This is a genomic window from Algoriphagus persicinus (assembly GCF_035156415.1).
Lineage (GTDB): Bacteria > Bacteroidota > Bacteroidia > Cytophagales > Cyclobacteriaceae > Algoriphagus > Algoriphagus persicinus.
In genome coordinates this window covers 1-57,671 of the sequence record NZ_JAYEEY010000020.1, presented here as the reverse complement: position 1 = coordinate 57,671, position 57,671 = coordinate 1, and the positions used below count along the sequence as shown (strand labels likewise).

Genomic DNA, 57,671 nt, shown 5'->3' with positions numbered 1-57,671 from the left:
TTTCTGTATGCCCATTCAGGACGCAGATTGTTATTTTTGATGTACCATTTTCATACCCACAGGTATTTTTCAAGAAATCATCAAACTCAGCCGTGAAATTTATTGGGCCAAAAACAGGAGAATTAATGCATTGAGAATCGTCACTAAAACCCACCAATAAAGGTGAAGTTGGAATGGGTTTACCAGAATTCCCATTGTTCCCATTGATTTGACCATCTACCACAAAATTAGCGCTACAGGTATCAATTAATACTTCACAATTTTCCGTCACGCGTACTGTATAGGTAAGCTTTGCTACAACTTCATCCGGACTACTTGACGAGGGAGTTTCACCGATTTCCCATATTATTTGATTCGATAGTATCGAGGGTTGATTTCCAGAATTGTTTGTGAAAAAATACTCCCCAACAGATGAAACATATTCAAATCCTTGGGGAAGATAAATCTCGAGCTTGAGATCTTGAAGGTCAACTCCACCAGTATTTTTGACCTCAACAATTATCTCTAGCTCATCCCCAGGAATGATGCTTTCCCCTTCGGTAAAAGGCTGGTTATTTAATGAATTCACAAAGTGATAACCTTGTATTTCAGGTTCATTAGCATCCACAGCCATTATGATACTATAAATGACATAGGCGTCTCCGTTAGTTCCATACCTAAATCTAGTACTAGTCTGTCCGTTCGAAATAATGCTATTTCCTACATTTGGAATATCAAATACAGAAATATCCATACCTGTATTATTCTTAAGATCTGGACTTCTCGAATTTCCTCCTGTAACAATGCTGGAGTTAAAAAAATTATCAGGTGTATTTCCTTCGTGAGAAAGTCTTACAAAATCATTGGTGTTTACGCCTCTCTCTATTTCGAAATAATCTCCCAAGGCGGCCACATCTCCCTCTCCTGCGGCAATTCCCAACTTCATATTTACTGGCCCAGCATCTACAGCAGAAAATCCTGAAATAGGAATAGTGAAGTCCGCTAATACACTACCTCTCACAAATGCATAGCCATCAAAAACCGTAATACTTCTATTTTCCATTACAGGATTTTCATAGACTACTACTAATGACCAGCCTCCATAATGGTAATTTGTACCTTCAAGTATTCCTAGATCTGCTACAGTGTACTCTCCTTCTCCATGTTCCTTCACAAAATCAGTAACTTCTGCGAAGCCTACAAACAACCCTAAATCATTCTCCAAATCTAACCCATAAGTATAGCGAATATCTGTGTCCCCGGCTCTAAATTTTCTTCCTACTGGATCGTTCGGGCCAAACAAAGTTATCTCCTGACGATCTAATTTTTTAGGAAATCCATTTACATCATTTACATAAAACACATCATCTGTTGGACCTCGACCCGACCAATACAAGCCTGCAAACAATACATTTGTGCAGGTGATATCAGCTCCATTTTCCTTGGAGAAATTAAGTACCGCAGATGAAGAATTAATGGTATTCGCATGACTATCGACATCTTCGAACAACAATAAATTATCGTTCATGAGATCATCAGCGTAATTGGCAAGGCTCAAATTAGTATTTCCAATTAATTGAAAATCACCTTTTACATTAAACGTTTTTCTACTGGGATTGGAAGAAGCTACCCTTTCTTGGAATGGAACCCTAACCTGTCCGAAAACTGTCATTTGTGAGCAAAACCAAAAGATTATAGCAAGGCAGAAAATTACTCTACTAACTAGTTTAGGAACAGGAACTACAATCATCAACTGTCTATTAGGTAAATAAGAACACAAACCACAAATTATTCTCAGTTCGTTAAAAAAGTAATGCCATAGATCTATTGAAATCCAACTATTACTTCACCAAGTTAATCTGGATTGCAATCTTCATCTTTTTGAAGAAATCATGAAAGCTTGAAGGTAATTATTTTGCTTATAGTTGAAGGTAACCAAGCCTAATAATAAAAGAGCTTTTTTTTAAAACTGAAAAAATTATATGGATTAGGCCCATCTAGTTTATTTTCAAAAAGAGTCTCCGACTATTGAGAATGATAACTTTTGGAACGACTAATTTCATAAGCTCCCAGTCTGAAATCACCAACTCACTGAACTAGAGACACTTTAATAATAGACTAGCGATTTATCCAGATCAGGTTACCTAGAGCTAAGTCAAAAAAGTTTTGTAGCCATAATTCATTTTAATCTTTACTTAAAAAATAATCTGCCTTTTTCGACAAAATCCTTCTAAATACCTCCTTAGTATTAAAATTCTCAAAATAAGCCTATTCGAAATTTTCGAAAAGGATTTTCCATTTATACCAAATTTTCAATGTAAACGACCTGATTCTGGTTCATTACCTCTATTGAACCATTTTTATTAATCTCAACATAAAATTGATTCAATTCATCAATTTTTTGAACCGATTTTTCCGAGAAAAACAATTCCATAAAAATGTATTGGCATAAAAAAAGGGGCTTTTCAAAAAAAGCCCCCTAGTATGGGTCTATTATCAATCATCTAAAACCAAATATACTTTTGTAATCCTTGCTGTGTATTTGTTTTTTTGATCTTTATACTTCGATAAACATAAGAAAAATTTCTTAAACCGCCCAAAAACAAATAATTATTTCTCTCAATAGTTAGAAGAACTACTTCTTTTAAGAATGAAATACTTATTGGTGTCAACCTAAATTCCTGCCTAAAAGCTCGGATAAAGTAGGTCATGTTGCGAAAGCTTCATATGGAGCAAACTTCCTAATTCTGAAATCTTCCAATATTTAAATATTGTATTGCAAGTTTCAATCGCTCTTGAAGCACAAATTCCATGGGTGTCAAACCCAGATCTTATATGAAATTGCGTATAAAATATGCTTTGCTCTTGCAGGCTTGGTGAAGTTTATGGGTGCGATTTTTTCTTGAGTGCTGATCAATTTGAACAATGGAAACAAACATAACTGACACTGGACATCACTCCCGGTCGAGGCAGCAGTTTTTCTAATGAAATCCCGATGGGGATTCGGTTTATGATCCACTCCAAATTATTTACCTCCGAAGAGGTAGAGAAACTCAGCCCCATTAAAACTGGCAATGAAATCGAGCATGACGAAGAACGTCACTCAGAGGGATGATTATCATATATGGGAGTTCTATCCGACCTCTGAAAATCAAATTAAATAGCAGAAGAAAGCTAAATTGGCTTCAATTCCCCTTGGGACTCTTTTTTTAGTATCTTCAAATGCATATCAATTAGCTATGAAGAAAATACTTACAGCATTTGGGATTTTAACCCTAATTTATTTGGTAGCGATAGTTATAGTCCCTCCAAATATCTAGTCTCAAAGAAACCCATTCTCACCTTATTCTGTATCATCAGAAACCCCACAGAAATATGGAAAGCTTGACTTAATCCCAGGCCTACTTTTGGACACACTATTAAGTGGGAAGATGGCTCAAAAGAGAAGCAAATGCAGCCATTGAGATGTTTACAATTTCACAATCGTCAGCAAATGTGAATGTAAATTGATTTTTCCTATAAAACTTAGAATAATGAACGAAGCACATATCCACCAAGAGAGCAAATACTTCCAAAAACTTCAAGAGTACCTACGGGAGTTTGTGTACGGAGGAATTGACGGAGCTATAACCACATTTGCAGTAGTAGCCGGTGGATTTGGTGCTGACTTGGATTCTGGAATTATCATAATTTTGGGCTTTGCAAATTTGCTTGCTGATGGCTTCTCCATGTCTGTAGGAGCTTATCTATCTGCTAAAAGTGATAAGGAAAATTTTAAAAAACACGAATCAATCGAGTACTGGGAAATAGAAAACCTACCGGAAGTGGAGCGAGAAGAGATTGCAGTCATTTACAGAGCTAAAGGATTCAAGGGAGATCTTTTGGAAAAAGTAGTAGATCAAATCACTTCTAACAAAGATCTCTGGGTTGCCGAAATGATGAAGGATGAACTTAACCTAATGGAGGAAACCAAAAGCCCCTTTAAAATCGGTTTGGCTACTTTCGTTTCTTTTATTATTGTTGGATTTATTCCACTACTAGTTTATCTGTGGACTTTTTTCTACCCCTCCACTATTAATATTTTCTTCTGGACAAGTGCGCTTACAGGTCTTGCATTTGTAGTAATTGGAGCTTTAAAATCATTAGTTAACCAAACTTCTGCAATTAAAAGCATTGCTGAAACTGTTGCATTAGGACTTTTAGCTGCTATTGTAGCTTATTATGTAGGTGATATTCTTGAAAACTTTTTTATAAAATAATGACATGAACACGATAGATGAGGTACTGGTTCGAATGGATCAAATAGTAGATGAGTGTAAAAGCAATCAATCGAGAATTGGCTTTTTCGCAATTCTTTATAGGCAAGTGACTCGAAGAATTCGCGATGGAATTTTAGCTCGGGAGTTTGAAGATAATCCAAGAATGGAGAAACTTGACGTACTTTTTGCTGGTAGATTTATTGATGCCTATAATTCTTGGACAACTGGCAAAAGGCCCACTAAAAGCTGGTTTGTAGCCTTTGAGGCAAGTAAATCCAGTAAGTATCTTGTTCTCCAACATTTATTTCTTGGAATCAATGCACATATCAATTTAGACCTTGGAATATCTGCAGCAACTACCATGGGAACCGAGCCTATTGCAGGTATTCAAAATGATTTCAATAAAATCAATGCAGTTTTGTCAGAATTGGTAGAGGAAGTCAAAGACAACATCAGTAAAATCTCTCCCATTTTTGGATGGTTAATTCCACTGGTCAAAGGCCGAGATGAAATGCTCCTGAATTTCTCAATCCAGCTCGCAAGAGACGGCGCATGGAAATACGCTGGAGAATATTATACTTGCGAAGATCGAACAGCTTCAATACTGGAGCGAGATATTAACATTGCCAAGCTGGCAAACAAGCTGGTCAACCCAGGTAAGTTTTTATTGTTTATAGTGAAAATAGTGGGCTTCGCAGAATGGAAATCCGTCAGCCGAACAATGGAGCAATTAGACAGGGTGGTGAAAGAAACTGAAACTCAGTAATTCAGTAAATTACACAATCTAGGTTTTAGCAGGCATTCAAAAAATGTATTCCTTCAAAAAACCCTCGCAGCTCAATACCGGGATTTTAGAATAATAAAAGCCGTCTAAATCTTCTGTGACGATCACTTCACAATCGCTTCCCAAGGCAGAATAATATTCCAATCCATCTTCAAAATCCTGAACTTGTCGGTTGGATAAAGCTTGGCTGCAAATAGCTTGATCCACAGTGGTCATCGAAATCTTTTTGAACAGCATTTCAATCTTCAACTTAGCCAAGTCAGCACCACTTTTCTTTTCAGAAAAATAAAATGCAATCGCCAAGCAAATAGGGGAACTGTATAATTGCATACCTATACGGTCTGCCAAGCTTAGTACTCGGGAAGAAATAGGGAATAAGGGGTACTCCTTGTTTAAGACAGAGATCAATACGTTTGCGTCAAGAAAAATCTTCATTTCTTGGCCGAGAAGAACTCATCCTTCAAGTGTTTTCTGCTTTGCGATTTTCGATACTCGATACGCCCCTCGGCCACAAAATCAACCCAATCAGATACGGGTAGCTCCTCGAGGGACTTATAGTTTTTGGAGGTGATTTGAGAATAGAGATATTCAGTCAATCTAGAAAGACTGATGTTGTTTTGCGCTGCAAATGACTTTGCCCGATCAATTACATCCTTGTCAAAGGATAGTGTGACTTTCGAATCCATATCGCATTAATTTAGAACCTACGTAAAGATAATATTTTTTATACGTAAGCTTCGTTTTCCTGCAATAATTTTTGACTTAAATCAGCAAACAGTTTAAAACTGTAATGCAAAAAAAGTATAGAAAACCAGATTTTTATGAAACAGTAACGTTATCAGCTTTTAAACTTAAACTCAGATTCAAACTCTGAGATTTCCGATTCATTCTGAGCTTTGTTTTTTCGATTGGTTTTATCTTTTTGGAGATCCGTAGCATAGAAATGAGTCTCTTGGAAGTACCCAACTCTCGCCTCAGATTCGCCTTTGGCAAAAGTCCATTTTTCACCTTTGAAAAGCCTAACCTTATCCTCGTGAAGTTCCAAATACTCATCGTATGGCCCACGCGGCGAGATCAATTTCACAAAGATTGGTGCCGTTTCAATTGCGACAAAAAGCAACATGATAAAAACATTGGCCATAGCCATCGCTGAGCTTTCTTCCGTCAAAGCAGCAAGTGCTTCCATCCTAGCAGCAAGTCCATCGAAGCCTTCGATGCCAGGCTGCTGCTTCTCAAATTCTAGCTGACGTAATGCAATAAATTCACGGATTTGAGCTTCCAGCGTATCGATTCGCACTTGGTTTTTCAGCCTCAGCTCATCCAATGTCACTTGGGCGGCATCAAGTTGCTGTTCCTTCTTTTTTGCATTGGTACCTAAGCCCACAATTCCACTGGTACTGATAGTTTTTTCTCCAAATCGCTCCGCATCATATTCATTCTGGAGCTGATTACGATAAGTTTCAAAGTCCGCAACTTCAGATTTCAATGTGTCAATCTTAGCTTCAAGTTCTTGAATTTCAGGAAAGCCTTTAGCTAAGTTTAGCTTCGATTCTGTGATAAATTCAGTTCTCTTCTCATCGATTTTGCGATCGATTTCCCGCTCAAACATTTTCAATTCCAACGGCTTGGAAATCACCAAAGCCAGCAAAACTGCGAGTACCAATCTAGGAATTGCCAGTTTCCATTCTCCCCAGGCATTTTCCCTCTTTCGCATACTAGACACGATAAATCTATCAAGATTGAAGATCATCAGACCCCAGAGTATCCCAAAAAAAACAGAGGGCCAAATAGATTGAAAGACCGTGTAAAGTGCATAGCCTGCAGCCAACGCTGCCAATACTCCGGTGAAAAACACCGTTGCTCCAATACCTATATATTTATTTGATTCTGTGGGTGATCGCTTGAGCAATGAGAAATTAGCACCGCTACAAAACCAGAAAAAACGAGTAATGCGTTCCATGAGAAGTAAAAAGGGTTGAACTGCAAAGACAACGCTAAAACTCCACCAAATATGATGATCATCAGCATACTCCGGTAGATTTGGGACGAAAATTTTCAAAAACCTCCTCTATAACAAAATATCAAAGGAAATATGTGACGAAAAGCGCATATCACTAGTTCCAGATCCTAGCACAAAAATGTCCGGTCTGTACGAGAGTGGACTTAAACTGATCGGTTTTGATCAGTAGCAGTTAGAAAAATAGGTAGAACTTAGCATAACTATGGTATTCCCGTTGTCACAGTGTTATCTTTAAGCAATGAAGACCAACCTATCCACTGCGCTACTTTTCCTATTTATATTCACTGTGCAATTCACATTTGCTCAAGACCTGCCTTTTCAAGAGGAAGTGGATAGGCGAGCTATTGCAATCGACTCTGCTGGCTGGGAAAAAGGAAGTGTAGTCTTTACCGGTAGCTCTAGTGTGAAAATGTGGAAAAACCTGCAAGATCAATTTCCTGATGTAGCCATAATTAATTCAGCGTTTGGCGGCTCCCGAGCAGATCAATTACTCCTTCATTTGGATAAAACTGTAATTCGATTTGAACCTTCAAAAGTATTCATCTACGAGGGCGACAATGATATCAATTCTGGCCAGGAAATATCAGAAATCATGAATAACCTAGATAAAATTGTTACGCAAATACATACTAAGTACCCAAATACAATTGTCAACCTAATCGCAGCAAAACCGAGTCCTTCACGATGGGGAAAGAAAGTTTCTTACCTAGCCCTAAATGACCTGATTCGGCAATACGCCACTACGCATGACAACGTGAACATTGTGAATGTCTGGAATATTATGTTAGATGAGACAGGAAAGCCTAAAGCTGATATTTTCATCGAAGACAAACTCCACATGAATGATAAAGGCTATGTACTTTGGAAGGAGATTTTTACCCCATTTTTAGAGTAACTAACCTCATCACCATAACTGGTAACCAAAAAGCTGGTCTTTGTCCGAAGCACTGCTTAAAATACCCTCGTAATTATCTTTTAAGATATAATGGAATGAGGGACCCCCGACTATACTTACTATTTTAAAAAGATGTATTCCTACCATCAAAGGAGCATCCAGACGGTTAGCCTTGATCTCTCCCAGCCCCGAATCAAATTTGGTATGCGTATAGATCAATTCTGGACGAAGGAAAATATCGTATGAAGCCAATTTATAAAAAGCGCCAAGCTGATAACCAGCCGAACTACCAGGATCTTTCCAGATTGATCCAGCATCTTTGAAGTATTTTCCAGATGTATTGTAACTCAGCCCTCCTTTCAGCCCAAATCCTGAACCTTTGTGTTGCGCATTTCCTTTTACTGCAAAAAGAAATATAAAGATGGTTGTGAAAATAACTATGGGCAGGATTTTCATAAGATTCAGATTTATCGGTATTCAACTTACCAACAAGGGGAAATGTAACCTGGAAGATAAACCGACTATTGAATCTTCTCGTATTTCCTTTTAATTAAGGTATGAATTATAGCATCTGAAAAACAGTTGGACTTAAAATCAGTTTAATCAGGTAATGTTTGTCAATTATCGAACAAAAAAAGAACCAAAAAACATGTTTAGCTCAAATAAACTTATAACACCCATGTTATCTCTTATCGTTGCACTAATGTTTGCCTGTGGAAACACAGCAGTTCAAAATCAAGAAGCATCCGCAGATGACGAGAAACTTACAAATTACCAAGGAGATACAGAACAAGCCACATTTGCCGGAGGCTGCTTTTGGTGCGTAGAAGCACCTTTTGAAGGCTTGGATGGAGTGATCACCGTCATTTCAGGATATGCAGGCGGAAAAGAGAAAAACCCAACTTACTCAGAGGTGTCCAGCGGAAAAACTTCACACCGAGAATCGGTTCAAATCACCTTCGATCCCGAAGTGATCAGCTACTCAGAGTTAGTGGATATTTTCTGGCAAACATATGATCCTACCGATGTAGGAGGCTCCTTCTATGACAGAGGGTCTCAATACGAATCTGCTATTTTCTATCATGATGCTGCGCAAAAGAGCGTTGCTGAAGAGTCAAAAAAGCTACTTGATAAGTCCGGGATATTCGAAAAACCTATAGCCACCCCATTGGTCAAGTACACCAACTTCTATCCTGCCGAAGAGTATCATCAAGACTATTACAAGAAAAGTCCTCAGGACTATTATTCTTACAGGAATGGTTCAGGGCGTGATAAATTCATCAAAGATCACTGGCCTGAGCTCAGCGAGAAAAAGTATAAAGCTCCTCCTATAGCTGAGTTGAAGAAAACCTTGACAAAGTTACAGTATGAAGTTACTCAAGAAGATGCGACAGAGCTTTCTTTCCAAAATGAATACAATGGCAACAAAAAAGATGGAATCTATGTGGACATAGTTTCGGGGGTACCTCTTTTCAGTTCCAATGACAAATACGAATCTGGGTCTGGGTGGCCTAGCTTTACCAAACCAATTGACGCAAGAGCATTAGAAAAGCCAACTGACGACGAACTTGGAATGCTTAGAGTGGAAGTGAGAAGCAAGTTTGGGAACAGCCATATAGGACATGTTTTCTATGATGGTCCAGAACCTACAAGTTTAAGGTATTGCATGAACTCAGCAGCGATGAAATTCATTCCTAAAGAAGAAATGGAAGCTGCCGGATATGGAGATTACTTGTGGTTGGTTAAATGATTTTTAAACAAAAGGCTACTTTCGAGTAGCCTTTTTTGATACCTGGAGTGGCTTAGAGATTTTTTTGAAAGGTTTTCAATTATTCATCGCACCGATTTCTATCTTTAAGTCAAACTTTGTTCTCCTTATGAAAAAATTTGCTTGGATTGCTGGTATCGTTATAATCGGAATATTTGCTGGAATATTTTGGTACAAATTCTACTTCGTGTTTGGAGAAGGTGTAAAAGCAGGAAGCTTAAATTACTTCGTGAAAAAAGGGGTAATCTTCAAAACATATGAAGGCAGAGTAGTCCAGGAAGGATTTCAGAGCCCTACAGCAGGAGGATTACAAAGCAATGAGTTCCGGTTCAGCGTGGTAGATGACAATATTGCAGAACAGCTGGAAAGAGCTTCTGGCAAGTTTGTAGAACTTCGCTACAAAGAATACAATGGCATGCTTCCATGGAGAGGGGCTAGCAACTATGTAGTCACAGAAGTGCTAACTGTAAACAATTCGGGCAAAACTGACGGATCAGCTTTGCCCTTTGATCAATAATTAAGGACGAGTCCAGTAATCTATTACTGTCACTTTATCCAAATGAGGCCCTAAAATAGCACCAAAAGCCTTATGGGCTGGATGCGGCAAATATGCATCTCGTGCTTCATTGGAATGAAATGTCAATGTGAATGCATGAGTTAAACCTTGATTCAAACCTTCCGGACTTGAATTCACGCCCCATTCAAATTCCTCAATCCCGTCAATTTCATTCTGAAGATTTCTGAACGCATCCACTACAGATTGAATATCCTCTGGAGAAGAAGTCTCTTTGAAGCTAAAATAAACATTGTGTCGGAGTACTGAATCAGGTTTTGCTGCCATAGGTTGTTCGCGAATTTCTTCTGTAATTTCTGTTTCAACTTCTTTTTCTTTTTCAGCGCAGGAAAGTGCTAAAAATAAAGGAATAAAATAAAGTAGTTTTTTCATAGGTTATAGATTTTAGACTAAGCTAAGGAGAATCAACAAATTATTCTAAATCTAAGCCCGATTGTAAAATCAAAATTCCAGCTAATGGGGAATTGCATGCTCTCCCTATCAATTTCTATCCGCAAAATATAAATTTTCTACCTGTTCGCCAGTCTTGGAGATATCTCATTTTTTTTATATAATATCCTACTCCTACTACTAAACAGGCTCTCCGACAAAAACAAAAGCTCACTAAGGTTAAAATCTCTCACAGTGGAACCTGACGAAACTAAACAGCCACATAATGGTATAAGACTAGTTAAAGAGCGTGAAAATGTAGAAATTTAAGAGGAGTTTACTCGCATTCCCATCTACCAACTTCAATTCGACTGAGCATGAGAGTGGCATTTTTCAGCACCAAATCCTACGACAAGCAGAGCTTCAACACCTATTTACATGATTCTGGGCACGAGTTCACTTATTTCGAACCAAAACTAGACATCAACACGGTAACTTGCAAAGGATTTTGACGCAGTCTGTGCCTTTGTAAATGATCAATTGGATAAAAAAACACTTATTAAGCTCACTGAAATGAATGTGAAAAACATCGTACTAAGATGCGCGGGCTTTAATCAAGTTGATTTAAAAAACGCTTCTGAATTGGGATTCAAAATCTGCCGTGTCCCGGCATATAGCCCAGAAGCAGTAGCAGAGCATGCACTGGCACTACTAATGACTTTGAGTCGTAAAACCCACAAAGCGTATAACCGAGTCCGTGAAAACAACTATTCAATAGACGGCCTTACTGGATTTAATATTCACTGCAAAACGGCTGGAGTCATCGGTACTGGAGCCATAGGCAATGCTTTCTGCAGAATCATGCTTGGTATGGGATGCAAAGTATTGGCTTATGATATCAAAGAAAATGAGGAGCTTAAAAAGCAGGGAGTCACTTATATGTCACTTGATGAATTATTGACTCTAAGTGATATTATATCGCTTCACTGCCCTTTGAGTCCAGAAACTTTCCATCTCATCAATACTAAATCTCTGAATAAGATGAAAGATGGGGTGGTTCTTATCAATACAAGTAGAGGTGCTTTGATTGAAACCAAAGCAGTAATTAATGCTTTGAAAAATCGAAAAGTAGGGAATTTGGGTATTGATGTGTATGAACAAGAAGAAGACTTGTTCTTCCAAAACCGATCAGAAGAGATTCTTCAAGATGAGCAAATAGCTCGATTAATGACTTTTCCTAATGTATTGGTTACGGGACATCAGGCATTTCTCACCAATGAAGCATTGGCGCAAATCTCGGAAATCACCTTAAAAAATCTTGATGAACTGGAAGAGGGCACTAAATTGACCAATGAAGTGGTTTGGAAAGAAGCATAACCCAATCTATTTGAACATAAAAATGCCTGCAAATCATAGATCTGCAGGCATCAAACTTTGTATTTCTTAACTGGGCTACGCCCGATTGGAATTACTTAGCTACTTTCACGTTCACAGCGTTAACGCCTTTTTTACCCTGAACTACGTCATAAGTAACGTGATCGTTCTCACGGATTTCGTGTACTAGACCTGAGTGGTGTACAAATACATCTTCACTGTTGTCTGCTGGTGTAATAAAACCAAAGCCTTTGGTTGTGTTAAAGAATTTTACTGTTCCTTCATTCATGATTACTAACTTTTTAAATTGGTGTTTCTATTAAATTTTTGATGTTGTGTATTCTGCGCTCTAGGTGGATTTTGTGGCCTAGGAGCATTATCTTTTTTCGGTGGTTCTGGTTCTGGCGGAGTGTCTGAGATGTTACCAAACTCATCCACGTACGCAATCATATCGTCCAGATCTCCGCTTTTCGGCTGATCCTTACGAGCAGCCATCTTTTCTTGCTTTTCTCTCTTTTTTCTCTTTTTAAGTTCTGCTTTTTGCTTTTTAATGAATGTGTTTTGGTTTTTTGACATTGCGACGATTTTAATTGACAAATGTTATGGCCCTACCGGTTTTTCCGGCCCGACCTGTCCGGCCAATTCTGTGGATATAACTATCCATAGACATGGGAAGCTGGTAATTGATCACATGGGACACATCAGCTACGTCTATACCTCTGGCCGCTACATCAGTTGCAACCAGTACTCGAGTCATTCCGGTTTTGAACTCATCTATAGTTCTATTGCGGAAATTTTGGGATTTATTTCCATGAATCAACCCAGACTTAATACCGGACTGATTTAATTGCTTGCTTAATTTATCCGCCAGCCTTTTGGTTTCAGTGAAAATAATCACTTTGTCTAAAGCAGCTCCTCTGAATAAATCAGCAAGTATATCAAACTTATTCTTGCCTTCCGGCACACGAATAATTTCTTGATCTACATTCTCACTGGTTGTTCCACCAGTATTTACTTTGATCTCAACAGGATTATTAAGTAATCCATCGATGAGTGCTTTTTGGCTAGGTTCTAATGTTGCTGAGAAAAGCATTGTTTGGCTTCTCTTAGTCATTAAATTTACGAGTTTTTTCACATCATGAACAAAACCCATATCCAACATCCGATCAAACTCATCCAACACAAGTGTATTTACTCGGTTGAGATGCAATAGCTTACGGTTTGCCAGGTCCAACAATCTACCCGGTGTACCCACGATCACATGAAGCTTTCTGCTTAATGCCTTAAAGTCTGAATTGATATTCGTGCCACCGATGAAAGTGTTAGAATATAAATTCATTCCTTTGCTAAGACTTTTAAACTCCTCTTCAATTTGCAAAGCTAGTTCACGAGTGGGAGTTACAATCAAAGCAGTAAAATTCTGTGGATCTAGTTTAGCATGCTCAATGATCGGTATCAAAAAAGCCCCTGTTTTACCAGAACCAGTATTTGATATACCAAGTAGATCTCTTCTATCCATCAAAGCAGGAATAGCCTGTTCTTGGATATTGGTCATACTTTCGTAGCCTTTTGCTTCCAAATTTCTCAATAAAGAAGCATTCAGATTGGCACTGGAGAAAGGTGTCTCGGAACGAAATCCTTGTTGTCCACTAGGCTGAGCCACTTTGACAAACAAATTAGGATCTAGTTTTGATTCCTTTTTCTTATTTTGAACTGGCCTTCCTGCTGGACGAGAATTTCTTCTTTGGTTAGCAAGCGGTCTTGTATTACTATTTCTATTTGTATTCATGGGATAATTAGGCTTTGATTGGCTCCATTTTGGGTTCGTTACCCAATACATAGAGCATTTTGAAATGGTCCAACACAGCCATTAAAAAATGAGGTTTAGAATAATAAGGCACATTGAATTCCTCAGCTGTAGCCTTTACAATTGGTGCTATATCCTTATAATGCACATGGCAAATATCAGGAAACAAATGATGCTCTACTTGGAAATTCAATCCTCCAACAAACCAAAATAAGACTTTTGACTTAGGAGCAAAATTGCAGGTAGTAGCCAACTGGTGAAGTATTCTCTCACCCTCTACTACGCCATTGGAATCAGCTTTGGGGAAATCGACTATTTCTACGATATGGGCTATCTGAAATACCATTGTAATGACAAATCCAGTAATAAAATGCATCATGATAAAGGCTAGAATTATCATTCCCACCGAAAATGGTGAGAAAATAATCGGCAATCCTAGCACAACGCAGAAGTACGCCAGTTTAAGGAAAATCAATTTAACGATACCTTTTCTGTATGCCTTCTCTCCACCTTTGACTAAGCCTTTATTATAATATCTGGTAAATCTAATGAAGTCTTTAGCTGTCACCCACGAAATGGTAGAAAGCGAATAAAAGAACCAGGCGTAAAGATGCTGATACTTATGAAGACCGTTTTTCTCAGCGTTCGGGGAGAACCTTAAAAAGAATGGTGCATTAATATCGTCGTCATGCTCGTCAATATTAGTAAAACTATGATGAAGCACATTGTGTTGAAGGTGCCAAACCATGGAGCTTGCTCCCACCATATCGAGAGTGTAGCCTATCCAAGTGTTTACTTTTTTGTTTTTGGAATAAGAACCATGAATTGCATCATGCATTACTCCCATACCCACGCCAGCCATTCCAAAAGCTGAAAATAAGTAACAGGCAAATAACTGGAATGTGGTGGTTGCCACGCCTGTGATCACTAACGAAATAGGCACAACATACAGGGAGACCAGAATGATGGTTTTGATAACCATTTCCGTGTTTCCGTACTTCGATTTGTTTTTGGACGTAAAATGTCCGTAAACTCGTTTTCTTAATGTTTGGGAGAATTCAGATAATTCTGATTCTGAGAACCTTACTGTCTTAATGGCACTGTAATTAAATTATAAATACTAATGTTTCCCGTGGGATTTTCTCTGCAGGTTTTAATTCTTAGAACGGACTTGACCGATTCTTAAGAATTAAAAAAGTAGAAAGATGAAGAATTAAAACCTTTGCGAGGGGAAACTCTTGAATTTGCTACTTAAGCAGGTTGATAATCAACGCTTACTTTATTTCAAGTAAAAAGGGTATCTCGTCGACAGCGCCTTTATGCGTACAAAGGTGAGGAGAAGATTTCGTAAATCCTAATACTGTATAAACCTTCCCTCATCTAGATTCACTAAATAAAGAAGATGACTTTAAAAATGCAACATAGAAGCACTGAATCACTCATCTTTTTTTACAAAGCAGATCATAGCAAACTTATTTCCATCTCCAATTCACAATTCCATTGACGTGGATCATCCCGACCTTATTATACTCCTGTCCAGGTTTTAGGCTCGGATTTCCCAAAGCATCTTTATTCACAACCAACAACTGAAAATCGAGTTTTGGGACTGACTTGGGCTTATATTTCAGTCCTAAGTTAACCTGACTGTATGATGGCATGTTATATTTATTCTCTAAAGGAGGAAGCCAATGGAACCCTAAATGACTAAATACGCTCAAATTTGAATTGGGGAACGTGTATTCTGCAAAAAAAGTGAGCGCATCCAGTGAGCTGAATCCCTCATTTCTTTCTCTTGGGATAAATGTATACCAAGCGTCTTTCCCCCACTCTCTTGGACTAAGCCAAAGTCCTTTCCCTCCAGCTTTGGTATAATTTAAGTTAAGGTTCCATGCATTATTTATGAAACCAAATTGAGTGGAGACCGCCCAGTTTTTATCATTAGGATTCTTGAATTGGAATGTTGGATCCACATTCCCTCCATCTCCCAAGCCAGATTGGAAACCAGCCTGCACACCCCATAGCCAGGTCATTCCAGCTTTCTCATTCTGCCATTTTCTCTCCGCTTTAGTCCATACTGTATTGGAAATATTCTGAGCCAAGGAGTTGGATAAAGTTAGATTGATCCCGTCCCACTCCTTTGTCACTTCAGTAATCCCTATCCACTTACTTTCGGTGCTTCCAGCATATTGCGATCTGACCCCATTCAGGTCTCGACCCACTGGAAATACTCCGATACTTTTCCCTACAGAAAGCCATTCACTCGTCCCACGCACACTCATCTTTCCGATCCCCCATGCAGAGAACTTCCAGTTAGTAGTTGTCGCAAACCAAGCTTTCACTCCTTCTATTCCTGTGGGAGAAAGTCTGCCGTCTTGCGCATTGATCCAATCCGTGTTAATTCCCATTCGCCCTACTGACACCCCCCACTTGGCTTTTGAATAGCTTAGGGATAGATTTTCCAACTTTCCGAAAAACCGATCTTCCTGATTTAACAGATCAAATAATCCTACTTCGTACCGATTTCCACCTCCGCTTACAGGATCTGGGGATGTTAAATCACTACTCCAAAGGTTTGCAAAAACTCTATATCCAACACGAAACTCCCAATGTTCGGCATAGTTAAATTTTGAACCCAAATTCAAACTAGTCCCCAAGGCATAATCCTCCTTATAATCTTTCGAATAATTCGTGCTCATCCAAAACATTCTAAGATGAACGTCAGGTGCCACTTGAAGCTTTTTATCTGTCTCCTGTGCAAAACTTAGAAATGGGAGAAAAAACACAAATCCCAATACAAATTTGTTCATTTGTTGGCTTCCGCTATAATCGCCTGAAAAGGGCCGAACTTATGCTGCTCCTCAGAGAAGTCATCGGCATAAGGACCGAAAGGATGGTCCATAGGCTTTTTGGAAATGTCTGGCCAATCATTCGGAAAGTCACCTTTTGGCCTTTCCAAACTATTCACATAAGCCGCCACGTCCCATGCTTCCTCATCTGTAAGAATTGGGTTTTCATAAGTTGCTCCAAAAGGCATATTTACTTTCACATAACCCGCAAATCTTGACATGCGGAATAGTCCTGCTCCTTGATTATAGCTGTGATCGCCCCAAAGTGGCGGATAGATATAACCACTACCATCTGCCTTCAATACTCCCTGCCCACTGATCATATGGCAGGTCACGCATTGCCTTTCATAAATAGTTTTTCCTTGGACTGGATCGGCAGCTCTATCGAGAAGTGCCACTTCGTATATTCCGGCTCCTTTGGGTTTTTCTCCTTTGGCAACATCTTTTCCAAGCCAATCCATGTAAGCTACGATGGCTATCATTTCCTTGCTATCATTTGGCAATATTTCACCATTCAAACTACGCTGGAAGCAGCCATTGATCCTCAACTGAATGTCCTCTGAATTCCCCGATCTCCCACGCACTTTCGGGTAGGTACTTTTGGCAGCGGAATAATTATTTCCAAGTGGTACAGTACCCGCCTGCAAGTGACAATTCTGGCAATTCAGCCCGTTGGACATTTTTCTAACTTTCCCATTTGGTCCAAGATATTCAGCCGTATTGGCTATAAGTTCACGGCCATAGTTTATTTGGTCTGCATTGGGCTCGGCATCCACAGAAGTCCAATCTGGTGCAGACCACATACCAACTGGATCCATCAAAGCGGTTGACTTAGTTTCGGCCGGAGTTTGTTGAGCGTTGGCAATATGCTCTTGGGATGGCTCAATCCCTACATAATCAAAATACAAAATACCGCCAACTAGGCCTACAAGGAGGATCACCGAAACCAGAAGTCCGGCGACAAGAGGAAATATCTTGAATAGGGGTTTAGAAGTCTGATTCATATTAGGTAATCAATCTACAAAAATGGGTTTAATCATCCTTGCAGCATGTGACTAAGATCACGTCGTCTATAGAAAAAACTATGATTTGAGCCTAAGCTGGCATTCTTATTTGGCTTCCGCCATAAAAACCTGCTTACCTTCTACCATTCCTTGCACTATAAAATGATCCTGGTGCTGATAAAGGTGAATATCAAGTTCATCTCCCATCACGCATTCAGCAAGGTAATTAATCAGAAATGGTAGGGTATGACAACCGTTTTCACGAAGGATATTTTCCACCCAGCGCACATAACTAGTATTGTTTACATGGTTATTCAAGTCCAGGTCCGAATACCTGACTTTCAATTTCTCAGATTTCAGTAACCCCCCTTTAAGCCTGATCTTCCCTGGTTGCCATTCCGGCTTTTCCTCAGGATCAAAAAGTGCTGGTGGAAGTGCATTTTCAGGCCTAAAAATCCGCTTGGTCACTACATTCATCAGCACCCAAGAACTCATTCCCTGACCGAGAATATCACCATCGGAATTTGTGATCATAAACTCACGAAAAGCAAAAAGCTTATCCACTCCTCTACCAGCGGTATAAACTTTGATCGAATCGCCCCAAGAAGGCAAATTTTTGCATTTGATGTCGATCCGGGCAAGAATCCATGAAAGATTCTGCTCTTGTAGGTTCCTTCCAAAATCAGCAGAATCAGCATGCCGCCAAGCTATTTCCTGAAACAAATTAGATAATGCTGTCAAACTCAACTTCCCATCAGGATCGACCTGATAGGAACGAACTTCAAAATCTTTTTGAAACTGAAAGGAAGAATTGTAATTCATTTAGCTCGGGTAGGTGAAGGCTTGACAGGAATAAGGAAAACTGCCTTCCTGATACTTGAAAGTAGCGTAATCCCCAATCCAGCCACAGCAATTAGTGCAAAAGAGACTTTTAAATTAAATAATTCTGCAATAAATCCTATCAGAGGGGGACCAAGTAAAAACCCGAAGAATGAAATTGTCGATACCAAAGCAAGAGCTACACTTGGAGTGTACAGCTTAGATCGGCCCGCAATGCTGTAGGAAAGCGGAATGATCGAAGCTACTCCCAGCCCAACGAGTAAAAACCCTGCCGTTGACACACCTACAGAGGGAAATAAAACGGCTAAACTCAATCCAATAAAAATCAAAACTCCACTTACCTGAATAACAGCTACCTTGGTAAACCTTGCAGCTATCTTGTCGGTAATAAATCTTCCTGAAGCCATTGCTCCCATAAAAGCGACGTATCCCAGAGCAATCAAGGAAGGGTCTGACTTCACCACCTTCTTGAAGTAAACCCCAGACCAATCAAACATACACCCTTCTGCCATCATACCCAGAAAAGCAATCAAACTGATTCTTAACAAAAGCGCATCTGGTTTTTTCATTATCAATCCACCTCCACCTTCGGAGACTTTTTTATCCTTGACGATATATCCTTTTGCAGTCAAAATAATTACTATGGAAATAACCATCACCGTTGCGTAATGCAGTGCAGGGGAAGCATTGAGAAAGATCATACCTGCTCCAATACCTGCTCCTGTAAAGCCAGCCAAACTCCACAAACCATGAAAAGAGGCCAAAATACTTTTGCCCATTTCATCTTCCAGTGCCAGACCCTGTGTGTTCAATGAAATGTTCATCACGTTCCCCAGCATTCCATAAAGAATAAGAACTGGCACTAGCATATATAAGGAAGGACTTATTCCAATCAATGGCAAGGTCACTGCATAAGCAAAGCTACCAAGCATGATCACTTTTCGGCTTCCATACTGATGTACTGCCCATCCAGCTATAGGCAAACCTATAACTGATCCCAAGGGTAAAAACAACAATAAGGTACCCAGCTGTCCTTCTGAAAGATCAAATTTGGATTGTATATCTGGTATCCTTGCCGCCCAAGAAGCGAAGCAAAGACCTACAAAAAAGAAAAAAGCCCCTAGGGCAGTTCGTCTTTTGGAAAGTATGTTCATGTAAATAACTAGGTTTAAGAGGCTCACAAAAGTAAGGAACATAACTTCAAAATCATGCGAGACCCGGAACATTGCTTCTGAAAAGCAGTTACCTTAGACTCACACATCTTATCAAAATCCCCATGGAACTGGTCATAGCAGGAGCCGTAATCGTTACCGCAATATTTATTGTGCGCTTTATCATCAAAAAAGTTTTTGACTAAAAAAAGCCAATTCCCTTCAGAAAGTGGCCTGTACTAATCGATTTTCTAAACTCTAATTCGGTAGCTTATCCGAAAATTTACCATAGACCCAAGTTCCCGCAATTGCAGAAAGCAGTGTGACAAGCACTACTGTGAATCCGCTTCCGATCTGTGCGAAAAGCGGCCCTGGACAAGCTCCAGTAATGGCCCAGCCCAGGCCGAAGATAAATCCTCCGATGATCTGCCCCTTTCTGAATTCTTTTTTAGGGACTTTGATTTCCTCACCGGCGATTGATTTAATCTTGAGTCGTTTGATCAGTTGGATCGAAATAATCCCAGTTACTATAGCTGAACCGATTACCCCATACATGTGAAATGAATCCAACCGGAACATTTCCTGTATCCTGAACCATGAGATAATCTCGGCCTTCACAAATACGATTCCGAATAAGATCCCGAGAATCAAATACTTCCCCAATGCCAAACCTGTCTCACCAGTCTCCTGAGAACTTGGTGCATCACAAATTACTTCTTGTACATTTCTATCTTCTGCTTTCATTTTTCTTAAGATTAAAATCCTACCAATTTCATTAATGGAGCCAAAAACACCTGAGTCATCAGAAAGCCACCGACCATAAAGAAAATGGTCGCAACTAGCGATGGCCATTGCAGGGAACTGATCCCCATGATCGCATGCCCTGAGGTACATCCACCAGCGTAGCGCGTTCCAAACCCAACCAAAAACCCTCCGAGAACAAAGAATACTAATCCCTTGGCAGTGAACACATTTCCCCAAGTGAAAATATCCGACGGCATTAAACCCGAGAAATCAGAGATTCCCAAAGCAGCTAAATCAGCTTGGGTTTGGGTGGCAATGACTAATTCATCAGGATTAGACACAAACGTGGTAGCCACAAAACCTCCGATTAAAACTCCAAGTACAAAGACCAAATTCCACATTTCTTTTCTCCAGTTATATTGGAAAAAGGGAATTTTCGCAGGAATACAAATCGCGCAGACATGTCGAAGTGAGGATGATATTCCAAAGCTTTTATTCCCCAAGATCAGTAAGGCAGGAACAGTCAGGCCTATCAATGGCCCAGCCATGTACCACGGCCAGGGCTGGGAAAGCCAATTAATAAATTGATTCATAAATAAATTAATTCGAGTGATATAATACTAACGGGATGATAATCCCAAATGTCAAAATAGGTGGGGATTACAAGAGCACTCACACTTATAAGTTATAATTATTTATGGTCTGTAGTCTGTGTGGACACAGGCTACCGCAATAGCTAACAATAAAATCGAGGTTCTTGATTCTTGAGTCTCAAATTTTGATTCTAACTACTTGCTGCTTTCTACTCAAAGCAATGTTGTCGGGCATACAAATTCTGAAATCTCAAATTCTCCGGATTCCTTGAGGTCTTTGAAACCTCCTTTAATATCAATCAGATTGTCATAGCCTCTAGCCCGCAGAATTGAATTGAAGACCATAGACCGATACCCACCTGCACAATGCACATAGTAGGTTTTATCCTTATTTATCTTCAGCATGCTTTCGTTGATGTAATCTAGCGGAGTATTTTCGGCTTCTATCACATGTTCAGACTGAAACTCGGAAGTTTTTCTCACATCCAAAATAGACACATTACCCTTTTGTTTCTTGATATCCGCAAGTTCTGCAGCAGAAATAGAAGTGATCTGATCGATCTCTTCACCTGACTTTTGCCAGGCTTCAAATCCTCCTTTCAAGTACCCGATCGCATAATCATAACCTACACGGGCTAATCTGGTAACTACTTCTTCTTCTCTCCCTTCGTCTGAGACGACCAAGATTTGCTGCTTCAGGTCTGGAATCATCGCCCCTACCCACACAGCAAAACTCCCATCGATCCCTATGTTGATTGAGTTTGGTACAAATCCTTTAGCAAACACCTGAGGCGCACGGGTATCCAAGATCAAGGCACCTGTTTCATTGGCGGCAGCCTCAAATTCTGCTGGAGTCAGAGGCCTCACGCCTCTTTCCAAAACAGCATCAATACTGTCATACCCTTCGATATTCATCATGACGTTCTGAGGAAAATAAGCAGGAGGAGGAGTTAAGCCTGTAATCAATTGCTTAGTAAACTCTTCCTTGGTCATTTCCTGAAGGGCATAATTTGTTTTCTTCTGGTTGCCCAGAGAATCCGAAGTTTCCTTACTCATATTTTTGCCGCAAGCTGACCCTGCACCATGAGCAGGATAGACGATCAAATCATCTGGCAAAGGCATGATTTTATTTCGCAATGAATCGTAAAGATATCCTGCCAGTTTATCTTGTGTCAGCTCTGCCACTACTTTCTGCGCCAAATCCGGCCTTCCTACATCTCCGATAAACAAGGTGTCACCTGTAAAGATCGCTTCGGCCTTTCCCTCTTCATTGAAAAGCAAATAGCAGGAACTCTCCATCGTGTGACCCGGGGTATGAATCAATTTTATTTTCACTTTCCCGATCTGAAAATCCTCACCGTCCTGAGCGATATGGGCATCAAAGCCCAGCATCATTTCTGTAGGACCATAGACGATTTCGGCACCGGTCTTCTCGGCCAAATCAATATGACCCGAAACAAAATCTGCATGAAAATGTGTCTCAAACACGTATTTGATTTTAGCGTGTCTGCGCTCTGCCTTATCTATGTAAGGCTGTACTTCTCTCAGCGGGTCGATTACCGCAGCTTCTCCGTCTGACTCAATGTAATAAGCACCTTGGGCAAGACAGCCGGTATATATTTGTTCGATTTTCATAGGTATGAATAGTTTATTCTAATGGATACCCAAAAGTAGGACAATGCCACTAGCGCTAGAATGACTTTAGTCACATAGCAATCAGATGGAATCTTTGATGTTGCTAGTCAGAGTAGTAACTAGCTTATGAGCCGGCACTACACCTGACTCTCTCCAAAGGATTTTACCTTTTTGGAATAGGATCAGAGTTGGGACTCCACGCACCTGGAATTTGCTGGCTGCCAATTGATTTTTATCTACATCTACTTTCAGTATACGCACTTTATCTCCCATTTGCTTAGCAGTATCCTCTAGAATGGGCTGCATCATTTTACACGGACCGCACCAAGTGGCAAAGAAATCTACCAACACGGCTTGGTCACCATCTATCAATTCTTGGAATGTTTTGGCTTTTGCACTCATGATTTCTAGTTTTTGTCACAACAAAAGTAGAAGCAAAATCAGTTCAGAATGGTAATTTATATCACATAGGGAGAACAACGTAAATCATTAAGAGTTTTAAAATACCTAAAATCGCCTTATTTGGCATTTATTTTTTTTATTTTCGCCTGTCAAATTCCATTTAATAAATGCTCAATTACAAGCAAATCAATAACCTGACCGGTTGGGTCGTTTTTGCGGTAGCTACTTTGGTTTACGTTCTTACTGTCGAACAAACAGCTAGCTTCTGGGATCCGGGAGAGTTTATAGCCGTAGCATACAAACTTCAAGTTCCTCACCCTCCCGGCGCGCCCTTCTTTCTTTTGGTCTATCGTATGTTTAGTTTCTTCGCTTTCGGAGATCCTTTGCAGGTTGCTTATTGGATGAATATCGGTAGTGCGCTATTCTCAAGCTTCTCCATCTTGTTCCTTTTTTGGTCCATTACTTTATTTGGGAAAAGACTTTTCAAAGTAATTGAAGGCCAAGAAAGTAAAGGAGAAACGATCACATTGATGGGTGCTGGAATCGTCGGAGCACTGGTCTATACATTCTCGGACAGTTTCTGGTTTTCTGCTGTGGAGTCAGAAGTTTATGCCATGTCCTCTTTTTTCACCGCGATAGTGATTTGGGCATTCTTGAAGTGGGATGTGATCAAAGATCCGCGTGAGGAGAATAAATGGATGATCTTTATCGCTTACTTGGTCGGACTTTCTATTGGCGTCCATTTGCTGAACTTAGTGACGCTACCTGCTTTGGCACTTATTTATTATTTCAAAAAGTACGATAAGCCAAACTTTAAAGGAGCCCTAATTGCGATGTTCCTTGGTGGAGTAGCATTGATCATTATCAATAACCTAATCATTCCGGGACTTCCTAGCTTGGCAGGATCCATGGAGATATTCTTTGTGAATAGCATAGGTTTGCCATTTGGCTCAGGGATCGTTGTATTTATAGTATTATTTTTTGTAGCTGTTTTTTATGCTTATAGATATTCCCGAAAAAAGGGGAATGCCATTCTTAATACAGCCCTATTATCATTTATTTTCATTCTCATCGGCTATGCGAGCTACGCCCTGATAGTAGTCCGTGCCAATCAAGATCCGATTATCAATGAAAATGCTCCAAAAGATATTATCAGTTATGTTTCCTACCTGAAGAGAGAGCAATACGGTTACAGGCCTTTGCTTCATGGGCAGTATTTCACCGCACAGCTGGTTTCTCAGGAAGAAGGTGCTCCTGTGTATATGAAGGGCAAGGATAGGTATGAGATCGTGGACTATTCCCTGGAAAACACCTATGATCCTACGAAGACGACAATTCTTCCAAGAATTTACTCTACACAGGAAAGCCACAAGAGGCTATACAGACAAAAGCTTGGTCTGAGGGAAGGGCAAGATCCTACCTTTGGAGATAACCTATATTTTATGTTCTCACATCAGTTGGGGCACATGTATTGGCGTTACTTTATGTGGAATTTCTCCGGACGGGAATCTGACTTTAGTGATGCGCCATGGATAGGAATCACGGATGCTTTCACAGATTATCCAGACTACATCACGGAAAACAAAGGCCACAACAATTACCTGATGCTTCCTCTTTTATTGGGAATCATAGGATTATTCTTTCAGGCAAAAGTAGATCCTAAATCATTCTACGTAAATCTCATGCTCTTCCTGATGATGGGCGTAGTGCTGGTACTTTATCTCAATTCTCCTCCGGTGGAGCCGAGAGAGCGGGATTACATTTATGTGGGTAGCTTCTATGCATTTGCGATTTGGGTCGGAATAGGTGTGATGGCTATTGCCCATATGATTGCCAAAGGAACTAAAAACCTAGCAACAGCAGGAATCATAGCAACCCTGCTTACCCTTCCTGTTGCCGGATTGATGGCTGGCCAAAACTGGAATGACCACAATAGAAGAGACAGATACTTCTCCGTGGATTCTGCCAGAAACTTCCTAGCCTCTTGCGCACCAAATGCTATCCTATTCACTGGTGGAGACAATGACACCTTCCCGCTTTGGTATGTACAGGAAGTCGAAAACTTCCGAACCGACGTGCGCGTGATCGTGCTAAGTTATTTCGACACGGATTGGTATGTGGAGCAAATGACCAGACCTGTGAATGAATCTGAGTCCCTGCCTTTCAGTCTGGATGCTAATCGTTACCAAAAAGGCACTAACGACGTCCTTTATGTCATGGAAAGAGAGAATCTAAATGCTATCTCTGTCCGGGAATACTTAAAACTTCTAAACTCAGGTTCTGATCTTCTCAAAATGGAAACTGGCGGCAAATCCGTAGCGAATATGGTTCCTTCGAGAAATCTGATTTTGGAAGTGGACAGTTCGGCTGTTGCCAATAAAGACATCATTCCTGAGGAGTTCGCCCCATTTTTTGCTCCGCAAATGAATCTGCAGATTACTGGAAATTATGTAACCAAGGGCACGCTGATGCTGATTGATTTGATTGCTTCCAATAATTGGGATCGTCCTATTTACTTCAATAATACATCGCTTGCGACCATCGGAATCAACATTCAAGAACACGTAGTAATGGAAGGATTGACTTACCGCTTGCTTCCTGTGAGAAAGCCAGACTATATCCGTGATGAGTTGGTAAACACAGATTTGGCTTATGAAAATTACATGACCAAGTTTGCATTCCGAGGCATGGATAATCCCGATGCCTATTTGGATGAGGAATATAGAAGATTCGCTTCCAATCACCGAAGTGCGCTGAATAGCATTGCTATTGCATTGCTGGATGAGGGTGATATGGAAAAAGCTGCAACACTTCTTAACTACGGCTTGGAAGTAATGCCAAATGAAGCCATCCCTTATGATCTCTCCAGCGGGCAGTCAGTCCCTCTATTTTTCGAAGTAGGTGAAGATGAAAAAGCGCTGGACATTATAGATAAAGTCTCAAAGAAGTCTCTCGACATGATTGAATTCTATACGGAAGAAAATAGAGCTTACGACAGAGAGATGATGATTTCTATAGAAATGATCCGCTATTTTATTCCACTTCTGGAAGAAAGAGGATACCAGGAAAAAGCCCAAGAACTCAAGCTAAGAATGGAACAATTCCTTGGCTCTCAGGAAAGTGGAGGTAGTGTTTTGGATAGAAGATAAAGTTGATTATTCATATACAAAGGGATTCGAGTCAATTTCGAATCCCTTTTTTTTATGTTTTTGCTAACCACAAAGACCGCGAAGGAAGCGCAAAGATCACAGCTCCCTTAGGGACAATTATCATATTTCGCTTTATAGATAAAGCAATTTTAGCTCTAATTGATCTATGGATAAAGTGAAATGAAACAGTTCAGCTTTAGTCAAAGGATGATTTATAAGCTATATTTTATGCAATATCTTCAATGATGTAATATTCAAAACAACACCCGCGTACTTTATGAAAAACTTTGCGAACTCTGTGCCTAAAAAATCATATAACCCGCTTTACAATCCAAAAAATCAACGCCAATAGAAACACTACAATTGAAATCTTGTTGATTCCGTGCATCATTCGTAGGTTGATATTTGACTTTTGATTGGGGTCTGGCTTTTGAAAAACACGGACAAAATAGTTTCCAAATTCACCTACCTTGAAGAAATCTTTGACTTTGTTATTTTCAGACATGGTTTCGCTTTTTTGGTAAACAGTTAGAAGCAGTGAATCGTTTGCTCCTTTAAGAATTTAAGAAACCTGCTTCTGGAGAAGCAGGTTAACGATGGCAATTATATTATTTCCGGTTCGTTCCACATACCGTCTTCTTTGATAATTTCAATCAATTTATCTACAGCTTTTTCTGAAGGGACAGATCGCTTCATCACTTCCTTTCCTTTGTAAAGTGTGATTTTGCCTTTTCCTGAACCCACATAACCATAATCAGCATCAGCCATCTCTCCAGGGCCATTTACGATACAGCCCATAATTCCGATTTTCACTCCTTTCAGGTGATCAGTTCGCTTGCGGATCAAAGCCGTAGTCTCTTGCAGGTCAAATAATGTTCTACCACAGGAAGGGCAAGAAATGTATTCTGTCTTAGACATCCTAGTCCTAGCCGCTTGAAGCACACCAAAACCAACAGCATTGTGAAGTTTGATTTGCGCTAGAATTTCATCGCGGGAATGCTTCCTTGCTTTTTCCAAGGAAATAAAAATCCCATCACCCAATCCGTCAATCAATAATCCACCAACATCCGTAGCAGCATATAGCATGGTTTCATCCTGAGATTGATCCAGATAACTCACTTTTATAATAACCGGAACCGCTGACTTTGCCTCCAGCAAAGCCACAAACGCTCTTCTCAAAGCTGGCATCGCATGTTTATTCTCCGTCTTCAAAATCAACACTATATCCTTCCTACCAGTTACAAGCGCTATCGCTTCTGTTATTTGGCTATCATAGATTTCCAGAAAGTTTAATTCCGAATGAAATTTCTCAGCAGTTGAAAAAGTCACCATATCAAACAGTGGAAACTTATTTTGCAAGTCAGGTCCAGCCGTCCAAACAGCAGCATCTTGAATTTCTTTCATGCCATTAGGAAGCATAAAAGGAATAGGATTGGAGCCTGAATAGACAAAGTCACAACCCTGATCATTCATTTTCCATTTGTCCAGCTCAGGCAGATAGAAATGACCAACAACCTTCATTTCCTTCTCGGTGATCTTTTCGATCTTGGAAATATCAGTAATTACACGGGGGACATTGTGTCCTCCAAAATTATAAATCTCTGAGCTATGCCGTTTGAAATGCTCATAAGGATTTACGGTGTAATCCTGAATTGGCATTATCTCAGCATGTCCTGAGCGGTAGGCATATCGATCAATTAATGCTTTTGCCACTGGAGCTTCAAACTCAGGATCTTCGGTCAATGATACCCGAACCGTATCACCCAATCCATCTTCCAATAAAGTGCCGATGCCCACTGCCGACTTGATCCTTCCGTCTTCCGCTTCTCCTGCTTCAGTTACTCCGAGATGAAGCGGATAAGGTTTGAACCCGCCTTCATCCAACTTCTCCACAAGCAATCGATAGGCTTGAACCATCACTTGCGTGTTCGAAGACTTCATAGAAATCACGATGTCAAAGTAATTCTCATCCTCACATATCCTCAAAAACTCTAATGCTGACTCCACCATTCCCAGCGGAGTATCGCCATATCTGCTCATGATACGATCAGAAAGAGAACCGTGATTGGTCCCAATTCGCATTGCTGTGCTGTGCTCCTTACAGATTTTCACCAAAGGCAAAAAGCGCTCACGAATACGGTCCAACTCTTCCTGATAGGTAGCATCAGTATATTCTATGACTTCAAATTTCTTTTTATCCGCATAATTCCCTGGATTCACACGCACTTTTTCTACTATCCTCGCAGCTACTTCCGCAGCATTTGGAGTAAAGTGAATATCTGCCACCAGCGGTGTATTGTAGCCTCTTTTACGAAGCCCATCCTTGATATACCGAAGATTTTCTGCCTCTTTAATACTGGGAGCTGTGATTCTCACCAATTCACAACCAGCTTCTATCATTCGGATACTCTGCTCAATAGAGCCCTCAGTGTCCATAGTATCGATAGTAGTCATGGATTGCACCACGATGGGATTATCTCCGCCTACGATGACATCCCCGATTTTCACAGGAATAGTTTTTCTCCTGGAATAACTCGTCAAGCTATCGCAATACTGCTGATCTAATGATTTGATTATTGGCTCCATGTGGGTTATATATCTCCTAATTGAGGTCGGATTACTAGTTCTTCAACAACTGATTGGGGCGAAAGGTTATAAGCTGCCCAAACGCTTTCCGCTACATCCTCAGCTTTCATAAATCGTTCGATTGGCATATCGCTTCCTTCCCAACTTGAAGTGTAAGTAGCACCGGCAAGGATAGAAGTTACTTTGATCTGATGCGGTTTCAACTCTTCACGCAGGCACTTGGTCATACCAAGCATAGCCCATTTAGAAACAGCATAACTTCCTCCATTCGGGTAGGCAGTAAGGCCTGCGACTGATCCCATGGAGAAAATATGACCTGACTTGCGGGCTATCATCTCCTGAGCAAATCCTCTAGTCACTTGATAGGCAGAGTACAAATTGGTCTCCATCATCAGTTCGAAATTCCCCTCTGGCTCATTATGAATTGCCCCTGGCAAAAAGACTCCAGTATTATTAACCAATACATCAGGGATTGCTGCCGCCTTGATGGCTGTCACAAATCTAGTGACTTCGTCCTTCCTAGAAAGGTCTGCTTGTATCGTTAAAACCTTGATATTCGGGTATTTATTTGCCAAAAAAGTCTTCAGGCTATCCAAATCGGCTTCATTTCTTGCGCAGGTGAAGATATCAAAACCCTCCCCCGCAAATCGCTCGATTATCGCTCTTCCTATTCCTTTGGTGCCTCCAGTGACAAGGATACTTTTACTCATTTGATTAGTGATTTAATAGTTAGTATGACAACTATTTAACATCAGCAAAGTTACATTTTTTTATCAAAACAGCGCGGAAACTTGCATTCTCCCTACATGGACTATCCTATCCAAGCCCTGAGAATTCCTTCCTTCATAAACTAGATTAAGCTGCAATCCCTCTCCTATTTTCTGAAGCCAATTCACATTCCACGTCACATTAGTCCCTGGAGTCAACGCTTGCAACATTTCATAGCCAACTGGAGAATTAGCTACTCCATTGTAATCGATCTGTATCAATTTGAGGTTGCCTGTCAGGGTCGTTTTCACTGCCCGTGCATACCGAATATCAAGCCCCACTTGATTCAATTGGGCTTTTTCCTTGAATTCAACGGTTTCAGTGTTTACTTTCCCGGTAAAAGAATAGCTTGCTGTAGTCCTAAAGTAAGGCGTAGGCTGCCATGAAAATTCAGGACCTATTTGATTTTGAGAGATACTATAATTTCTATTATCCAAGAAATCTGAAGCAGAAATCCGATTGCCTACTCCTGCTAAAATCCGTATAGTTGTGTGCCCATTGAAATTATACCGGGTATTCAATTTCCAGTCTTTCTGAATCAAGTCTTCAAAACCTCCGAATAGTAATTGCTTAAACTGAGAATCAAAATACGATAGATCAAATCCATAGTTAGCAGAAGCACGATTGAAGAAAAAGCTAGAACGAATCACCTGACGAAGTGAGAGAATTTCTTCACGATTCGCTCCACCTACAAAGGGATTGATTCGATCCACAAAGTCATTCGAAGTCACTTTTTTCTCCACACTTAGGCTAGTAGTATTAGAAAATTTATGTAGAAATGCCCGCAAGCCTCCACCTTCTTTCCAGGTCTCAGGGAATTTTGCCTGGAGTCTATAATTTAAAATACTGGTGTATGCCTGAATGTAGGTGTCGGTCGGTACAAAAATTTTAATGTACTGCTTTTCCTCAGGATTGATCGCGAGATAGAATTCATTCAGCTGCTGCACACCATCGCCATTATCGTCACGCCAAGTATGTGTGCCATCACCATTGGGAGCCGGCAAAAAGACAAATTCACGCTGCAATTCACGCCCATTTCCAATAGCATAGCTTACTTCATTTCGAAAGAGATTTTTGCCCAAGCTCCCCTGGTAGTCTAGCTTTCCCATTACAGTAAGTTCCGATTGAAGGTCACGCTGCAAATATTCCAATTCCCGGTAGGTGAACGTGCTACTCAAACTATGCTGCGTCCATTGCTTTCTCATGGTGAAATTAGATGTAAAAGCTCGGGTATCCTTAAACAATTCTCCAGCAAAGGGAGCTTTATCCTCACGCCAGGCTGCATCTGCCTGAAAGGAATAGCTGAGCGAGTCATTGCTTCGCAAATAGATCAAATGCTGTTTGAAATTCATTGCGGTACTTTGCACAGAATCTGTTTCACTATTTCTAAGAGCATTTTGATCCAACGAAAACTGATAGCCCGGAACGAAGATTTTGGAGTTATAGCTTAAATCTCCTAGATATCTGGTCCAATCAGACGTAAGTGAATCCTGATCGGAATTCAATCGAAATAACTCCTGCCTGAGCCTGATTTTGGATCCCAGTTGCAAGTTCCAATTAGCCGAATGCTGTGTGCCGTTTAGCACATTTTCTCTATTTCTCAGGTAAAAAAGATAGTCAAAGCGATTGAGTGCATCTTTTTCAAAACCAACGCCAGCACGGAAAAACTGCTCCGAAGCAGGGTTTTGCAAAGCGTCCTGACTCAATCCCCAATCCCGATCAAACTCAATGTACCTGAAACGATCAATGAAATTGAAGTTGGTAGAATTGTACTCGTATTCCGTCTGCCCTTTCATGGTGTAGCCTTTGAAAAGTGAAGACTCCCGCCCTTCACTTTGCAGGCCCACCTTCATCCCCAGCCCTTGGTTTTCCTCATCATCCAATTCAGAAAACAGATTATTATCCACTGAAGAAAGAGCCAATTCTGTATAAACTTTCTCGTGTTCATTCAGCTTTATCCTTGTACCTGCCGTCACCATACGTTTACTATCAGGAAGTGGAAGCTGGGACAAAATCGAATAATCTCCCTGTAGCTGTCCATCCAGCCTTGGTACATATTCATAGACTGTTCCATTGGACAATTGGCTGGAGCGGCGATAATCCCCAAGTCCAGCACCAACTTGAGAAAATCCCAGTTCATAATGCGCCAATTCAGGATCATTGGAATATTCATAATAAACCAGTGAATTCCCAAACTCATCAAACTCAGTAATTTTCGCATATAAAATCCTGTTCTGATCAAAGGCTACACTATCGATTCTGGGAATTCTTGCGAGTTCTGCACTATCCCCCACTGAAGCCATAAGACCCAGTTCCCCTTGGGAGAAATCAGTAAAAAGTGGACGGTTTCTATTGTCTTTTTCTTGATAAAAGTTCAAGTACACATCCACTTTTCCGTTGGTTTGTGTATGATTCGCTCCGAAAATGGATCGGGAATAATTCCGCTCCGCATATTCAAAATCAACACGAACCCGAGAATATTGCGTAATCAGAACTTTGGGAGTAAAGGTGATTTCTGCCTGATTGTAATCAATCACGTAATCCTCATTGAATCCACGCTTGAGTTGTTTACCGTCCAAAAACACGCGTTCAGAATTTGCCATAATAATAACAAAACGCTCATTGCTTGGCCCACTAACTCGATATGGGCCGAGAACTCCCTCTAAAATAGGCAACTGAATGGAAGCGAATTTCCCTTTAGCGATAGAGGCAAACGCCTGTGAACCTGCAGTCCAGTTATCGTTCAATTTGTAATCTGAGGTAAACTGAAGTCCCTGTACATTTTTATAATACCTCAAAAACTCAGATTGTCTCTGCTGCAGCACTACATCACCTGCAGCCAAGCTAAAATCATCATTATAAAGTTCGATCAGGACGTTATCGAAGTCTTGGATTTGCTGGGTATTTCCCTCAGGCTGAAAAGGAACATTTTGATCGGTGATACTCGCACGGATTTTCAGATTTTCAGCTATAGCTCCTTCCATTTGCAAATTAAGGGCTGAGTTTACGAATACACTTTGAGTATTACCGAAGGATATCCCGCGGGTGAGACTTCCGGATTTATATAGATTAGTGGTGGGAAAAAGCTCCTCCCGAAAGTCGAATGCCGGCAACTCGGCCATTCTATTATCTTTGAATCGAGCCGTGGAATCATAATCCGCCAGTAATGTCCGGTGTGTTACTGGCTGATCCAAACGAAGCGAAAAAGTTCTATAGCATAATAAAAGTGAATCGGGTCTTGCGTCATTTCCGAAAATCACCTGAAGCGTGTTCACACTAAGTAGATACTTGAACTCGTAGGGTTTCCCGTTTTTATCGCGAATACTGATGGTCTCCTCAAGTAAGGAAAGTGAGTCGGGAACATAGGGAGAAAGGAAAGTCTCTGATTGTACCCATCGGCATTTTTCCTGAGCTTTTACCGAGGTAGAAAAGCCAAGCAATAAAACCCAGAAAAGTAGCCAATTACGCATGCTCACTCCGAAATCCCTTTTGACTGGAAGGTACTAAAAAGATGAATTATCCCAGCAAAGGAAAGGTGAGATAGAAGGTAGTACCTTTTCCTAGCTCAGTTTCAAACCAGATTTTACCTCCAGCAGTTTCCACTCCACTTTTTGCAATAGCCAATCCCAAGCCAGATCCTGTGGACTTAGTAGAGAAATTAGGGATAAAAATCTTGTCTTTGAGTTCCTCTGAAATGCCTTTGCCATTGTCGGTAATCTCCAGAAAAACCGCTTGGTCTGTCATCCAAAGCCAAACTCTGATGACAGGTTTGACTCCTGTCCCCACCGACTGAACGCCATTGATTATTAGATTTGAGATCACTCTTCCAAACAGCTTATCATCTCCTATAATCGGAATATCCTGGGTAAATGAATCATCCTGGAAAATCAATTCGACTTGCTGATCACCGGAGAATAGCTCCAAGACTTTATTTAGCACCGATTTGAAATTCATCAACTCATTATTCGGCAGTGGCATTTTTGCAAAAGTTGAAAACGAAGAAGCTATTCCACTGAGCGCATCCACTTGATGAATCAATGTTTCCAGTGATCTCTTTAGCTTTTCCGCGTCGTCTAATCTTCCCGCATCTTGGAGTCGGATCAGGTGCTGCAGCGTAAGCTTCATTGGAGTCAGCGGATTTTTGATCTCATGGGCAACTTGCTTTGCCATCTCCCGCCATGCAGATTCTTTCTCCGTAGAAGCAAGTACTTTCTTACTGTTTTCCAGTTTGAAAAGCATGTTGTTATACTCATTCACCAGCAAGCCAATTTCGTCTTTGGAACCCCAGTACATGGGCTCGTTATCCTCTAGGTTGGTAGCTTTCAGCTTTTGCGTAAGCAATTTGAAGGGAAAAGTAAGATTAGAGGAGACAAAGTAAGAAACGAATAAGAACAGGATGAAAATCACCACAAAGGCATTGAAAATATTACTGAGCACATCTGCGATCAGTGTGTTCAGTTCGGCTTCAGACTCAAAGAATGGCACTGCCAAAATGCCCAAGTTCTCCTGACTAGCCGTAGCCGGAATTGCCAAGTAAACTGATTTGTACCGCAATTTCCCTATTTGCTCATCAGCCAGGTATTGACTTTGGCCCATCTCTTCTATCTCGGAGATAGCCTTTGGATTAATCAAAGGAGCGAGGATTTTCTTATCAAAGATATTTGGGCGGTTAGTGGATTCCAGCTTTCCTTCTGTGCTATAAACATGGATATCACTGGCTATGGTATTTGCAAGTTCATTGACTTCCTCATTGAGAAGATCACTATCCACATTTTCTGGGCGTTGATTATTAAGGAAGCTTCCGAGATTACCTCTGATCAATGCAGCTTTTTGAATATACTGTCGATCAAGATCATCGCGGTAGCTATTTGCCAAAAGGCCGATTGTGATGATACTGATGATAATGATCGGAAAGAAAAAAGCAAAATTAAGATACAACTGAAGCTTGGTGGAATAATTGAATTCAAAATTCTTGACTCCGGTGATCAAAGTATTGATCAAAATGGACAAGAACGTCATGAGCACGAAAAGCACAAAGAATAGTGATATGTTGCCAAAAAAATGAGAAACGGAAATATTCCTTGAAGTGATGACAATCAACTCATTACCGTTTTTAATTCCAAAATGATGATACCCACCTAGATGAATACCCGATGTCAACAAGGATTTACGAGCCAATACCTGCTGAAATTCTTTGCTCAGGTGATTGAAGGAGCCTGAGTTCCTGATAAATTCCTGATTCTTGAAAATGGCATAATCGTAAAGAATCGGGTCAAGCTTGTCATTATACTTTTTATCCAATAATAATTTGGGATAGACACTAGTGGGCTGTACACGTAACTGCCTAAGTTCTAGAAAAATAGTACCCAGCGATGAACCTTCTTTGCTTAGGGGCACAAAAGCGACGAAACGGTTACCAGTATTCGATTCATTGCCACGGATAAAATACAAGTCTTTGACACTCGTAGCATAATCGCTGTTGATGTATTCCAATTGGATATTTTTGAGATTTTCACCCTCCGAAGATCCCAATATTTGTTGCCCAGATGAGGAGAAAATCCTGACTTGAACTTCAAACTGATCAAAGTAATTATCCAAATAGATCCTCCTGATTTTGGTTTCTATAGGTTCTTTGGAGAACAGTGGATCAGCTATCCTGTTTTGAATAAACAAGTCACTTTTGATGCGTGTGAATATTTCCCCCAGAAAAAACTCTGTCATCACATCATTTTCAATGAGATTTTGATTTGCAAAGCGGGTTTTGGACAGGATCAATTCACTTTTTTCTGTCTGAAAAGTACTGATCCCACCAATAATGGCTGTCACTAAGCAGGCAAAAAAGAAGGTGAGAAACGTGTCCAATCCGAGTTTAAAGGCATTTTTAAAGAGCTCAAGTCGAATTATTGTAACAAGGAACCCAAGGTGAATGAACCAGACAACTGCCCCCCAAATAGTAAAGAAGAATAACAAGCCAGCGATGGGAAGGCCTATGAGGGTGATCCATTTGTAATAAACTTTCTTGTGGGGATTGACCTCCAAAAGCAAACTAAACATCGTCAGGGTGATCAGCACATAGACTGCCCCCCAAAGGAATAGCATAAAGAAGCTGATGCCCTTGAACCAATCAAATGAGGGAATAGAGCTAATATCCAAGGCCCACTGTGAATTGATCATCAAATCCCGAGGCAGTGACCACACCAGATACATGCCTGTGGAGCTCACCAGAAGTGCGAAAAATAAAAAAACACGAAACTCATTCGGAGATTTCAAGATTTTTATCTTCTCATGCATGGCCTTGGATGCCAGCTGAAAGATCACCATCGCCAAGATCAGAACGCCACATAAGGTATTGATCAGCAAATCGCCGAGGCTTGGATTAAACCAGGATGAGGCGTAATTCGCGGAATTGAATAAAGCCAGATTGAGGTAGTTACTCGGAAAATCAAGTAAAAGCATCATGATTCTAAATGCCCCAAGTACAAAAATCGCATAGCCAATTGACTGCCATCTTCTCCCGGATGTCCACTTGCTAAGCACAAAATCTGAACTCAAAAGAAAATAGAGCAAGAATACTGAAGTGAAGAAAATCAGAATGGCAGGATTAACTACCATTCCTGCAGGGCTGTAACCAAATAGGAAATTGATCCCAAAAAGTGGAATTCCAGCAGGATTCCTAACTATGGATACAGCTTCCTCCGGATCTACAAAAAGTTCGAATCGGTCGTTGCCAAAGATGCTGGGATTAGCACCTGTGATCAGGTAGTTATTTTCGATATTCCCTGGCCAAATCAGGCGAAGCACATGAACCATCACATATTCAGCACCATTCCTTTTGACATTCCTAACCTTGAGCAGAAGTGTGCCATAAGGATCTTTGAGCAGCTGATATTCTTTCTCAAGATTGACTTGGGAAAAATCCAGCGTGAGCGTGAAATCTGACCAGTACAAAAGGTCTTTTTCAGGACTTAAAATAAAAAATGGGTGTCTGTGAATAGGGATACTTATTTGCCCAAAGCTCAGGGTGTCATTGGGCCTGACATCCATAAGAATTTGAATAAAATCCTCATCAAATTCTTTATCCACGGCTTGAATCCTATCCTGCAAAGCTTGCAAATAAGTATCCTGATCGCTTTTCTGAAAGAAAAAGAAATTCAAGATCAGCACAGCAAGAAGAGAGAATATACTGATCAAGATGATCAGACGACGGGAATCATGCTTCATTTAGATGTAAAATAAAAAAAGCAAAGTCCTTGATCAAACTTTGCTATTTTATTCATTTAGTGCAATGCTATTTTTGCCTTTCTTTTTTTAGCATTTCTATACCAGAAAAACCCCAGCACCATTGCTATCAGATAAGGCATAACAAAAAGGTACATGATCCCAAGATTCAAACCAGCTCCTATACTAGTATCGCCATTGCTGACATTATTCTCTACAGATGCCCGGCACATAGCACACTGAGCAAAACTTGCAGTTTGAAACAGAAAAGCGACGAAGGTAAGGAATCCTATTTTGAGTGCTTTTTTCATCAGTTTATTTTTTTTTCAATGATCAGATAGCCTGTCCCGTCCGCCGCGGCGGATCGGGAGAATCTCGCATGGATAATAATCATCCCAGTGTGTGAAGCTTGAGTCATGCTCGATTTCATACTATTTCCCTACGGTCGCACATGGGCGCAGGTTTTTAATGTACATAATAAGGACTGATCATCAGGTAAACTATTACCCCTGTGAGAGTCACATAAAGCCAGATAGGGTAAGCAAATTTAACAACATTTCTGTGCTTCACACGCTGATCTGTATATCCGTAGTAATAGGCAAATAGAATAGGACCAAGAGCAACTGCAGCCAATACAATATGTGTGAGCAACAAGAAATAATAGATGCTGCGGATCATCCCTTCTCCACCAAAGGAAGTGCTTTCGGCTGCTGCATGATAGATCACATACGAAACCAAAAATATAGCCCCCAACACAAACGCTACCGTCATAGAGGCACGGTGATAAGGAATATTCCCCTTTTTGATAAACAACAATCCTGCAATCAACGCTAACGTAGCAGCTGAATTCACCACGGCATTCAGATGCGGAAGAAAATAAACCCACGCCACGCCCAGATCAATTTTGGACGGCATGAATATAAGTACGGCCACTGCCATCGGGATGATAACAGAAATGGCAATAATCCAGCCCTTGACCTTACGCTCATTTTCTAACAGACTATTTCCCTTCACTTGCATGCAACAACACTTTAGTCTCCAACATCAATAAATCCACATCCTCACGGGAAGTACCACTGTAATAGCCTCTGATCCGTCCAAGTTCATCAATAAGCATGAACTTATCACTGTGTGCAAAATCATCAGGAACACCTAGTCCATCAACTGTAGGAATAATAAAGCCACACTTGGCTAAGTCGTAGGTCTCTTGCACTCCGCCAGTCAAGAAATCCCACTTGCCAGCTTCTGCATTATGCTTCTCGGCATATTCTTTAAGAATCTCCGGAGTATCATAGTTTGGATCTATACTAATAGACATAATCCGAACTTGGTCATAGTCACGAAACATATCATTGACCCGCTCCATCTCTGCAGACATCTTAGGACAGATACTGGGACATGACGTAAAGAAAAAGTCCACTATGGTGATTTTTCCTTCCATAGCTGACCTACCTACTAGTTTACCTTCCTGATTAGTAAACGAAAACTCAGGAATATAATGCTGAGTAGTGTCGGCAACCGGACATTCCTTGAATGGATTATCCACGCCTTTTTCATAAAAGATCGGGATATCATAACTGTTGCTACCAAAGCCTTTAAGAAATAGGAAAATCAAAATGGGCACCAAGAGGATGCACACAAGAACAAACCCTTGTAATATTCTCAAACTTCTCATAATAGTGGTTTAACAAAAAAGAAGGTTAAAGTGTCTCACTTCAACCTTCTTTTATTTACATCTTAAGAAATTCTGATTAAAACCAGCGCAGTGAAAATATATCCGAGCCTTCTTTTAAAAGAACTATGATCAGCCAGAATAAAAATGCGATAGGCACCAAAATGGAATAGATCATCGGCTTCACCTCGTCACCAAGGTGCATAAATTCCATCATGATATATTTAGCCTTCCAGATGGTAAGGGCTATGAACAAGAAGTAAAGCAAAATACCTCTATCCATGGTGAAAGCCATCACAAATTCTGCAGTGGTAATAGCAAGCAAAATGAAAGCCGTCTTCCAGATTTTTTTGATCTTTTCATTGTTCCTAGGAACAACGTTAAGTGTTGATTTATTTTCTTGAATATCCATAATTCTAATATTTTAACGCTTAGATCAGGTAGAATAAAGTAAATACAAAGACCCAAACCAGGTCTACAAAGTGCCAGTACAAGCCTATTTTTTCAACCATTTCGTAGTGACCTCTTCTATCGTAAACTCCTACGGCTGCTTGATAAAACACCATAAATAGAAGTATCACACCAATAGTAACGTGGAAACCGTGGAAGCCGGTGATGAAGAAGAAAAGGTTTGCAAATGATGCCGGACCATATTCATTCACTAGCAAATTAGCTCCAAATACTGTTTCCGTCACATTCTGACTTATGCCATTGATATAATTCAAAACCGCGCCTGCTTCAGATCCATGGATAAAGTGATTCCATTCCCACGCCTGGCAACTCAAGAACGTAATCCCACCGACAAGTGTCCATAGCATCCATTTCACCACATCATCTCTGTCATTTCTATGACCAGCCTCTACAGCCAAAACCATGGTAACAGAACTAGCTATCAATATGAACGTCATCAAACCTACGAAAACTAGTGGCGCATGAACTCCATGTACAAAAGGAATGGCGTCAAAAACCAATTCAGGAATTGGCCAATATTCATTAGACCCTACAAATTTAGTGGCAGGTCCGGCATAAGCAGGATAACTGACACGAATAGAGAGGTAAGTAATCAAAAAAGCGGCAAAAGTAAAGATATCGGAAAGAAGGAAAAACCACATCATGAGTTTTCCATAACTGGCTTTGAGAGGTTCATTACCACCTCCCCAAACGCCTCTTTTCGAGCTTACTCCTATAGCAGTAGAATGCGCAGACATAAGATATTGATTTGTACTTGGTTTATTTTAATGATTCAAAAGCAAAAACATAAATAGATATAACCACAGTGCGGATAGAAAATGCCAGAATGTAGTGGCCATTTCGAGTGTATCCATTGACTTGGAGTGCACTTTATATCTATAAGTCGAAATTAATACAATAATCAGAAATATCACACCGCTGATTAAGTGAACGGCATGCAATCCAGTGAATACATAGAGAAATGACCCTGAAGGATTACCTACGAAAAACACATTCGCATCTACTAAAGCTACCCAGCTATACCACTGCCCCACTAGGAACGCTACACCAAACAGAACAGCTAGGCTAAGCCCTGCTCTAAGTCCTGCCAAGTTATCCTTTTTAGCCGCTGTATAAGCATAGTGAAGGCATATACTACTCACAACCACGATCCCAGAAGTGACCCAGAAAATAGATGGAAGATCATATTCCAGCCAATTCCCTTCTGATTGTCTTACGATATATGCACTCGTAAGAGCTGCAAATATCATCACGATAGTAACCAAGAAAAGCCATAATGCAAACTTCTTAGGATGCATTGCAATAGGCTGATCTACCATATCGACGTATTGAAGTTCCTTTTCCATGGTTAGGGTAGTTTGTCTAATAAGTAAGCAATCTGTACGATTGGCAAATACAAAAATGAGCCAAACATAATTCTCAGAGCTGATTTGCGCGAGCAATCTTTCATTAATGAGAAAGTCTGAGCAAGGAAGAGCACTCCACAAACAGTCGCTACAATACCTGATGTCATCCCTGTAAGTCCAAAATAACTTGGTAGCAAACCAAGGGGAAGAAGGAATAAGGTATAGATCATTATTTGTATAGCTGTATTTAAATCCTTACCACCACCACTGGGCAATAGTTTGAATCCAGCTGCCTTGTAATCTTCATCGCCTACCCAAGCAATCGCCCAGAAATGCGGAAATTGCCAGATAAATTGAATCCCGAAAATTATCAAAGCTTCATGAGTAATAGCTCCAGTAGCCGCTGTCCAGCCCAAAAGAGGCGGTAAAGCCCCAGGTATAGCGCCAACAAAGACCGCTATTGGCCCCACACGCTTCAATGGAGTATATACAAACACATACAACACCATACTCAAAATCCCCAACCAAGTGGTCAAAGGATTGGTAAAATACCAAAGTAACCCTACACCGATCACGGCAACTATAGAAGTCACCCATAGTGCCTCTTGAAGGGAGATAAGTTTTAATGGGAGTGGGCGGTTTTGGGTACGCTTCATCAGCTTATCCAAATCACGCTCTAAAATCTCGTTTGCCGCACAAGAGGCACCACTGATTAAGAAGCCTCCAAGCGCTAAGCCTATAAAGCCAGACCAGCCAAAACTTGCGCCTCGATCACCAAGTATGTAGCCAAAGACAGCTGAGAAGGTAACCAAAGCTGAAAGCCTTAATTTGATCAACTCAGCATAAGCTTTAATCTTGCCTAGTACTTGACTACTAATATGGTCAGTTAGTTCAACTGTCCTCATGATCAATTTGTATTTAATCGAAACTGAATGTTTTCTCTGATTTCTAGTAGCAAGATGACTTGTGCTCCTATAATTAGAGAACCTAATAAGAGATGGATCGGCTGAAGGAATGCTGGAATACCAAAATATGACATTCCCATTCCTGTAGCTATTTCCAGTATAATCAGAATCATCAAGGCCTGAGACCAAAGATTAACTTGAGACCTTCTAAGCGTATATTTAAATGCCCAAAAGAAGTATAAAACGTGAATTCCTAGCACAACTAATGAAAAGGACCGGTGAATGAGAAAATCTAACCCTACTCTACCTACCCACTCGTCTCTAAGCATATTCCCGAGAGATGAAGAGATGATATCAATCTGCTCTCGAACCTGAGTGCCAAGTACAACTTGAACCAACATTAAGATAATCCCTATCAACAATAAAAGCTCAATTCTTCGCGGCACATTCATTTTCACTCTTTTGCTTTGGATCAACTTCCCTGACCTATGATATACATAGATCAATAGAGAAACCAACAGCAAAGCCAACATCATATGGAAAGTGATCATCCAGTGTAGCAAATTTGTAGAAACTACAATAGAGCCTATCCAACCAATGAAAATAACTAGAATAAGATTGAAAATAGACAAGATAGTAATCCATCCGTCCATTTTTCTAAGTGGTAATGACTTCCAGACTGTAAGCACAATCAATAACCCAATCACCACTCCAGCCAATCGATTCAGATATTCAATCCAAGTTTTAACAGGATTGAATTCTTCCTCAACATATATTGACTTATCGTTAGCGATTTCCGTTGCCTTATCTGAGAATCCTAATTTTTCAAGTGTCGCCACGAACCGTTCGTTCTTGGCCAATCTTTTATTGAGATAAATCTCCTGATAATTTACCGGTAGTTGATCCACGCTAGTTGGTGGAATCACATTACCAAAGCACTTCGGCCAATCAGGACAACCCATTCCAGAACCGGAACTTCTAACTATCCCGCCGATAAGAATCAGTAAATAAACAGCTATCACCGTGATCATACTGACTCGGCGAAAGCTGTTTATAGCATTATTAGTGTTTTGTTTCATTTGAAACCAATACTTCCTCTTCTTCTTTCATTATCTCCAACTCTACTTTCACCAATTCCTGCTCATGTGGAAGGTTAGATTCTGGAGTTGCGGAAAGTGGAACTGTTTGAGGAATGAAATCCTCTTCAGCACCTGGCTTAGAGTAATCATATGGCCATCTGTAAACAGAAGGAATCTCACCTGGCCAGTTGCCATGTCCTGGATGAAGCGGAGTAGTCCACTCAAGTGTATTTGATTGCCAAGGATTCAAGTTTGCTTTTCTTCCTTTATACATAGAATAGAAGAAGTTGAACAAGAAGATAAACTGTGCTACGAAAGTAACAATTGCAGCTACTGATACGAACATGTTCAAATCAGTGTACATATTGGCAAACTCAAAGTTAGTCCAGCTGTAGTACCTTCGAGGGAATCCAGCAATACCGATGTAGTGCATAGGGAAGAATACCATATAAACACCCACGAATGTAATCCAAAAGTGGATATAGCCTAATTTGGCATCCATCATTCTGCCAAACATCTTAGGGAACCAATGGTAAACACCTGCAATCATCCCAAAGAATGAGGCTGAACCCATTACCAAGTGGAAGTGAGCTACAACGAAATAGGTATCGTGAAGCTGAATATCAATAGCAGAGTTTCCAAGGAAAATACCTGTCAAGCCCCCGGAAATAAAGAAGGATACTAGACCTATTGAAAACAACATCGCTGGAGTGAAGATTAAATTCCCCCTCCAGAGTGTCGTCAAGTAGTTAAATACTTTTACTGCAGAAGGTACAGCAATGATCAAAGTCAGGAACATAAAGATGGAACCAAGGAATGGATTCATACCTGACACAAACATATGATGAGCCCAAACCACAAAAGAAAGTACCGTGATGCCAAGCAAAGAAATAATCATTGCCTTGTATCCAAAGATCGGCTTTCTTGAGTTAGTGGCAATTACCTCAGAGGTAATGCCCAACGCTGGAAGCAATACAATGTAAACTTCAGGGTGACCTAGGAACCAGAATAAATGTTGGTACAATACTGGGCTACCTCCGGTATTTGGAAGAGCTTCTCCACCGATATAGATATCAGCAAGGTAGAATGAGGTACCAAAGCTTCTATCAAAAACCAATAGCAATGCTGCTGCAAATAAAACAGGGAAGGACAACAGGCCGATTACAGCGGTCAAGAAGAAAGCCCATATAGTCAAAGGCAGCTTCGAGAATGACATTCCTCTAGTTCTCAGGTTAATGACAGTAGTAATGTAGTTGATACCACCCATTAGAGATGATGCGATAAATAATGTCATCGCAACCAACCAAAGCGTCATGCCAAGTCCAGATCCAGGAATTGCTTGCTCCAACGCTGATAGTGGTGGATATACCACCCAACCACCAGCTGCCGGTCCGGTTTTAAGAAACAAGGATATAAACATGATCACACCGGAAAGAAAGAATAACCAGTAAGAAAGCATATTCATAAACCCTGATGCCATATCTCTTGCACCAATTTGCAACGGGATCAGGAAATTGGAGAAAGTCCCACTCAAACCTGCCGTCAATACAAAGAATACCATGATGGTACCATGCATTGTAACCAGAGCAAGGTAGAAGGTAGGATCCAATTTCCCAGACTCGTCAATCCATCCACCTAGTAGCGGACGAAGGAAAGACATATCCATTTCAGGAAATCCTAATTGTAATCTAAATAGGACGGAAAGAAATCCTCCAAGTAAAGCCCAAAACATCCCAGTAACTAAGTACTGCTTTGCGATCATTTTGTGATCTTGAGTGAAAATATATTTAGTTACAAAATTATCATGGTGCTCATGGTCGTGTGCTGCGTCATGATTTGCGACAGATGCTGTAGACATAATCTATAATTTTGTTTATTACTTTTCGACTAGTTGAATTTCGGCTACCTCTTGCGTCTCAGAGGGAAGTCCTGATGCTAATGCCGGATTCATTTGGATAAAAGACCTTTGCTCAGCATACCATTTCTGATATGCTTCAGGCTCCACTACCTCTATGATTTTCCGCATCCCAAAGTGACCTCTACCACATATTTCAGTACAGGCGATCTCGTAGTTAAATTCAGGGTTTCCTGTTTCCACTCTCATCTCAGCGGTAGTCTTGGTAGGTACAAACCAAAAACGGGTAGGCATTCCAGGTACTGCATCCATTTTCAATCTCATATGAGGCGCAAAAACTGAATGAAGTACATCCCTAGCCCTGATTTTGAACAGAACAGGTTCTCCCTTCGGTATCACGACAACAGGAGAGGGAAAATCATCAATGGCGTTCTTATCCGAGAAATCAATTCCGTGCGAATTAGTCGCTGTAATCAGTCGATAATCATAATCTCCCAATACATTGTCTTTGCCTGGATATCTAACTTCCCACGCAAACTGGTACCCCATGATTTCCACTGTATGCGCATTCTCAGGAGCAGGAGCAGTGATGTCTGACCACGCTACCCATCCTGAAATTACCAAACCTGCAAGAACAAATGCTGGCACGATAGTCCAGATAATTTCAAGCTTGTTATTATCTGGGTAAAAATCAGCTTTTCGCTTCTCGTTATACTGATATTTATATGGAAAAACAAAAAGCAATACATGCGTAATCAAAAATACGATGCCAGTGATGCCCATGGTCCACCAGAATAATGAATCAGTCACCACACCGTGCTCAGATGCAACTGGTAATTGATAGTTGTGAAATTCCTTGATAGAATACCAGAACATCAGAATGCCTGTACCCACCAAGAAAACTAAAAACAAAATTGCATTTACCTTATTACTCCCTGAAGCGATCTTCTTATCAGATCCTTTTACCACAGAGACTAACGTTTGGATTCGATATACCATCCATATTATGGAAAATATCAAAAGAACCCCTACTCCAATCAGAAATCCGTACATACCTTAATTATTTCGGCTGTTATTTAAATGTGATGATTATAGCTTTCTTCAAGCATTGGATGGTTTTTAGGAACCAAATTACCTTTTGCCAATCCAGAAAGAACTACGAATGTGAAGGCTGCTCCATAAATTAAGAACATGCCTACTTCCATAAATCCAACGCCTCCATTATGCCCTAATGTACCTGGCTGTACCATAAGGAAGAAGTCAACCCAGTGACCAGCGATGATCAACGCACAAACTAGCTTCAAGAATACTCCATGTCGTTTAGAATCTCTCGTCATAAGTAACAGGAAAGGAAGCACAAAGTTCATGGCTAAATTCACAAATATGAATGGCCCATATATGTCACTTGACAGTCTTTCGATGAAGTAAACAGTCTCCTCAGGTATGTTGGCATAATAAATCAACAAGAACTGAGAGAACCATAAATACATCCAAAAGATGGTGAATCCAAAGATGAATTTACCTAAGTCATGCACGTGATTTTCATTAACCATCTCAAGTAGGCCTTTACTCTTCAAGAAGATTGTAAGCAAGGTGATTGTAGCTAAACCAGCAACAAACCAAGATGAAAATACATACCATCCAAATAGAGTAGAGAACCAGTGGGTGTCAATTGACATGACCCAGTCCCATGCTGCTATGGAAGATGACACAGCAAAGAAAATCAAGAAAAATGCTGACCAGCTTCTGATTTTGTACCATGTAGCAGTACCACCGATTAAATCTTCATTGTATGTAAAGCTTTGGAATTTCTTGAAAAAGAATACCCAGAAGCCAAAGAACAAGACCATTCTAAAAATATAGAATACAGGGAATGTTCCTTTTTCCATAGGCCAATAGAAGAAGGATCCTTTTCCATCAATGATACTATCATATTCTGGGGAAGCTTTATCAAATAAGTAAGCATGCGTCCAGTGGAACAAATCATGATTTGCCACGAAGAACGTAACGATCATCAATACTCCTGCAATTGGCAACCAATTACCTAAAGAAAGCATGACACGAATGATCGCAGTAGACCATCCAGCCTGAGCTGCATACTGGATGGCAAAGAAGAATACGCCGATGATAGCAATACCTGTGAAGTACACATTATTGATCCAAAGGTTAGCGTAAAGACGCTCATACCAATGAAAAGCATGTCCTTCAGCTTCTGCTGCCTCATGATGGCCACCGCCAAACATCGCTAGTACGATACCAAGTACTAGTAATGCTGCACCGATTCCCAAAACCGTAAATACGCTTTTTTTGGTCGCTGATGTGAATTCAAATTTTTGATCCAGATTATAGTGTTGTACGTCGTGAGCCATAATTAATTAGCTGGAGTTTCTACTTGTGTAACTTCTTGGTCAGCCTCTGCTACTGCTGCTACTGCATTATCAGCATTCTGACCACCTTGGAGTTCTTGCTTCACATAGTGAACAATCTTCCATCTGTTTTCTGGCGTGATCTGAGACCCGTGGGCTCCCATTCTTCCTTTTCCTTTAGTGATCACATGATATATGTGGCCTTCGGAAAGACCAGTATATGCACCACCTGTTAGGTTGGCCACACCACCGATGATCATACCCACTTTACCATCGCCAGCACCAGCTGATCCATGGCATGGAGTACAGTAAAGACTGTATAGTCTCTTACCATCTTCCATTACTGCATCAGAAAGTTCTATAGGATTTTTCACAGTGGAACCTGCTTCTTCTATTTCAAAAGCTTTATATCTGTAAGGCAAATAGCCTTGCTTATTTCTTTGCACAGTATTGGCAACTGGCTCACGCATATTCATGTGATGAGGGTTGTTGATGTTACTGTTAAAATATTCGCCTTTGCCATCCTCTCGTGTAGAGATGAGGTCTCCTTTGGTCTCTGAATCCATGATCTGAGTCAAAGGCTCATAAGCTACTGAGTGATACATCTGAGGTGCAAATTCCAAGCCTTGATCCTCTCCTCCAGCTCTACAGCCCGCAAAGGTAATCCCTGCTACTGCAATCCCTAAAATACTTAGTGTTTTAGCAATCTTCATATTTCCAGATTTACTCTTCAAAACTTTTTTTATTTACCTCTGAGGCTCCAGAAGATTTCAATATCTCTTCAATTTTTGCCAACTCGATAGCTGAATTATTTGCTATATCAATTGCCATTACATGCTTATCATCAGTGATTCTCAAATCAAAAATTCTAGGCTGCGCCCATGGCTTCAAATTAGTGCTTACCATAAATACCCCTACCATGCCGAATGATGCCAACAACACTGTCAATTCGAATGTAACAGGAATGAAATCAGGAAATGCTCCGTAATCTTTACCCCCGATGATCATTGGCCAGTCGAAGGCCATCATGTAATACTGCATGGTCAAAGCCAAGGAAGTCCCTAGTAAACCAAACAAGAAAGCTGCGATTGGCAACCTGCTTCTTTTATAGCCGAGGTAATCATCAATCCCATGAACAGGATATGGTGAGTAAACCTCATGGATTTTGATCCCTGTAGATCTTACTTCTTTGATTGCATGAAGTAATACATCCTCATCTTCATAAACTCCAGTAACAAAATGTGTGTCTCTTTCCATGATTATTTATTCACTTTATCAGATGAAGACTTCAATACCGCTTTCACTTCTGCCATGTTGATCACCGGGAAGAATTTGGCAAACAAGAAGAACAGGGTGAAGAACAAACCAAATGTAAATAGATAAACTCCTACATCAGCCCAAGTTGGGTAGAACATCGCCCATGAAGATGGAAGATAATCTCTGTGAAGAGAGGTGACGATAATTACAAATCTCTCAAACCACATTCCGATGTTCACGACAATAGACAAAGCAAAAGTTGCCACGATGGAAGTACGGATTTTCTTAATCCAGAAAAGCTGTGGAGAAACCACATTACAAGTCATCATGGATGCATATGCCCACCAATAGGGACCGGTTGCCCGGTTGATGAATGCATATTGCTCTGCTTCTACACCTGAATACCAAGCAATGAAAAACTCAGTAATGTAGGCTATGCCTACGATAGAACCCGTGATGATAATTACGATGTTCATCAATTCAATATGTCCTATCGTGATGTAATCTTCCAGTTTGTAAACTTTCCGGGTAACGATCATCAGGGTCAATACCATGGCGAAACCAGAGAAAATTGCACCTGCCACAAAGTATGGAGGGAAGATCGTAGTGTGCCATCCTGGAATAACTGAAGTAGCAAAGTCAAAGGATACAATCGTGTGTACTGAAAGTACAAGTGGTGTAGCCAAACCAGCAAGAATCAAAGAAACTGATTCGTATCTACTCCATGATTTTGCTGCGCCATCCCATCCAAATGAAAGTGCTCCGTAAATTATCTTTCTCAGTCCAGTAGCTCTATCTCTAATGGTAGCGAAATCAGGTATCAGACCAATGTACCAGAATACCAATGATACAGAGAAGTAAGTAGAAATCGCAAACACATCCCACAGGAGCGGGGAGTTAAAGTTTACCCAAAGAGAACCAAAGACGTTTGGAAGTGGAAGTGCCCAATAAGCTCCTAACCATGGACGTCCCATGTGAAGTACTGGGAACATTGCTGCGCAAATAACCGCGAAAATAGTCATTGCTTCTGCAGCACGGTTAATGGATGTTCTCCACTTCTGTCTGAAAAGCAATAATACAGCTGAAATAAGCGTACCTGCGTGACCAATACCTACCCACCAAACAAAGTTGGTGATATCCCAAGCCCAGCCTACGGTTTTGTTAAGACCCCACATGCCGATGCCTTCCCAAAGGGTGGCTATAACAGCGATAGATCCTAAAGCCAAAACACCGGCAGAAGTAAGAAAAGCAAGAAACCATCTGATATTTGGTTTTGCTTCTACATGCCGCGACACATCATGTGTCACATCATGGTAGGATTTACCCCCGGTAACTAACGGCTCGCGTACGGATGAAGTAACCTGCATAGTTTAATAAATTTTGATTACGCTTCGTTTTTGTCTTTATTTCTGATTTTGGTAAAATACCAAACGTTTGGACTAACGTTGATCTCTTCCAATACATGATATGCTCTTTCTTCATTCACTTCTTTCAAGGCGGAAGTACTGTTCTCCTCAATTTTAAGAAGTTGAGAAACTTTACTATTCGAATCATTCATGTCTCCGAATACCAAAGCATCCGTAGGACAAGCCACAGCACAAGCTACATTGATGTCTCCATCTTTCACTTTGCGCTTCTCACGCTTAGCTTCTAGCTTTCCTGCTTGGATTCTCTGAACACACATGGAGCATTTTTCCATCACACCACGTGCACGTACTGTTACATCCGGATTCAAGACCATTTTACCCAAATCATCATTTTGAGCTACATTCACTCCGGCGAAATCCTTGTTGTCATGATATTTAAACCAGTTGAATCGACGCACTTTATACGGACAGTTGTTTGCACAATATCTTGTACCTATACATCTGTTGTAGGTCATCTGGTTAAGTCCCTCAGAAGAGTGGGTAGTTGCAGCCACAGGACATACTGTCTCACAAGGAGCATTGTTACACTGCTGACACATCATAGGCTGGAAAGTAACCTCAGGATTGCTAGCAGCTATTTCCATAGCACTCAAATCATCCGCTGCCGCATCTGAAGAATAGTAGCGATCTATTCTGATCCATGCCATTTCTCTTCTATTCAATACTTCCTGCTTGCCCACTACTGCCACGTTGTTCTCAACCTGACAAGCGATAGAACAGGCAGAGCAACCGATACAAGAGTTCATATCGATAGCTAAACCCCAGTGATGCTGAGAATATTTGTGTCCAGACCAAAGAGAAATCTTGGAAGGCTTTACAAACTCGCCGTCTTTATACACCTGTGGATGGTATCTACCCGCAGAAGCATCTTTTTGATATTCACTTAATACAGATTCTTGGATTACGCTTTCACGCCCCATGAACGTATGGTGAGTTTGGGTGCGTGCAATTCTATAGGTATCTCCAGTAGCAGAAATCTCTACTCCAGAAGTGATATCAAAATTGACAAATCCTCTAGAGACATCTAGCAATTCGTATGCATTGACACCTACTCCATTTGCTACTCTTCCAGCTTTGGTTCTACCGTATCCAAGTGCCAAACCGAAAGTCCCTTCAGCTTGTCCTGGTTGGATAAGGATAGGAACGACCAGGGATTTGCCATTTACAGTAATGGAAGCTTTGCTAGTTTCCCCTTCGAACATGGTCACCCCATTATCGGTAGCCCATTTTTGAGAAACGGTCAGATAGTTGTCCCAAGTTGCCTTAGAGATAGGATCTGACAATTCTTGAAGCCAAGGGTTATTTGCGTAAATACCGTTTCCGATACCTACTTTAGTATAAATCACTAATTCAGCAGAGGCATTATCGGCAGGGTATGCTTTTGCGACAACTGAAGCTGCAGCACTTACATTTCCTACTGGAGCCAAAGCCTCAGTAGTAGCGTTGATAGCTAATACTCCATTGTATAAAGTCTGATCCCAGAACTCCTGGAAAGTCCCGCCAGATTCCACCTGTGTGAATACATCACTTTGCCAGTTGGACTGAAGGAAGTCATAATAAGAAGTAGAGTCACCAGCCCATACCAAGAAAGATTCTTGAGCTTGTCTGGTATCAAAAAGCGGGGAAATCGTTGGTTGAGCAAGGGAGAAGTGACCTTTCTTAGGTTCGAAATCATTCCAAGACTCTAGGAAATGATGATCTGGCGCTACGATTTGTACCAAAGATGAAGTCTCATCTAAAGTACCATTGGTAGAGATACTCACTTTTGCTTTTGCAATACCAGCAGCGATTTCAGTGCCTCTAGCAAAATCATATACAGGATTACAGTTATAGAAAATAACTCCACCTACATTTCCTGCACTCAAATCAGTTACAAACTGATTCATTTTGGCATCATCGCCTTTTCTATAGTAAGTTGGATTAGCAAAATCCACCGTTGTTCCATTACTTCCAAGTAGTTCATTAATTGCATTGATAACGACTTGTACGTTTGGATCATTGGATCCAGAAACAACTAGAGAAGCACCTCTGCTTGCCCAAAGGTCAGCAGCAGCCTTTTCTAAATGAGCTATTTCGACTGCCGGAGCTGACACTGAAGCCGCTCCTGCTTTCTTTGCGATTGCATTGTAAAGTGCAAGAACAGCCAAACCACTTTGAGAAGCTCTGATTGGAGTTCTGTAATCAGCATTTGCACCTGAAAGTGACAAGTTGGATTCAAACTGATAATGCCTAGACATTTCAGGCTTCTCCTTACTGATTTTTCTAGTCTGAGCGTATTGACGGGCAAATTCAATTGGAGAAATCCACGATCCTAAGAAGTCTGCTCCGAAGGATACGATGGTCTTTGCTTTGTCAAAAGAATAAGAAGGAAGAACAGCTGAACCGTAATAGGTCTCAGCAGCCTTAGTAATACCGTAATTGGAAAGTGGGTCATACATGATCACTTCCACATTGCCAATTGTATCAGCAAACTGTTGTATTGCCTTCAGTGTAGAAGGTGAACTTATCGTATTTGCAACAATTTTCACAGCACCCGCAGAAGCTAAGGCAGACTTGGCTTGCGCATCTACTGTTTTCCAGTCAGATGGCTTACCTCCGCTGTGAGGAACTGCAATTCTCTCTTTATCATAAAGAGAAAGAATCGATCCTTCTACGATCGCATTTACTTTTCCTTTATTGATAGGAGATAGCTCGTTACCATCGATTTTGATCGGACGCCCTTCTCTTGTTTTTACCACAATAGAGGCATAATCACCACCTGTAGCGTAAGTAGAAGCGTAATAATTAGGAATAGAAGGGTTGATATCAACCGGCTTATTCACGTAAGGGATCATCTTTCTTACAGGAGCTTCACATGCAGCTAAAGAAGCTGCTGCCAAACTGAATCCCATTACTTTCAGAAAATCTCTTCTGCTAGCACTACCCTCTTCATTGAGTGTAGAAGGAAGCTCAGGGAATTCCCTATCAGCGTTCTTTACAAACTCTGGATCGTTATTGAGCTGCTCAAGCCCTTTCCAGTACGTTTTTTTATTTTCCTTCATTTTATGATATAAGAATGAATTTGCGAAAAGAATAATGAATTAATAGTGGCACTTTGCACACTCTAAACCTCCGATGTCTTTCACTTTCAAAGCATCTTTGGAGTCCGAGTGAACCTGAACCAACTTGTCATAGTAGGCATTACCTTCCGTGGTGATTTCGGTCTGCCTGTGGCAATCTATACACCATCCCATAGTAAGTGCGCTATGCTGACCAACAACTTCCATCTCCTGAATAGGACCATGGCAAGTCTGGCATTCGATCTCACCAACTACAACGTGCTGAGAGTGATTGAAATAAGCCAAATCTGGAAGGTTGTGAACTCTAATCCATTCGATTGGCTTGTTATTATCTACTGCATCGTAAATTTTCTGAATTTCTGGAGAGACGCCTTCTTTACCTTGTATATTCTGCACATGTGTGTGACAATTCATACAAATGTTTGCAGAAGGAATATTTGCGGATTTCCCGATCTCTACACCAGTATGGCAATACTGACATTCAATCTCTAAGGTACCTGCATGAAGGGCGTGTGAATAAGCAATAGGTTGTGAAGGTGCATATCCTTGCTGAATACCTACTGAATAAAGTCCATCCAAAGCAGTCTTAGCTACCAAAGCAATAACTAGCGCTGTTACTATAACTACAAACATGTCACTTTTGAATACCTTACCAAGATTAGTCTTCTGATTGACAAATTCTTTGTCATCCTCATCAAGATCCTGCTTGGTCAAGTATTTGGTCAATACAGAGATAATCAATCCCAATACCACCAAAATCAAAAGAAGAACAACTACTAATACTCCTAGTATAACAGTAAGGTATTCGTTTGGAATTCCTCCACCAGCTGCAACTGCACCACCTTCTGCTCCTGCAGTAGCTGCCGCCGCTGGATCCACCGTATCCCCAAACTCAATGTAAGAGAGTAGATTGTTCAGATCATCATCACTCAAAAACTCATGAGAAATCATTACTGTATTGTTATACTCTTTAAATAGACTATTGTAATATGCATCACCCGATGCGATTACTGCCTGAGAGTTCTTAATAAAACTTTTTACAAGCTCAACAGATTTCCTATCGGTAGCTCCTCTCAAAGCAGGACCGATCATCTTCTGATCGAGTTTGTGGCAAGTTTTACAATTTGTATTGAATAGAGCTTTTCCTGCTGCTACTGCTTCGTCGCTACTATCAACTTCTTGGGCAACAGCAAAATACTGCGTCCCGATCAGCATGAAAAACAGCACTGCCAGTGTGTGGAAATTCAATCGAACCCCTACTAACGAGCGTTTAGATAACATATTATAGCTAATTAAATAGTTTATGCGGTTTTTTATAACCCTTGCAAAGGTACTACCCGAAGCCAATTTTTCAAACTTGAGTTGATGGAAGGCAGATGATATAATGGACCTCATATTGATTTCATATAGCACTGTATTACAGTTATTTAAGCTTAATATTCTAAATTGATTTTAATTTAGAACCGTTATAAATAGAATGTATTTCGCAAGCATTCTAAACTTACTTTGAAATCCCACGATACAAGGCTTCTTATTCTTGAATTTTAATTAGCTAAGAACCTGTTTTGACTTTAAAGATTTAAAATAATTAAGGGGTTTATTGCAGGGAAGGAGATAATAACTACATTTGCATTCCAATTCTGATTGGTCGAGTGGCCGAGTGGCTAGGCAGAGGTCTGCAAAACCTTCTACAGCGGTTCGAATCCGCTCTCGACCTCAACTAAAAGCATTCGCCACTGCGAATGCTTTTTTTGGTTTATACCATTAACTTTTTGCAACAAAAAACTCCAGTAAGACCTAATTCTTTTTTCCTCTAATTGTAATTCAGGCAGACATTCCCTAGCTTAATTTTTAAACTGCTGATTATCATGCGTCAAAACATCACTTTACAAGTAAATGGAAAATCCACCACTGTTTCCGCAGATCCTGAAGAGCCTCTTCTTTATATTCTAAGAGATGATTTTGAGTTAAAAGGAGCCAAATATGGCTGCGGACTTCAGCAATGCGGTGCATGTATGGTGATCGCCGACTCTAAAGCAGAGCTAACATGTCTTCGACCATGTGCAAGTTTCGAAAATGTGAAAATAACAAGTCTAGAAGGATTGGAACAAAACGGCAAGCTTCATCCAGTACAGCAGGCGTTCATAGATGTGCAAGCGGCACAATGTGGCTATTGTGTCAATGGCATGATCATATCTGCAGTGGCACTTTTAGAAGATAACCCCAGTCCTAGCGATGAGGAAATTCGTACAGCACTAAATCCAGTAATATGTCGATGTGGCACTCATCACAGATTTATTGAAGCTGTGAAACTGGCATCTAAAAGCTCAAACGTCTAACCCATGGAAGATATACAGATTCCCAATTCCAGCCGTCGTTCATTTCTCAAAACTACCGGACATCTATTAATCGGGTTTAACATTTTGCCGCTCGTTTTTTGCCAAACAAAGGGGGCTCCAAATGAGATTCCTCCTTATGTAGGAGTTCCTTTTCGTCCAAATATCGATAATAAGTTAATCGATTCATGGATTAGACTGGATGCCGAAGGACACCTGACTGTGCTCTCAGGAAAACAGGAACTAGGGCAGGGAATAAAAACTGCTTTGATACAAATCGCAGCAGAAGAACTGGATATCCATCCTGATCGCTGTCACATTATTAATTCAGACACTGGTCAAACAGCTAATGAAGGTTTTACCGCCGGAAGTAATTCAGTAGAAGGCAGCGGAAGCTCCATACGTCAGGCAGCGGCGGAAGCTAGACTTTATTTAGTGAAGCAGGCAGGACAAAAATGGAATTTAACTCCTGACTCCCTAAGGGTTGAAAACGGAATCATAAAGTCTCCTTCCGGAGAAGAAATAAGCTACTGGAAACTATTGGAAGGGAAATTCATTGAGCAAAAAATCACCGGGGAGGCTACCCCTAAAAATCCAAAAGAATATAAATACGTGGGTCTACCGCTGAAGCGGGATGATATCCGAAAAATGGTAGTTGGCGAGTCTCACTTTGTACATGACCTGCAAATGCCTGGAATGGTTCATGCCCGTGTGCTTCACCCACCTTCCTACAAGTGTCAATTACTATCCATAGATGTAACTGAAGTACAATCTATGCCCGGTGTATTGAAAGTGATTAGAAATGGAAGTTTTTTGGCAGTAGTCGCAGAGCGAGAATATCAAGCTATAAAAGCACAAGAAAAATTAAGTTCCTTAGCGATATGGGACAAGGCTGCTATCAAAATCCTGCCTGATCAACTTCTTGATTCAATTAAACGCACGCCTGGTAACCCCGAACAAGTGAAGGTCTCTCCTGGAATAGGGGTCACTATCTCAAATGCAGCCGTAAACCATCACGCAGCGTATTTCCGACCCTATCACATGCATGCCTCCATGGGGCCTTCCTGCGCATTGGCCATTTGGGAAGGTGATGAGCTGACAGTTTGGACTGCGACTCAGGGAGTTTACCCTGTGCGAAGCACCTTATCCGATCTTTTCGCTATGGATGAGGAAAAAATCCGTTGCATCGGCGTGCCAGGTTCTGGTTGCTATGGGCATAATGGTGCCGATGATGTGTCTGGCGAGGTAGCTTTGATCGCGAAGGAAATACCCGGAAAGCATGTTCGCCTGCAATGGATGCGACAAGATGAACACAAATGGGAACCATACGGCACTACGATGGCATTTCAACTTTCTGCGGGAATTGATTCAGAAGGAAAGCTTCTAGCTTGGGATAGTATTGTCTGGTCGGACTCACATAGCACACGCCCAAATGGCAGAGCGGGAAGTTTCGTGTCTGCAAGACATTTAGATCCTCCGGTTGTATTTCGAAAAGGAGGATTTTCCGCCGGTTCCTACAGAAACGGAATTCCAGAATATAGCTTCCAAGCAAAGCAACTTCATCTCTTCAACTATAACGGCCCACTTCGAACATCCTCACTCAGAGGTTTGGGAGCCTATGCAAATACCTTTGCAATGGAATCATTTATGGATGAATTGATCCATAAATCAGGTTACGATCCATTCGATTTTCGCATAAAAAACCTGGAAGATCCCCGAGCAAAAGCTGTTCTGGAAGAACTCGCTAAAAAGACCAACTGGAGATCGAGAAGCAAACCTGCGAATACAGGGCTTGGGGTTGCCTATGCGAGATACAAGAATTCCACCTCCTATTTTGCAGTATTGGCAGAGGTAGAAATCGATAAAGCAGCGAAGAACTTTAAACTCAAAAAACTTACAGGAGTGATAGACTCTGGACTGACAATCAATCCCGACGGCCTAAAAAATCAAACAGAAGGTGGCATGATCCAATCGGCCAGTTGGACGATGATGGAGGAAGTCAATTATGACCAAAATGGAATTACAAGTGTGGATTGGGCCACCTATCCTATTTTCCGAATGCTGGATGTGCCAGAATTGGAAGTTCACATTATAGATAGACCCGAGACAAAGCCAATGGGAGCTGGAGAGGCAGCGATGGGGCCGGTTGCAGCGGCTATCGCCAATGCGGTTTTTGATGCTACCGGAAGTCGGGTCAGGGACTTGCCCATTAAACCAGAAAAGATAGATTGGAGTAAAGTCTAACCTTACAAGCCATCCCTCGTCACAAACTAGAATTTATAGCCTACGCCAAACTGAAGCCCTAGCTCTTGAAGTAAATGTTTATACATAGCCGAATCGTCAAAAGGTATTACACTATGCCTTTTGTAATTGGGAAAGATGGAAAATGACATTTTTTCAGTTTCAACCCTTCCTCCAAGACCGATTAAATAGCCAATCCCACTTTGATCTGAGAAATTATTTCCGTCCGATAGTTGAAAGTCTACTATTGAACCAGCTGCCGCATACAGAAATTTCCAAAACCCATATTCTGCATACAAGGGAACAGAAAGCATTTTAAACTTAGGTTCATGAACATACAGTATTGAAGAATCCTGCATACAAATGGGGTCGCCGCATGGACCTGGTCTAAAACTCAAATCACCAAATGCATAATTTAACCCCGTATTCAATCTAAAATTGCTTCCTACACTTTTAGATAGCAAAAGCCCAAACTCTTTAAAGTTTTTCATATCAACAGAACTCGCCCCATCCAGAGCAACTTTCCTGTCGGCTCTAGTTCCGGAAAGCCCGAAATATCCTTTCACTTCCAAAGATGATTGAGCTGTGACTGAAAAATTTACTAGCAGGATAAAGCAAAATAAAATGGCATTTCTCATAATACCGAAATTAATGATAAAAGTAGTTTAGCCAAGACGAGAGAAAGAGCCGATGTGCTACAACCATTTTCTTTAAAGACACGACAACTATTACTTTCTGGAAAAGTGCGGATTCATGCGAAGCGGACCAAACGATTAAACCCGGATTATGCATTAGAATAATTAAAAGGGGGGCTTAGATTCTGAATTTGGGAGAAGATGCCATCCATCCAGGGTCTTTTTTTGACTGGTAAAGAGATTTTCAAGACCTGTTT

General features: G+C 40.7%; 49 protein-coding genes, 1 tRNA gene and 1 pseudogene (1 of these 51 running past the window's edge). 11 read left to right on the top strand and 40 right to left on the bottom strand.

Annotation, left to right across the window (positions count from 1 at the left end; translation table 11 throughout):
• Window positions 1-1,651 carry the 5' portion of a T9SS type B sorting domain-containing protein gene (locus U3A58_RS15605; protein ID WP_323824909.1) on the bottom strand. 1,250 nt of this gene lie to the left of the window's left edge, so the window shows 1,651 of its 2,901 coding nt (coding positions 1-1,651); it begins with the start codon at window positions 1,649-1,651; its stop codon lies beyond the left edge, outside the window.
• A 1,200-nt stretch (window positions 1,652-2,851) separates the two neighbouring features.
• Between U3A58_RS15605 and U3A58_RS15600 the strand changes: the two are divergent.
• From U3A58_RS15600 to U3A58_RS15590, 3 genes and pseudogenes are all read left to right on the top strand, one after another.
• Window positions 2,852-3,094, top strand: a pseudogene (locus tag U3A58_RS15600) (DUF779 domain-containing protein); the annotation flags it as partial.
• A 418-nt stretch (window positions 3,095-3,512) separates the two neighbouring features.
• Entirely contained in the window at window positions 3,513-4,238 is a 726-nt protein-coding gene (locus tag U3A58_RS15595) for a VIT1/CCC1 transporter family protein (RefSeq protein ID WP_323824907.1), read from the top strand.
• 4 nt (window positions 4,239-4,242) lie between these two features.
• Window positions 4,243-5,004 (top strand): DUF5995 family protein, encoded by a 762-nt coding sequence (locus tag U3A58_RS15590; protein ID WP_323824905.1) that lies wholly within the window; start codon window positions 4,243-4,245, stop codon window positions 5,002-5,004.
• Between the two features lie 36 nt (window positions 5,005-5,040).
• Here U3A58_RS15590 and U3A58_RS15585 read toward each other — a convergent pair whose 3' ends face one another.
• The 3 genes from U3A58_RS15585 to U3A58_RS15575 all read right to left on the bottom strand — a co-directional run bounded on the left by U3A58_RS15585 (window position 5,041) and on the right by U3A58_RS15575 (window position 6,982).
• On the bottom strand, window positions 5,041-5,457 hold the full coding sequence (locus U3A58_RS15585; RefSeq protein WP_323824903.1) for a PIN domain-containing protein: 417 nt from the start codon (window positions 5,455-5,457) through the stop codon (window positions 5,041-5,043).
• The gene (locus tag U3A58_RS15580; RefSeq protein ID WP_323824901.1) at window positions 5,454-5,708 is read right to left on the bottom strand and encodes a DUF6364 family protein; all 255 of its coding nucleotides are present in this window, start codon (window positions 5,706-5,708) and stop codon (window positions 5,454-5,456) included. The genes U3A58_RS15585 and U3A58_RS15580 overlap by 4 nt, the downstream gene beginning before the upstream one ends.
• A gap of 152 nt (window positions 5,709-5,860) precedes the next feature.
• Window positions 5,861-6,982: a DUF4407 domain-containing protein gene (locus tag U3A58_RS15575; RefSeq protein WP_323824899.1), complete on the bottom strand. Its 1,122-nt coding sequence runs from the start codon at window positions 6,980-6,982 to the stop codon at window positions 5,861-5,863.
• A gap of 298 nt (window positions 6,983-7,280) precedes the next feature.
• Between U3A58_RS15575 and U3A58_RS15570 the strand changes: the two genes are divergently transcribed.
• Window positions 7,281-7,937, top strand: a complete 657-nt coding sequence (locus U3A58_RS15570) for a GDSL-type esterase/lipase family protein (protein WP_323824898.1) — start codon at window positions 7,281-7,283, stop codon at window positions 7,935-7,937.
• A 9-nt stretch (window positions 7,938-7,946) separates the two neighbouring features.
• Here the strand turns inward: U3A58_RS15570 and U3A58_RS15565 are convergent, their stop codons facing one another.
• Complete coding sequence (locus U3A58_RS15565; protein WP_323824896.1) at window positions 7,947-8,393, bottom strand: hypothetical protein; 447 nt, start codon at window positions 8,391-8,393, stop codon at window positions 7,947-7,949.
• Window positions 8,394-8,616: 223 nt separating this feature from the next.
• Here U3A58_RS15565 and msrA point away from each other — a divergent pair, with 223 nt between their 5' ends.
• Both msrA and U3A58_RS15555 read left to right on the top strand, forming a co-directional pair.
• Entirely contained in the window at window positions 8,617-9,687 is a 1,071-nt protein-coding gene (gene msrA, locus U3A58_RS15560) for a peptide-methionine (S)-S-oxide reductase MsrA (protein WP_323824894.1), read from the top strand.
• Between the two features lie 127 nt (window positions 9,688-9,814).
• Window positions 9,815-10,222: a hypothetical protein gene (locus U3A58_RS15555; RefSeq protein ID WP_323824892.1), complete on the top strand. Its 408-nt coding sequence runs from the start codon at window positions 9,815-9,817 to the stop codon at window positions 10,220-10,222.
• Here U3A58_RS15555 and U3A58_RS15550 read toward each other — a convergent pair whose 3' ends face one another.
• Window positions 10,223-10,651, bottom strand: coding sequence for a Dabb family protein (locus tag U3A58_RS15550; protein WP_323824890.1), 429 nt, complete (start codon window positions 10,649-10,651; stop codon window positions 10,223-10,225). It lies immediately after the preceding gene.
• Between the two features lie 537 nt (window positions 10,652-11,188).
• On the opposite strand from U3A58_RS15550, the gene U3A58_RS15545 reads away from it, so the two are divergent.
• Window positions 11,189-12,025: a 2-hydroxyacid dehydrogenase gene (locus tag U3A58_RS15545; RefSeq protein WP_323824888.1), complete on the top strand. Its 837-nt coding sequence runs from the start codon at window positions 11,189-11,191 to the stop codon at window positions 12,023-12,025.
• Between the two features lie 91 nt (window positions 12,026-12,116).
• On the opposite strand, the gene U3A58_RS15540 is transcribed toward U3A58_RS15545, so the two are convergent.
• From U3A58_RS15540 to trxA, 12 genes are all read right to left on the bottom strand, one after another.
• Window positions 12,117-12,311: a cold-shock protein gene (locus U3A58_RS15540; RefSeq protein ID WP_086501652.1), complete on the bottom strand. Its 195-nt coding sequence runs from the start codon at window positions 12,309-12,311 to the stop codon at window positions 12,117-12,119.
• A 5-nt stretch (window positions 12,312-12,316) separates the two neighbouring features.
• A complete protein-coding gene (locus U3A58_RS15535) occupies window positions 12,317-12,598 on the bottom strand; it encodes a cold-shock protein (RefSeq protein WP_323824886.1) in 282 nt (93 codons plus the stop codon).
• 10 nt (window positions 12,599-12,608) lie between these two features.
• Complete coding sequence (locus tag U3A58_RS15530; RefSeq protein WP_323824884.1) at window positions 12,609-13,811, bottom strand: DEAD/DEAH box helicase; 1,203 nt, start codon at window positions 13,809-13,811, stop codon at window positions 12,609-12,611.
• A 7-nt stretch (window positions 13,812-13,818) separates the two neighbouring features.
• Complete coding sequence (locus tag U3A58_RS15525; RefSeq protein WP_323824882.1) at window positions 13,819-14,811, bottom strand: fatty acid desaturase family protein; 993 nt, start codon at window positions 14,809-14,811, stop codon at window positions 13,819-13,821.
• A gap of 490 nt (window positions 14,812-15,301) precedes the next feature.
• The gene (locus tag U3A58_RS15520) at window positions 15,302-16,636 is read right to left on the bottom strand and encodes a hypothetical protein (RefSeq protein WP_323824880.1); all 1,335 of its coding nucleotides are present in this window, start codon (window positions 16,634-16,636) and stop codon (window positions 15,302-15,304) included.
• Window positions 16,633-17,679, bottom strand: coding sequence for a c-type cytochrome (locus tag U3A58_RS15515; RefSeq protein ID WP_323824878.1), 1,047 nt, complete (start codon window positions 17,677-17,679; stop codon window positions 16,633-16,635). Before U3A58_RS15515 ends, U3A58_RS15520 begins: the two co-directional genes overlap by 4 nt.
• A gap of 105 nt (window positions 17,680-17,784) precedes the next feature.
• Window positions 17,785-18,501 carry an acyl-[acyl-carrier-protein] thioesterase gene (locus tag U3A58_RS15510; RefSeq protein ID WP_323824876.1) on the bottom strand — a complete coding sequence of 239 codons (717 nt, stop codon included), beginning with the start codon at window positions 18,499-18,501 and terminating at the stop codon, window positions 17,785-17,787.
• Window positions 18,498-19,673: an MFS transporter gene (locus U3A58_RS15505; RefSeq protein WP_323824874.1), complete on the bottom strand. Its 1,176-nt coding sequence runs from the start codon at window positions 19,671-19,673 to the stop codon at window positions 18,498-18,500. Before U3A58_RS15505 ends, U3A58_RS15510 begins: the two co-directional genes overlap by 4 nt.
• A 255-nt stretch (window positions 19,674-19,928) precedes the next feature.
• Window positions 19,929-20,414 (bottom strand): DUF6691 family protein, encoded by a 486-nt coding sequence (locus U3A58_RS15500; RefSeq protein ID WP_323824872.1) that lies wholly within the window; start codon window positions 20,412-20,414, stop codon window positions 19,929-19,931.
• An 11-nt stretch (window positions 20,415-20,425) separates the two neighbouring features.
• Window positions 20,426-21,007, bottom strand: coding sequence for a YeeE/YedE family protein (locus tag U3A58_RS15495; RefSeq protein ID WP_323824870.1), 582 nt, complete (start codon window positions 21,005-21,007; stop codon window positions 20,426-20,428).
• Between the two features lie 213 nt (window positions 21,008-21,220).
• A complete protein-coding gene (locus tag U3A58_RS15490; protein WP_323824868.1) occupies window positions 21,221-22,642 on the bottom strand; it encodes an MBL fold metallo-hydrolase in 1,422 nt (473 codons plus the stop codon).
• An 81-nt stretch (window positions 22,643-22,723) separates the two neighbouring features.
• The gene (trxA, locus tag U3A58_RS15485; RefSeq protein ID WP_323824866.1) at window positions 22,724-23,044 is read right to left on the bottom strand and encodes a thioredoxin; all 321 of its coding nucleotides are present in this window, start codon (window positions 23,042-23,044) and stop codon (window positions 22,724-22,726) included.
• 167 nt (window positions 23,045-23,211) lie between these two features.
• Here trxA and U3A58_RS15480 point away from each other — a divergent pair, with 167 nt between their 5' ends.
• Window positions 23,212-26,193: a glycosyltransferase family 117 protein gene (locus tag U3A58_RS15480; protein WP_323824864.1), complete on the top strand. Its 2,982-nt coding sequence runs from the start codon at window positions 23,212-23,214 to the stop codon at window positions 26,191-26,193.
• A gap of 310 nt (window positions 26,194-26,503) precedes the next feature.
• Here the strand turns inward: U3A58_RS15480 and U3A58_RS15475 are convergent, their stop codons facing one another.
• From U3A58_RS15475 to U3A58_RS15375, 21 genes are all read right to left on the bottom strand, one after another.
• Window positions 26,504-26,698, bottom strand: a complete 195-nt coding sequence (locus tag U3A58_RS15475; protein ID WP_323824862.1) for a DUF6728 family protein — start codon at window positions 26,696-26,698, stop codon at window positions 26,504-26,506.
• A gap of 98 nt (window positions 26,699-26,796) precedes the next feature.
• On the bottom strand, window positions 26,797-28,779 hold the full coding sequence (gene ispG, locus U3A58_RS15470; protein WP_323824860.1) for a (E)-4-hydroxy-3-methylbut-2-enyl-diphosphate synthase: 1,983 nt from the start codon (window positions 28,777-28,779) through the stop codon (window positions 26,797-26,799).
• 5 nt (window positions 28,780-28,784) lie between these two features.
• A complete protein-coding gene (locus U3A58_RS15465; protein WP_323824858.1) occupies window positions 28,785-29,489 on the bottom strand; it encodes an SDR family NAD(P)-dependent oxidoreductase in 705 nt (234 codons plus the stop codon).
• Between the two features lie 63 nt (window positions 29,490-29,552).
• Window positions 29,553-33,017 carry a hypothetical protein gene (locus U3A58_RS15460; RefSeq protein WP_323824856.1) on the bottom strand — a complete coding sequence of 1,155 codons (3,465 nt, stop codon included), beginning with the start codon at window positions 33,015-33,017 and terminating at the stop codon, window positions 29,553-29,555.
• Window positions 33,018-33,063: 46 nt separating this feature from the next.
• A complete protein-coding gene (locus U3A58_RS15455; RefSeq protein ID WP_323824854.1) occupies window positions 33,064-36,768 on the bottom strand; it encodes a HAMP domain-containing sensor histidine kinase in 3,705 nt (1,234 codons plus the stop codon).
• A 56-nt stretch (window positions 36,769-36,824) separates the two neighbouring features.
• The gene (locus tag U3A58_RS15450) at window positions 36,825-37,076 is read right to left on the bottom strand and encodes a hypothetical protein (RefSeq protein ID WP_323824852.1); all 252 of its coding nucleotides are present in this window, start codon (window positions 37,074-37,076) and stop codon (window positions 36,825-36,827) included.
• Between the two features lie 154 nt (window positions 37,077-37,230).
• Window positions 37,231-37,785 (bottom strand): DUF420 domain-containing protein, encoded by a 555-nt coding sequence (locus U3A58_RS15445; RefSeq protein WP_323824850.1) that lies wholly within the window; start codon window positions 37,783-37,785, stop codon window positions 37,231-37,233.
• Window positions 37,766-38,440: an SCO family protein gene (locus U3A58_RS15440; RefSeq protein ID WP_323824848.1), complete on the bottom strand. Its 675-nt coding sequence runs from the start codon at window positions 38,438-38,440 to the stop codon at window positions 37,766-37,768. The genes U3A58_RS15445 and U3A58_RS15440 overlap by 20 nt, the downstream gene beginning before the upstream one ends.
• Before the next feature lie 76 nt (window positions 38,441-38,516).
• Window positions 38,517-38,849: a cytochrome C oxidase subunit IV family protein gene (locus U3A58_RS15435; RefSeq protein ID WP_323824846.1), complete on the bottom strand. Its 333-nt coding sequence runs from the start codon at window positions 38,847-38,849 to the stop codon at window positions 38,517-38,519.
• Window positions 38,850-38,868: 19 nt separating this feature from the next.
• Window positions 38,869-39,645 carry a cytochrome c oxidase subunit 3 gene (locus U3A58_RS15430; RefSeq protein WP_323824844.1) on the bottom strand — a complete coding sequence of 259 codons (777 nt, stop codon included), beginning with the start codon at window positions 39,643-39,645 and terminating at the stop codon, window positions 38,869-38,871.
• Between the two features lie 27 nt (window positions 39,646-39,672).
• Entirely contained in the window at window positions 39,673-40,254 is a 582-nt protein-coding gene (locus tag U3A58_RS15425) for a cytochrome c oxidase subunit 3 (protein WP_323824842.1), read from the bottom strand.
• Between the two features lie 2 nt (window positions 40,255-40,256).
• Window positions 40,257-41,159 carry a heme o synthase gene (cyoE, locus tag U3A58_RS15420; RefSeq protein ID WP_323824840.1) on the bottom strand — a complete coding sequence of 301 codons (903 nt, stop codon included), beginning with the start codon at window positions 41,157-41,159 and terminating at the stop codon, window positions 40,257-40,259.
• Between the two features lie 2 nt (window positions 41,160-41,161).
• Window positions 41,162-42,238 (bottom strand): COX15/CtaA family protein, encoded by a 1,077-nt coding sequence (locus U3A58_RS15415; protein WP_323824839.1) that lies wholly within the window; start codon window positions 42,236-42,238, stop codon window positions 41,162-41,164.
• The gene (locus U3A58_RS15410) at window positions 42,222-44,096 is read right to left on the bottom strand and encodes a cytochrome c oxidase subunit I (RefSeq protein ID WP_323824837.1); all 1,875 of its coding nucleotides are present in this window, start codon (window positions 44,094-44,096) and stop codon (window positions 42,222-42,224) included. The genes U3A58_RS15415 and U3A58_RS15410 overlap by 17 nt, the downstream gene beginning before the upstream one ends.
• 18 nt (window positions 44,097-44,114) lie before the next feature.
• A complete protein-coding gene (locus U3A58_RS15405) occupies window positions 44,115-45,146 on the bottom strand; it encodes a cytochrome c oxidase subunit II (RefSeq protein ID WP_323824835.1) in 1,032 nt (343 codons plus the stop codon).
• 23 nt (window positions 45,147-45,169) lie between these two features.
• A complete protein-coding gene (locus U3A58_RS15400; RefSeq protein WP_323824833.1) occupies window positions 45,170-46,462 on the bottom strand; it encodes a quinol:cytochrome C oxidoreductase in 1,293 nt (430 codons plus the stop codon).
• A 2-nt stretch (window positions 46,463-46,464) separates the two neighbouring features.
• Window positions 46,465-47,172 (bottom strand): c-type cytochrome, encoded by a 708-nt coding sequence (locus U3A58_RS15395; protein ID WP_323824831.1) that lies wholly within the window; start codon window positions 47,170-47,172, stop codon window positions 46,465-46,467.
• 10 nt (window positions 47,173-47,182) lie between these two features.
• Window positions 47,183-47,716 carry a DUF3341 domain-containing protein gene (locus tag U3A58_RS15390; protein ID WP_323824829.1) on the bottom strand — a complete coding sequence of 178 codons (534 nt, stop codon included), beginning with the start codon at window positions 47,714-47,716 and terminating at the stop codon, window positions 47,183-47,185.
• A gap of 2 nt (window positions 47,717-47,718) precedes the next feature.
• The gene (gene nrfD, locus U3A58_RS15385) at window positions 47,719-49,083 is read right to left on the bottom strand and encodes an NrfD/PsrC family molybdoenzyme membrane anchor subunit (RefSeq protein WP_323824827.1); all 1,365 of its coding nucleotides are present in this window, start codon (window positions 49,081-49,083) and stop codon (window positions 47,719-47,721) included.
• Window positions 49,084-49,100: 17 nt separating this feature from the next.
• Window positions 49,101-52,184, bottom strand: a complete 3,084-nt coding sequence (locus tag U3A58_RS15380; RefSeq protein ID WP_323824825.1) for a TAT-variant-translocated molybdopterin oxidoreductase — start codon at window positions 52,182-52,184, stop codon at window positions 49,101-49,103.
• Between the two features lie 39 nt (window positions 52,185-52,223).
• Complete coding sequence (locus tag U3A58_RS15375) at window positions 52,224-53,483, bottom strand: c-type cytochrome (protein ID WP_323824823.1); 1,260 nt, start codon at window positions 53,481-53,483, stop codon at window positions 52,224-52,226.
• Window positions 53,484-53,848: 365 nt separating this feature from the next.
• Here U3A58_RS15375 and U3A58_RS15370 point away from each other — a divergent pair.
• From U3A58_RS15370 to U3A58_RS15360, 3 genes are all read left to right on the top strand, one after another.
• Window positions 53,849-53,919 (top strand) — tRNA-Cys (locus tag U3A58_RS15370).
• A gap of 151 nt (window positions 53,920-54,070) precedes the next feature.
• Window positions 54,071-54,541 carry a (2Fe-2S)-binding protein gene (locus tag U3A58_RS15365; RefSeq protein ID WP_323824821.1) on the top strand — a complete coding sequence of 157 codons (471 nt, stop codon included), beginning with the start codon at window positions 54,071-54,073 and terminating at the stop codon, window positions 54,539-54,541.
• A 3-nt stretch (window positions 54,542-54,544) separates the two neighbouring features.
• Complete coding sequence (locus tag U3A58_RS15360; protein WP_323824819.1) at window positions 54,545-56,782, top strand: xanthine dehydrogenase family protein molybdopterin-binding subunit; 2,238 nt, start codon at window positions 54,545-54,547, stop codon at window positions 56,780-56,782.
• A gap of 26 nt (window positions 56,783-56,808) precedes the next feature.
• Here the strand turns inward: U3A58_RS15360 and U3A58_RS15355 are convergent, their stop codons facing one another.
• A complete protein-coding gene (locus tag U3A58_RS15355; RefSeq protein WP_323824817.1) occupies window positions 56,809-57,417 on the bottom strand; it encodes a hypothetical protein in 609 nt (202 codons plus the stop codon).
• Between the last annotated feature and the right edge of the window lie 254 nt (window positions 57,418-57,671).

Coding starts and splice junctions, on each gene's coding strand:
- U3A58_RS15365 (WP_323824821.1), top strand. CDS start 54,071: ATGCGTCAAAACATCACTTTACAAGTAAATGGAAAATCCACCACTGTT.
- msrA (WP_323824894.1), top strand. CDS start 8,617: ATGTTATCTCTTATCGTTGCACTAATGTTTGCCTGTGGAAACACAGCA.
- U3A58_RS15535 (WP_323824886.1), bottom strand. CDS start 12,598: ATGTCAAAAAACCAAAACACATTCATTAAAAAGCAAAAAGCAGAACTT.
- cyoE (WP_323824840.1), bottom strand. CDS start 41,159: ATGAGGACAGTTGAACTAACTGACCATATTAGTAGTCAAGTACTAGGC.
- U3A58_RS15580 (WP_323824901.1), bottom strand. CDS start 5,708: ATGGATTCGAAAGTCACACTATCCTTTGACAAGGATGTAATTGATCGG.
- U3A58_RS15530 (WP_323824884.1), bottom strand. CDS start 13,811: ATGAATACAAATAGAAATAGTAATACAAGACCGCTTGCTAACCAAAGA.
- U3A58_RS15450 (WP_323824852.1), bottom strand. CDS start 37,076: ATGAAAAAAGCACTCAAAATAGGATTCCTTACCTTCGTCGCTTTTCTG.
- U3A58_RS15505 (WP_323824874.1), bottom strand. CDS start 19,673: ATGAACATACTTTCCAAAAGACGAACTGCCCTAGGGGCTTTTTTCTTT.
- U3A58_RS15400 (WP_323824833.1), bottom strand. CDS start 46,462: ATGGCTCACGACGTACAACACTATAATCTGGATCAAAAATTTGAATTC.
- U3A58_RS15500 (WP_323824872.1), bottom strand. CDS start 20,414: ATGAAAGCAGAAGATAGAAATGTACAAGAAGTAATTTGTGATGCACCA.
- U3A58_RS15480 (WP_323824864.1), top strand. CDS start 23,212: ATGCTCAATTACAAGCAAATCAATAACCTGACCGGTTGGGTCGTTTTT.
- U3A58_RS15455 (WP_323824854.1), bottom strand. CDS start 36,768: ATGAAGCATGATTCCCGTCGTCTGATCATCTTGATCAGTATATTCTCT.
- U3A58_RS15440 (WP_323824848.1), bottom strand. CDS start 38,440: ATGAGAAGTTTGAGAATATTACAAGGGTTTGTTCTTGTGTGCATCCTC.
- U3A58_RS15495 (WP_323824870.1), bottom strand. CDS start 21,007: ATGAATCAATTTATTAATTGGCTTTCCCAGCCCTGGCCGTGGTACATG.
- U3A58_RS15465 (WP_323824858.1), bottom strand. CDS start 29,489: ATGAGTAAAAGTATCCTTGTCACTGGAGGCACCAAAGGAATAGGAAGA.
- U3A58_RS15375 (WP_323824823.1), bottom strand. CDS start 53,483: ATGTTATCTAAACGCTCGTTAGTAGGGGTTCGATTGAATTTCCACACA.
- U3A58_RS15565 (WP_323824896.1), bottom strand. CDS start 8,393: ATGAAAATCCTGCCCATAGTTATTTTCACAACCATCTTTATATTTCTT.
- U3A58_RS15520 (WP_323824880.1), bottom strand. CDS start 16,636: ATGAACAAATTTGTATTGGGATTTGTGTTTTTTCTCCCATTTCTAAGT.
- U3A58_RS15595 (WP_323824907.1), top strand. CDS start 3,513: ATGAACGAAGCACATATCCACCAAGAGAGCAAATACTTCCAAAAACTT.
- U3A58_RS15550 (WP_323824890.1), bottom strand. CDS start 10,651: ATGAAAAAACTACTTTATTTTATTCCTTTATTTTTAGCACTTTCCTGC.
- U3A58_RS15575 (WP_323824899.1), bottom strand. CDS start 6,982: ATGGAACGCATTACTCGTTTTTTCTGGTTTTGTAGCGGTGCTAATTTC.
- U3A58_RS15435 (WP_323824846.1), bottom strand. CDS start 38,849: ATGGATATTCAAGAAAATAAATCAACACTTAACGTTGTTCCTAGGAAC.
- trxA (WP_323824866.1), bottom strand. CDS start 23,044: ATGAGTGCAAAAGCCAAAACATTCCAAGAATTGATAGATGGTGACCAA.
- ispG (WP_323824860.1), bottom strand. CDS start 28,779: ATGGAGCCAATAATCAAATCATTAGATCAGCAGTATTGCGATAGCTTG.
- U3A58_RS15460 (WP_323824856.1), bottom strand. CDS start 33,017: ATGCGTAATTGGCTACTTTTCTGGGTTTTATTGCTTGGCTTTTCTACC.
- U3A58_RS15540 (WP_086501652.1), bottom strand. CDS start 12,311: ATGAATGAAGGAACAGTAAAATTCTTTAACACAACCAAAGGCTTTGGT.
- U3A58_RS15525 (WP_323824882.1), bottom strand. CDS start 14,811: ATGGTTATCAAAACCATCATTCTGGTCTCCCTGTATGTTGTGCCTATT.
- U3A58_RS15570 (WP_323824898.1), top strand. CDS start 7,281: ATGAAGACCAACCTATCCACTGCGCTACTTTTCCTATTTATATTCACT.
- U3A58_RS15445 (WP_323824850.1), bottom strand. CDS start 37,785: ATGCAAGTGAAGGGAAATAGTCTGTTAGAAAATGAGCGTAAGGTCAAG.
- U3A58_RS15585 (WP_323824903.1), bottom strand. CDS start 5,457: ATGAAGATTTTTCTTGACGCAAACGTATTGATCTCTGTCTTAAACAAG.
- U3A58_RS15425 (WP_323824842.1), bottom strand. CDS start 40,254: ATGGAAAAGGAACTTCAATACGTCGATATGGTAGATCAGCCTATTGCA.
- U3A58_RS15555 (WP_323824892.1), top strand. CDS start 9,815: ATGAAAAAATTTGCTTGGATTGCTGGTATCGTTATAATCGGAATATTT.
- U3A58_RS15515 (WP_323824878.1), bottom strand. CDS start 17,679: ATGAATCAGACTTCTAAACCCCTATTCAAGATATTTCCTCTTGTCGCC.
- U3A58_RS15390 (WP_323824829.1), bottom strand. CDS start 47,716: ATGGAAAGAGACACACATTTTGTTACTGGAGTTTATGAAGATGAGGAT.
- U3A58_RS15430 (WP_323824844.1), bottom strand. CDS start 39,645: ATGTCTGCGCATTCTACTGCTATAGGAGTAAGCTCGAAAAGAGGCGTT.
- nrfD (WP_323824827.1), bottom strand. CDS start 49,083: ATGCAGGTTACTTCATCCGTACGCGAGCCGTTAGTTACCGGGGGTAAA.
- U3A58_RS15410 (WP_323824837.1), bottom strand. CDS start 44,096: ATGTCTACAGCATCTGTCGCAAATCATGACGCAGCACACGACCATGAG.
- U3A58_RS15405 (WP_323824835.1), bottom strand. CDS start 45,146: ATGTACGGATTTCTGATTGGAGTAGGGGTTCTTTTGATATTTTCCATA.
- U3A58_RS15590 (WP_323824905.1), top strand. CDS start 4,243: ATGAACACGATAGATGAGGTACTGGTTCGAATGGATCAAATAGTAGAT.
- U3A58_RS15380 (WP_323824825.1), bottom strand. CDS start 52,184: ATGAAGGAAAATAAAAAAACGTACTGGAAAGGGCTTGAGCAGCTCAAT.
- U3A58_RS15395 (WP_323824831.1), bottom strand. CDS start 47,172: ATGAAGATTGCTAAAACACTAAGTATTTTAGGGATTGCAGTAGCAGGG.
- U3A58_RS15355 (WP_323824817.1), bottom strand. CDS start 57,417: ATGAGAAATGCCATTTTATTTTGCTTTATCCTGCTAGTAAATTTTTCA.
- U3A58_RS15510 (WP_323824876.1), bottom strand. CDS start 18,501: ATGAATTACAATTCTTCCTTTCAGTTTCAAAAAGATTTTGAAGTTCGT.
- U3A58_RS15415 (WP_323824839.1), bottom strand. CDS start 42,238: ATGAAACAAAACACTAATAATGCTATAAACAGCTTTCGCCGAGTCAGT.
- U3A58_RS15475 (WP_323824862.1), bottom strand. CDS start 26,698: ATGTCTGAAAATAACAAAGTCAAAGATTTCTTCAAGGTAGGTGAATTT.
- U3A58_RS15490 (WP_323824868.1), bottom strand. CDS start 22,642: ATGAAAATCGAACAAATATATACCGGCTGTCTTGCCCAAGGTGCTTAT.
- U3A58_RS15360 (WP_323824819.1), top strand. CDS start 54,545: ATGGAAGATATACAGATTCCCAATTCCAGCCGTCGTTCATTTCTCAAA.